This is a genomic window from Streptomyces sp. NPDC047043 (assembly GCF_040644055.1).
Classification (GTDB): Bacteria; Actinomycetota; Actinomycetes; order Streptomycetales; family Streptomycetaceae; genus Streptomyces.
On record NZ_JBEYVO010000046.1, the window covers coordinates 1 to 55,263 of the forward strand.

General features: G+C 70.1%; 59 protein-coding genes and 2 pseudogenes (1 of these 61 only partly in view). 31 read left to right on the top strand and 30 right to left on the bottom strand.

Going from position 1 to position 55,263, the window contains the following annotated elements; genetic code table 11:
- The 17 genes from ABZ880_RS47855 to ABZ880_RS47935 form a co-directional block, all read right to left on the bottom strand.
- Positions 1–677 (bottom strand): biotin carboxylase N-terminal domain-containing protein (locus ABZ880_RS47855; protein WP_361277344.1); only part of this gene is annotated, 677 nt, incomplete at its 3' end.
- Between the two features lie 65 nt (positions 678–742).
- Positions 743–913 carry a hypothetical protein gene (locus tag ABZ880_RS47860; RefSeq protein WP_361277345.1) on the bottom strand — a complete coding sequence of 57 codons (171 nt, stop codon included), beginning with the start codon at positions 911–913 and terminating at the stop codon, positions 743–745.
- Positions 913–1,125: an acyl-CoA carboxylase subunit epsilon gene (locus tag ABZ880_RS47865; RefSeq protein WP_361277346.1), complete on the bottom strand. Its 213-nt coding sequence runs from the start codon at positions 1,123–1,125 to the stop codon at positions 913–915. The genes ABZ880_RS47860 and ABZ880_RS47865 overlap by 1 nt, the downstream gene beginning before the upstream one ends.
- A 5-nt stretch (positions 1,126–1,130) precedes the next feature.
- The gene (locus ABZ880_RS47870; protein WP_361277347.1) at positions 1,131–2,660 is read right to left on the bottom strand and encodes an acyl-CoA carboxylase subunit beta; all 1,530 of its coding nucleotides are present in this window, start codon (positions 2,658–2,660) and stop codon (positions 1,131–1,133) included.
- 38 nt (positions 2,661–2,698) lie between these two features.
- Positions 2,699–3,670 (bottom strand): ACP S-malonyltransferase, encoded by a 972-nt coding sequence (fabD, locus tag ABZ880_RS47875; RefSeq protein WP_361277348.1) that lies wholly within the window; start codon positions 3,668–3,670, stop codon positions 2,699–2,701.
- A 176-nt stretch (positions 3,671–3,846) separates the two neighbouring features.
- Positions 3,847–4,617 (bottom strand): LuxR family transcriptional regulator, encoded by a 771-nt coding sequence (locus ABZ880_RS47880; protein ID WP_361277349.1) that lies wholly within the window; start codon positions 4,615–4,617, stop codon positions 3,847–3,849.
- A 186-nt stretch (positions 4,618–4,803) separates the two neighbouring features.
- Positions 4,804–5,817: a 4'-phosphopantetheinyl transferase superfamily protein gene (locus ABZ880_RS47885; protein ID WP_361277350.1), complete on the bottom strand. Its 1,014-nt coding sequence runs from the start codon at positions 5,815–5,817 to the stop codon at positions 4,804–4,806.
- Positions 5,818–6,208: 391 nt separating this feature from the next.
- Entirely contained in the window at positions 6,209–6,649 is a 441-nt protein-coding gene (locus tag ABZ880_RS47890; protein ID WP_361277351.1) for a DUF3995 domain-containing protein, read from the bottom strand.
- Positions 6,646–7,392 carry a 3-oxoacyl-[acyl-carrier-protein] reductase gene (gene fabG, locus ABZ880_RS47895; protein WP_361277352.1) on the bottom strand — a complete coding sequence of 249 codons (747 nt, stop codon included), beginning with the start codon at positions 7,390–7,392 and terminating at the stop codon, positions 6,646–6,648. The genes ABZ880_RS47890 and fabG overlap by 4 nt, the downstream gene beginning before the upstream one ends.
- Positions 7,385–7,918: a beta-hydroxyacyl-ACP dehydratase gene (locus ABZ880_RS47900; RefSeq protein WP_361277353.1), complete on the bottom strand. Its 534-nt coding sequence runs from the start codon at positions 7,916–7,918 to the stop codon at positions 7,385–7,387. Before ABZ880_RS47900 ends, fabG begins: the two co-directional genes overlap by 8 nt.
- Positions 7,915–8,304 (bottom strand): hypothetical protein, encoded by a 390-nt coding sequence (locus ABZ880_RS47905; protein WP_361277354.1) that lies wholly within the window; start codon positions 8,302–8,304, stop codon positions 7,915–7,917. The genes ABZ880_RS47900 and ABZ880_RS47905 overlap by 4 nt, the downstream gene beginning before the upstream one ends.
- Before the next feature lie 35 nt (positions 8,305–8,339).
- The gene (locus ABZ880_RS47910) at positions 8,340–9,299 is read right to left on the bottom strand and encodes a beta-ketoacyl synthase N-terminal-like domain-containing protein (protein WP_361277355.1); all 960 of its coding nucleotides are present in this window, start codon (positions 9,297–9,299) and stop codon (positions 8,340–8,342) included.
- On the bottom strand, positions 9,296–10,483 hold the full coding sequence (locus ABZ880_RS47915) for a beta-ketoacyl-[acyl-carrier-protein] synthase family protein (RefSeq protein WP_361277356.1): 1,188 nt from the start codon (positions 10,481–10,483) through the stop codon (positions 9,296–9,298). The genes ABZ880_RS47910 and ABZ880_RS47915 overlap by 4 nt, the downstream gene beginning before the upstream one ends.
- Positions 10,484–10,573: 90 nt before the next feature.
- On the bottom strand, positions 10,574–10,954 hold the full coding sequence (locus tag ABZ880_RS47920) for a hypothetical protein (RefSeq protein WP_361277357.1): 381 nt from the start codon (positions 10,952–10,954) through the stop codon (positions 10,574–10,576).
- Complete coding sequence (locus tag ABZ880_RS47925; protein ID WP_361277358.1) at positions 10,954–11,358, bottom strand: hypothetical protein; 405 nt, start codon at positions 11,356–11,358, stop codon at positions 10,954–10,956. The genes ABZ880_RS47920 and ABZ880_RS47925 overlap by 1 nt, the downstream gene beginning before the upstream one ends.
- Positions 11,358–11,711, bottom strand: a complete 354-nt coding sequence (locus ABZ880_RS47930) for a DsrE family protein (RefSeq protein ID WP_361277359.1) — start codon at positions 11,709–11,711, stop codon at positions 11,358–11,360. Before ABZ880_RS47930 ends, ABZ880_RS47925 begins: the two co-directional genes overlap by 1 nt.
- Positions 11,712–11,726: 15 nt before the next feature.
- Complete coding sequence (locus tag ABZ880_RS47935) at positions 11,727–12,722, bottom strand: thioesterase family protein (RefSeq protein ID WP_361277360.1); 996 nt, start codon at positions 12,720–12,722, stop codon at positions 11,727–11,729.
- Positions 12,723–12,956: 234 nt separating this feature from the next.
- Here ABZ880_RS47935 and ABZ880_RS47940 point away from each other — a divergent pair, with 234 nt between their 5' ends.
- From ABZ880_RS47940 to ABZ880_RS48030, 19 genes are all read left to right on the top strand, one after another.
- A complete protein-coding gene (locus ABZ880_RS47940) occupies positions 12,957–14,111 on the top strand; it encodes a beta-ketoacyl synthase N-terminal-like domain-containing protein (RefSeq protein ID WP_361277361.1) in 1,155 nt (384 codons plus the stop codon).
- Positions 14,108–15,157 carry a beta-ketoacyl synthase N-terminal-like domain-containing protein gene (locus tag ABZ880_RS47945; protein ID WP_361277362.1) on the top strand — a complete coding sequence of 350 codons (1,050 nt, stop codon included), beginning with the start codon at positions 14,108–14,110 and terminating at the stop codon, positions 15,155–15,157. Before ABZ880_RS47940 ends, ABZ880_RS47945 begins: the two co-directional genes overlap by 4 nt.
- Positions 15,157–16,788 carry an MFS transporter gene (locus ABZ880_RS47950; protein WP_361277363.1) on the top strand — a complete coding sequence of 544 codons (1,632 nt, stop codon included), beginning with the start codon at positions 15,157–15,159 and terminating at the stop codon, positions 16,786–16,788. The genes ABZ880_RS47945 and ABZ880_RS47950 overlap by 1 nt, the downstream gene beginning before the upstream one ends.
- A 5-nt stretch (positions 16,789–16,793) precedes the next feature.
- A complete protein-coding gene (locus tag ABZ880_RS47955; protein ID WP_361277364.1) occupies positions 16,794–17,261 on the top strand; it encodes an SRPBCC family protein in 468 nt (155 codons plus the stop codon).
- On the top strand, positions 17,258–18,280 hold the full coding sequence (locus ABZ880_RS47960) for an SDR family oxidoreductase (RefSeq protein ID WP_361277365.1): 1,023 nt from the start codon (positions 17,258–17,260) through the stop codon (positions 18,278–18,280). The genes ABZ880_RS47955 and ABZ880_RS47960 overlap by 4 nt, the downstream gene beginning before the upstream one ends.
- A 62-nt stretch (positions 18,281–18,342) precedes the next feature.
- Entirely contained in the window at positions 18,343–18,591 is a 249-nt protein-coding gene (locus tag ABZ880_RS47965; protein ID WP_361277366.1) for an acyl carrier protein, read from the top strand.
- Complete coding sequence (locus tag ABZ880_RS47970) at positions 18,588–19,493, top strand: hypothetical protein (protein WP_361277367.1); 906 nt, start codon at positions 18,588–18,590, stop codon at positions 19,491–19,493. Before ABZ880_RS47965 ends, ABZ880_RS47970 begins: the two co-directional genes overlap by 4 nt.
- Before the next feature lie 110 nt (positions 19,494–19,603).
- Positions 19,604–19,855: an acyl carrier protein gene (locus ABZ880_RS47975; RefSeq protein WP_361277368.1), complete on the top strand. Its 252-nt coding sequence runs from the start codon at positions 19,604–19,606 to the stop codon at positions 19,853–19,855.
- A gap of 59 nt (positions 19,856–19,914) precedes the next feature.
- Positions 19,915–21,210, top strand: a complete 1,296-nt coding sequence (locus tag ABZ880_RS47980; protein ID WP_361277369.1) for a beta-ketoacyl-[acyl-carrier-protein] synthase family protein — start codon at positions 19,915–19,917, stop codon at positions 21,208–21,210.
- Entirely contained in the window at positions 21,204–22,352 is a 1,149-nt protein-coding gene (locus ABZ880_RS47985) for a beta-ketoacyl synthase N-terminal-like domain-containing protein (protein WP_361277370.1), read from the top strand. The genes ABZ880_RS47980 and ABZ880_RS47985 overlap by 7 nt, the downstream gene beginning before the upstream one ends.
- Positions 22,349–23,341 (top strand): beta-ketoacyl synthase N-terminal-like domain-containing protein, encoded by a 993-nt coding sequence (locus tag ABZ880_RS47990; RefSeq protein WP_361277371.1) that lies wholly within the window; start codon positions 22,349–22,351, stop codon positions 23,339–23,341. Before ABZ880_RS47985 ends, ABZ880_RS47990 begins: the two co-directional genes overlap by 4 nt.
- Positions 23,341–24,171, top strand: a complete 831-nt coding sequence (locus ABZ880_RS47995) for an alpha/beta hydrolase (RefSeq protein ID WP_361277372.1) — start codon at positions 23,341–23,343, stop codon at positions 24,169–24,171. The genes ABZ880_RS47990 and ABZ880_RS47995 overlap by 1 nt, the downstream gene beginning before the upstream one ends.
- A 5-nt stretch (positions 24,172–24,176) precedes the next feature.
- A complete protein-coding gene (locus ABZ880_RS48000) occupies positions 24,177–25,271 on the top strand; it encodes a beta-ketoacyl synthase N-terminal-like domain-containing protein (RefSeq protein ID WP_361277373.1) in 1,095 nt (364 codons plus the stop codon).
- 75 nt (positions 25,272–25,346) lie between these two features.
- Complete coding sequence (locus ABZ880_RS48005) at positions 25,347–26,027, top strand: DsbA family protein (RefSeq protein WP_361277374.1); 681 nt, start codon at positions 25,347–25,349, stop codon at positions 26,025–26,027.
- Positions 26,024–26,959 carry an oxidoreductase gene (locus tag ABZ880_RS48010; protein WP_361277375.1) on the top strand — a complete coding sequence of 312 codons (936 nt, stop codon included), beginning with the start codon at positions 26,024–26,026 and terminating at the stop codon, positions 26,957–26,959. The genes ABZ880_RS48005 and ABZ880_RS48010 overlap by 4 nt, the downstream gene beginning before the upstream one ends.
- A gap of 199 nt (positions 26,960–27,158) precedes the next feature.
- On the top strand, positions 27,159–28,103 hold the full coding sequence (locus ABZ880_RS48015; RefSeq protein ID WP_361277376.1) for an ABC transporter ATP-binding protein: 945 nt from the start codon (positions 27,159–27,161) through the stop codon (positions 28,101–28,103).
- Entirely contained in the window at positions 28,103–28,939 is an 837-nt protein-coding gene (locus ABZ880_RS48020) for an ABC transporter permease (RefSeq protein ID WP_361277377.1), read from the top strand. The genes ABZ880_RS48015 and ABZ880_RS48020 overlap by 1 nt, the downstream gene beginning before the upstream one ends.
- A 49-nt stretch (positions 28,940–28,988) precedes the next feature.
- Entirely contained in the window at positions 28,989–30,344 is a 1,356-nt protein-coding gene (locus ABZ880_RS48025) for a histidine kinase (protein ID WP_361277378.1), read from the top strand.
- Positions 30,341–31,006, top strand: coding sequence for a response regulator transcription factor (locus ABZ880_RS48030; protein ID WP_361277379.1), 666 nt, complete (start codon positions 30,341–30,343; stop codon positions 31,004–31,006). The genes ABZ880_RS48025 and ABZ880_RS48030 overlap by 4 nt, the downstream gene beginning before the upstream one ends.
- A gap of 212 nt (positions 31,007–31,218) precedes the next feature.
- Here ABZ880_RS48030 and ABZ880_RS48035 read toward each other — a convergent pair whose 3' ends face one another.
- The 3 genes and pseudogenes from ABZ880_RS48035 to ABZ880_RS48045 form a co-directional block, all read right to left on the bottom strand.
- Positions 31,219–31,674 carry a DUF5959 family protein gene (locus tag ABZ880_RS48035; protein ID WP_361277380.1) on the bottom strand — a complete coding sequence of 152 codons (456 nt, stop codon included), beginning with the start codon at positions 31,672–31,674 and terminating at the stop codon, positions 31,219–31,221.
- A 49-nt stretch (positions 31,675–31,723) separates the two neighbouring features.
- Positions 31,724–31,939 (bottom strand): annotated as a pseudogene (locus ABZ880_RS48040) (IS256 family transposase); the annotation flags it as partial.
- Between the two features lie 599 nt (positions 31,940–32,538).
- A complete protein-coding gene (locus ABZ880_RS48045) occupies positions 32,539–32,967 on the bottom strand; it encodes a helix-turn-helix domain-containing protein (protein WP_361277381.1) in 429 nt (142 codons plus the stop codon).
- Between the two features lie 82 nt (positions 32,968–33,049).
- On the opposite strand from ABZ880_RS48045, the gene ABZ880_RS48050 reads away from it, so the two are divergent.
- The 3 genes from ABZ880_RS48050 to ABZ880_RS48060 all read left to right on the top strand — a co-directional run bounded on the left by ABZ880_RS48050 (position 33,050) and on the right by ABZ880_RS48060 (position 35,400).
- Complete coding sequence (locus ABZ880_RS48050; RefSeq protein ID WP_361277382.1) at positions 33,050–33,934, top strand: NmrA family NAD(P)-binding protein; 885 nt, start codon at positions 33,050–33,052, stop codon at positions 33,932–33,934.
- Positions 33,935–34,064: 130 nt separating this feature from the next.
- Complete coding sequence (locus ABZ880_RS48055) at positions 34,065–34,952, top strand: N-acyl homoserine lactonase family protein (RefSeq protein ID WP_361277383.1); 888 nt, start codon at positions 34,065–34,067, stop codon at positions 34,950–34,952.
- Complete coding sequence (locus ABZ880_RS48060; protein WP_361277384.1) at positions 34,939–35,400, top strand: SRPBCC family protein; 462 nt, start codon at positions 34,939–34,941, stop codon at positions 35,398–35,400. The genes ABZ880_RS48055 and ABZ880_RS48060 overlap by 14 nt, the downstream gene beginning before the upstream one ends.
- On the opposite strand, the gene ABZ880_RS48065 is transcribed toward ABZ880_RS48060, so the two are convergent.
- The 7 genes and pseudogenes from ABZ880_RS48065 to ABZ880_RS48095 all read right to left on the bottom strand — a co-directional run bounded on the left by ABZ880_RS48065 (position 35,346) and on the right by ABZ880_RS48095 (position 39,972).
- On the bottom strand, positions 35,346–35,906 hold the full coding sequence (locus tag ABZ880_RS48065) for a MarR family transcriptional regulator (protein WP_361277385.1): 561 nt from the start codon (positions 35,904–35,906) through the stop codon (positions 35,346–35,348). The genes ABZ880_RS48060 and ABZ880_RS48065 overlap by 55 nt on opposite strands.
- Before the next feature lie 85 nt (positions 35,907–35,991).
- The gene (locus ABZ880_RS48070) at positions 35,992–37,032 is read right to left on the bottom strand and encodes a pentapeptide repeat-containing protein (protein ID WP_361277386.1); all 1,041 of its coding nucleotides are present in this window, start codon (positions 37,030–37,032) and stop codon (positions 35,992–35,994) included.
- A gap of 126 nt (positions 37,033–37,158) precedes the next feature.
- Positions 37,159–37,257, bottom strand: a pseudogene (locus ABZ880_RS48075) (IS5/IS1182 family transposase); the annotation flags it as partial.
- 157 nt (positions 37,258–37,414) lie between these two features.
- Positions 37,415–38,083: a hypothetical protein gene (locus ABZ880_RS48080; protein WP_361277387.1), complete on the bottom strand. Its 669-nt coding sequence runs from the start codon at positions 38,081–38,083 to the stop codon at positions 37,415–37,417.
- Complete coding sequence (locus ABZ880_RS48085; RefSeq protein WP_361277388.1) at positions 38,080–38,574, bottom strand: sigma-70 family RNA polymerase sigma factor; 495 nt, start codon at positions 38,572–38,574, stop codon at positions 38,080–38,082. Before ABZ880_RS48085 ends, ABZ880_RS48080 begins: the two co-directional genes overlap by 4 nt.
- A 5-nt stretch (positions 38,575–38,579) precedes the next feature.
- Positions 38,580–38,954, bottom strand: a complete 375-nt coding sequence (locus ABZ880_RS48090; RefSeq protein WP_361277389.1) for a hypothetical protein — start codon at positions 38,952–38,954, stop codon at positions 38,580–38,582.
- A 181-nt stretch (positions 38,955–39,135) separates the two neighbouring features.
- Positions 39,136–39,972, bottom strand: a complete 837-nt coding sequence (locus tag ABZ880_RS48095) for an oxidoreductase (protein ID WP_361277390.1) — start codon at positions 39,970–39,972, stop codon at positions 39,136–39,138.
- Positions 39,973–40,136: 164 nt separating this feature from the next.
- Here ABZ880_RS48095 and ABZ880_RS48100 point away from each other — a divergent pair, with 164 nt between their 5' ends.
- On the top strand, positions 40,137–40,808 hold the full coding sequence (locus tag ABZ880_RS48100) for a TetR family transcriptional regulator (protein WP_361277391.1): 672 nt from the start codon (positions 40,137–40,139) through the stop codon (positions 40,806–40,808).
- A gap of 675 nt (positions 40,809–41,483) precedes the next feature.
- Here the strand turns inward: ABZ880_RS48100 and ABZ880_RS48105 are convergent.
- A complete protein-coding gene (locus ABZ880_RS48105; protein ID WP_361277392.1) occupies positions 41,484–41,687 on the bottom strand; it encodes an Arc family DNA-binding protein in 204 nt (67 codons plus the stop codon).
- A 28-nt stretch (positions 41,688–41,715) separates the two neighbouring features.
- Here ABZ880_RS48105 and ABZ880_RS48110 point away from each other — a divergent pair, with 28 nt between their 5' ends.
- From ABZ880_RS48110 to ABZ880_RS48120, 3 genes are all read left to right on the top strand, one after another.
- Positions 41,716–43,014 carry a transposase gene (locus ABZ880_RS48110; protein ID WP_361277393.1) on the top strand — a complete coding sequence of 433 codons (1,299 nt, stop codon included), beginning with the start codon at positions 41,716–41,718 and terminating at the stop codon, positions 43,012–43,014.
- A gap of 1,207 nt (positions 43,015–44,221) precedes the next feature.
- Entirely contained in the window at positions 44,222–44,713 is a 492-nt protein-coding gene (locus ABZ880_RS48115; protein ID WP_361277394.1) for a DUF2975 domain-containing protein, read from the top strand.
- Positions 44,713–44,934, top strand: a complete 222-nt coding sequence (locus tag ABZ880_RS48120; protein ID WP_293986477.1) for a helix-turn-helix transcriptional regulator — start codon at positions 44,713–44,715, stop codon at positions 44,932–44,934. The genes ABZ880_RS48115 and ABZ880_RS48120 overlap by 1 nt, the downstream gene beginning before the upstream one ends.
- A 311-nt stretch (positions 44,935–45,245) precedes the next feature.
- Here the strand turns inward: ABZ880_RS48120 and ABZ880_RS48125 are convergent, their stop codons facing one another.
- Complete coding sequence (locus tag ABZ880_RS48125) at positions 45,246–45,707, bottom strand: DUF6193 family natural product biosynthesis protein (RefSeq protein WP_361277395.1); 462 nt, start codon at positions 45,705–45,707, stop codon at positions 45,246–45,248.
- Between the two features lie 571 nt (positions 45,708–46,278).
- On the opposite strand from ABZ880_RS48125, the gene ABZ880_RS48130 reads away from it, so the two are divergent.
- Positions 46,279–46,884: a dihydrofolate reductase family protein gene (locus ABZ880_RS48130; RefSeq protein WP_361277396.1), complete on the top strand. Its 606-nt coding sequence runs from the start codon at positions 46,279–46,281 to the stop codon at positions 46,882–46,884.
- A 257-nt stretch (positions 46,885–47,141) separates the two neighbouring features.
- Here ABZ880_RS48130 and ABZ880_RS48135 read toward each other — a convergent pair whose 3' ends face one another.
- Positions 47,142–48,029, bottom strand: a complete 888-nt coding sequence (locus ABZ880_RS48135) for an arylamine N-acetyltransferase (RefSeq protein WP_361277397.1) — start codon at positions 48,027–48,029, stop codon at positions 47,142–47,144.
- A gap of 333 nt (positions 48,030–48,362) precedes the next feature.
- Between ABZ880_RS48135 and lat the strand changes: the two genes are divergently transcribed.
- The 4 genes from lat to ABZ880_RS48155 all read left to right on the top strand — a co-directional run.
- Positions 48,363–49,703, top strand: coding sequence for an L-lysine 6-transaminase (gene lat, locus ABZ880_RS48140; RefSeq protein WP_361277398.1), 1,341 nt, complete (start codon positions 48,363–48,365; stop codon positions 49,701–49,703).
- Between the two features lie 103 nt (positions 49,704–49,806).
- The gene (locus ABZ880_RS48145) at positions 49,807–51,360 is read left to right on the top strand and encodes an aldehyde dehydrogenase family protein (protein ID WP_361277399.1); all 1,554 of its coding nucleotides are present in this window, start codon (positions 49,807–49,809) and stop codon (positions 51,358–51,360) included.
- Entirely contained in the window at positions 51,357–53,546 is a 2,190-nt protein-coding gene (locus ABZ880_RS48150) for a transketolase C-terminal domain-containing protein (protein ID WP_361277400.1), read from the top strand. Before ABZ880_RS48145 ends, ABZ880_RS48150 begins: the two co-directional genes overlap by 4 nt.
- A gap of 115 nt (positions 53,547–53,661) precedes the next feature.
- A protein-coding gene (locus ABZ880_RS48155) for an NACHT domain-containing protein (RefSeq protein WP_361277401.1) crosses the window boundary here: on the top strand, positions 53,662–55,263 show its 5' portion. The gene runs 489 nt beyond the window's last position; only the first 1,602 of its 2,091 coding nucleotides appear in the window; it begins with the start codon at positions 53,662–53,664; its stop codon lies beyond the right edge, outside the window.

The following is a 55,263-nucleotide window of genomic DNA, read 5'->3' on the forward strand; positions in this document are numbered from 1 at the left end:
CGGGTGGAGACGACGACCACGTTGCCGTGGGTGTCGGCCAGGCACTGGGTCTCCACGTGCCGGGGCTTGTCCAGGTAGCGCTCGACGAAGCACTCCCCGCGGCCGAAGGCGGCCACCGCCTCACGGACCGCCGACTCGTACAGCTCGGGGACCTCTTCCAGCGTCCGGGCGACCTTCAGGCCGCGGCCGCCGCCGCCGAACGCGGCCTTGATCGCGATCGGCAGGCCGTGCTCCTCCGCGAAGGCCACGACCTCCTCCGCGCCGCTCACCGGGTCCGGCGTGCCCGCCACCAGCGGGGCGCCGGCACGCTGCGCGATGTGCCTCGCTGCGACCTTGTCGCCGAGGTCGCGGATCGCCTGCGGCGGCGGGCCGATCCAGATCAGACCGGCGTCCAGGACCGCCTGCGCGAAGTCGGCGTTCTCGGAAAGGAAGCCGTAGCCCGGATGGACGGCGTCCGCCCCGGACTCCCGGGCCGCCCCCAACACCTTGTCCACGTCGAGGTAACTGGTGGCCGGGGTGTCGCCGCCGAGCGCGAACGCCTCGTCGGCGGCACGGACATGGACGGCGTCGCGGTCCGGGTCCGCGTAGACGGCCACGCTCGCGATGCCCGCGTCCCGACAGGCCCGGGCCACGCGGACGGCGATCTCGCCACGGTTGGCGATGAGCACCTTGCGCATAACCGGGCCCTTCCTCTGCATGCCCGCGGGAGCGGGATCAATCGATGCCTTGCTGGATATCCCGTTCATCGCCCCGCTCCGTGCATGCCGTCCCTGCCGGCCCGCTTTTCCGCCGGGGGTCGGAGGGTTGTCCCCCGGAATGGTGCGGTGCCGCCCAGCGCGAACGCCTCGTCGGCGGCGCGGACATGGACGGCGTCGAGGTCGCGACGGTCGGCGACGCGTGCCTTGTGGATCATCAGTGCGCCCTCCAGGATCCTGCCGGGGGACAGGTCACGCGGTGGGCCCGGTCCCAACTCGCCCTCGCGGGGCCGGAGTCCGCCGCTTCCGGCGCGCTGGGGCGGGTGCCGATGAGGGCGCCGATCAGTGCGGCGAGGTCCTCCGGGTCCGGATCTCCTCGTACGACGGTCAGGTGCACGGCAGGCACGACAGGTGCGGCAGATGTCGTCATGGCCATCACACCGGCGGGTTGCCGTGCTTGCGCGACGGCAGGTCGACGTGTTTGGTGCGCAGCATCTCCATGGAGCGGATCAGGATCGAGCGGGTCTCCGCCGGGTCGATCACGTCGTCCACGAGGCCGCGTTCGGCTGCGTAGTACGGGCCCATCAGCTCCGTCCGGTACTCCTTGATCTTCTGTGCGCGCACCGCCTCGGTGTCGTCGGCGGCGGCGATCTCCCTGCGGAAGATGACGTTGGCGGCGCCCTCGGCGCCCATCACCGCGATCTCGTTGGACGGCCAGGCCAGGGACAGGTCGGCGCCGATGGAGCGCGAGTCCATGACGATGTAGGCGCCGCCGTAGGCCTTGCGCAGCACCAGGGAGATACGCGGGACGGTGGCGTTGCAGTAGGCGTAGAGGAGTTTGGCGCCGCGGCGGATGATGCCGTCGTGTTCCTGGCCGACGCCCGGGAGAAAGCCGGGCACGTCGACGAGGGTGACCAGCGGGATGTTGAAGGCGTCGCAGAACTGGACGAAGCGTGCGGCCTTCTCGGAGGCCTCGATGTCGAGGACGCCGGCCATGCTGCCGGGCTGGTTGGCGACGATGCCGGTGACATGGCCGTCGAGGCGGGTCAGGGTGCAGATGACGTTGGCCGCCCAGCGTTCGCTGATCTCGAAGTGCTCGCCGTCGTCGACGATCTCCTCGATGACCTTGCGCATGTCGTAGGAGCGGCCGGGGTCGGCGGGCACCAGGTCGATGAGTGCCTCGGTGCTGCGGGTGGGCGAGTCCTGCACCGGTGCCCTGGGCGCCAGTTCGCGGTTGTTGGCGGGCAGCAGGGACAGCAGGTAGCGGACCTCCTCGAGGCACTGCTCCTCGTCGTCGTAGGCGAAGGCCGCGACGCCCGAGGTGTCCGCGTGGACGTCGGCTCCGCCGAGTTCGTTCTGGCTGACGCGCTCGCCGGTGACCGCGTGGACGACGTCCGGGCCGGTGATGAACATCTGGGAGGTGCCGCGGACCATGAAGACGAAGTCGGTCAGGGCGGGGCTGTAGGCGGCGCCGCCGGCGCAGGGGCCCAGCATCACGCTGATCTGCGGGATCACCCCGGAGCAGCGGGTGTTGCGGCGGAAGATGCCGCCGTAGCCGGCGAGTGCGGTGACGCCTTCCTGGATGCGGGCGCCGGCGCCGTCGTTGAGCGAGACCAGCGGGGCGCCCGCGGCCTCGGCGAGGTCCATCACCTTCTGGATCTTCTGGGCGTGCGCCTCGCCGAGTGCGCCGCCGAAGATGCGGAAGTCGTGGGCGTAGAGGAAGACCGTGCGGCCGTGCACGGTGCCCCAGCCGGTGATCACGCCGTCCGAGTACGGCTTCTTCGCCTCCATGCCGAAGCCGGTGGCCCGGTGCCGGCGCAGTGCCTCGATCTCGGTGAACGAGCCCTTGTCGAGGAGGAGTTCGATCCTCTCGTGGGCGGTCAGCTTGCCCTTGGCGTGCTGGCGTTCGGTGGCCGCCGGGTCGGGTCCCTGCCTGACCAGGGCCTTGAGTTCGGTGAGTGCCATCCTGGTGTTCACCCCCGTGTCCATCCCCCTGTCCCCCTTCATGCCGCGGCGCCGGGCCGTGCGGCCTCGCGGCCGGCCTGAGCGATGGTCCGATCCAGCCTGCGGGCGTCGTTGGTGGTGTGCACGGGTACGTCGGGTGCGATGCGCCGGCACAGGCCGGAGAGCACGTTGCCCGGTCCCACTTCCACGAAGCGGTCGGCGCCGGCGGCGGTCAGTGCGCGCACGGTGCCGGTCCAGCGGACGCGGCCGGCGAGCTGGCGGCGCAGTCGGTCGCGGACGCCTTCGGCGGAGTCGACCAGGTCCGCGGTGACCCCCGAGACCACCGGCACCCGTGGCGCGCGCAGTTCGACCTTGTCGAGTTCTGCGGCGAACTCCTCCTCGATGTCCGCCATCAGGCTGCAGTGGAAGGGTGCTCCCACTTCCAGTACGACGGCCCGGACGGCGCCCGCGTCCTGTGCGTCGCCGCACAGCCGCTGCACCGCGCTCTCCTGGCCGGAGACGACGACCTGTCCCGGCTCGTTGTCGTTGGCCACCTCGACGACCTGGCCGGTCGCGGCGGCGGCCTTGGTGCACAGCTCCTCCACGGTGGCCAGGTCCAGGCCGATGACCGCCGCCATGCGGCCCGGGACCTGGGCGTTGACGGCGGCCATGAGCTCGCCGCGGCGGCGCACCAGGCGCAGTGCGTCCCGCCAGTCGAGTACGGCCGCGGCGACCAGGGCGGTGTACTCGCCGAGGCTGTGTCCGGCGACGAGTGCGGGCTCGATGCCCCGGCGGCGCAGGACGTCGAGGGTGGCGATGCCGGTCAGGAAGACGGCGGGCTGGGTGACGGCGGTGTCCCGCAGCGCCTCCTGCGGTCCTTCCCAGCACAGGCGGGACAACGGCAGGCCGAGGATCTCGTCCGCCGTGCGGTAGTACGTGTCGATCAGGTCCGGCCGCTGCTCCAGCAGATGGAGGCCCATGCCCACCCGCTGTGACCCCTGGCCGGGGAAGACGAATGCGGTCTTTCCCATGACGGCGCACCCCCTTTCAAGGGATTCGGTTCATGCGTCGGACGCTAGGCAGCCGCCCGGAGGCCGGGCGGCTGAATGGCCAGAAACTGACAGGAGGCGCGAATTCCGCCGTACTGTTCCCGACTTGAATGACATCTTCTTGCGTGACGTCTTCTTGCGGTCGGGCCGGTGGAATGTCAGACGGCCTGCTGCTCCTGGCCGCGTTCCCCGCGCAGCAGTCCCGCTTCGGCGGCGAAGACGCCCGCCTGGAAACGGGAGTTCGCGCCGAGGAGGCGCATGATCTCGGCGACGTGCCGGCGGTAGGTGCGCACGGACATGGACAGCTCGCGGGCCGCAACTTCGTCGATGTAGCCCTCGCAGAGGCAGATGAGCACTTCCTGGGGGAACTCGTGGCGAATTCGGTCCAGGGACAACGGAACCGCACGTTTCCAAGCACCGGCGAACAGTGCGTTGAACGCCTGGACCACGGCCGGGGCCCGCACCCGCGCTGCGTGCGAGGAGCCCGACTTCACATGGCGGGTCAGGACGGTGCGGCCGTCGACGATGACGGCGCCGTGCAGCAGCGCGTCGGTGATGCGGATCTCCAGGTTGTGCCGCGGCCGCTTGAGGTCGAGCAGGCCGAACTGCTCGGCCGTGGACTGGGATCCGAGCATGCGGATGTGGACGCCGGGCAGGCTTTTCGGCGCTCGGGAGAGCACGAAGGTCGGCAGCCCGGCCCCGGAGCGGTCGGACGGGAGAACGACGTCCACACGGCGCTCGGCCTGGCCGAGTTGGTCGGCGAGTGCCTGAAGTGCCGTATGGGCGTCTTCGGTTGTGGTGAGAAGAGAGTTGTTTTCTGCGGAGTCGCGTTCGTTCTTCGGGAAGACCGAATCGATGAGCGACCGTATCTCCAGAAGCGCGGTTTCGGCTTCGCCGTTGGATTGTGGCGTGAATTCCGTACTAGACACTTTGCGCCCACCCCCGTGGCACGGAAAGCAATGATCACAACTGCAGTCGCCTCCAACAGTACGTGGCGCAAACTTGACAGTCAACGCGCCTAGTTTTAGTGAGAGTTGAACAAGTCACACAACGGAAACCTGAGTCCTCCTCTTATTCGCCGGAAAGGGCTTTCGGATGCCCGGATCGCCGGGGAACTAATGTGGCATTTCCCATATCCGGACCCGGCCTGCGGCGTGTTCCCTCGGTACGGCGACGGCTCCCACGAGAGGTGCGGGAAGCGCAAGATCGCGTATCAGCCACGGGCGTTCACGGCCCGGCACTCCGGCCGTCACGTGGGCGTGGCCCGGCCGTTCGGGACGGACGTCGAGTTCGTCGAGCGGGCCGACGATCCCCGTCCCGACGGCCTTGAGTACGGCTTCCTTGCGCGTCCAGCAGCGGAAGAAGAGCGGGCTGCGGTCGCCGGGAGGGGCCGCCGTGAACACCGCGCGCTCGCGCGGGGTCAGGGCCTTGCCGCCGACGGTGTCCAGGTCGAGGGCCCGGCGCTCCTCCAGGTCGACACCCACGGGAAAGCCGGCCACGGCGAGAATGCCGTACCCGGCGGTGTGGGACAGGCTGATCCGCGGCGCAGTGCCCGGGGTCAGCAGGGCGGGCGGGCCGTGCTCCAGGTCGCCGCAGTCGGGGCACGGCGCACGGCCGAGCGGCACCGACTGCGGCTCCGTGCCCAGGAGTTCGCCGAGTAGTTCGCGTACGAGCGTGCGGCCCCGCACGAACGCGGCGGCCCGCTCGGGGTCCTTGATCCGGGCGGCTCGCTGCAGCTCGGCGGGGCTGAGGATGGTGGGGTTCCCTGCGGGGCCATTGCTTGTCGGGTCCTTCCCCGTCGGGTTCTCCCTCGCCGGGGCACTCCAAGTCGGGCCGTTCCCCGCCAGGCCCTCCCCTGCCGGGTCCCTCCTCACCGGGTTCGCCCTCGCCGGGTCCCACCCCGTCGGGGCGTTCCACGTCGCGCGCTCCCCTGCCGGGTCCCTTCCCGTCAGACCGGTCCCCGCCAGGTTCTCCCTCGCCGGGGCACTCCCCATCAGGGCGTTCCACGCCGTGCTCTCGCCTGCCGGGTCCCTTCCCGACAGGCCGCTCCCCGCCAGGTTCTCCCTCGCCGGATCCCACCCCATCAGGGCGTTCCACGCCGCGCTCTCCCCTGCCGGGTCCCTCCTCACCGGGTTCTCACTCGCCGGGTCCCACCCCGTCAGGGCGTTCCGCGTCGTGCTCTCCCCTACCGGGTCCCTCCTAGTCGGGCCGTTCCACGTCGCGCTCTCCCCTGCCGGGTCCCTTCCCGTCAAGCCGTTCCCGGCCAGGTCCTCCCTTGCCGGGTCCATCGCCGTCAGGCCGTTCCCCGCCAGGCCCCACCTTGCTGGGGCCCTGCCCGCCGGGCCGTACCCCGCCGGGCTCTCACTCGCCGAGCCCCTCCCCGCCGGGCCCTCACTCCCCGAGTCCCTCCCCGTCGCTCCCTCCCTCGTCGGCCCCTCGGCCCCCGGGCCCCCGCCCGCCGAGCCCGAGGGAGTCGTACGCCACCACCACACCTGCACTCCCCCGTCGGCGACGTGGCGTTCAGCGCTTGCTTGCGGCAACCGCGACCACCCCGCCGAGCAGGCCGAGGGCGATGCACAGCGGCGAGTACAGCGCGGTGTTCCAGCGCTGGAACTCGTCGGTGGCGCCCGAGTTGAGCAGGAAGCCGCCCAGGCCCCGGCCGAGCAGGACCAGGGCCAGGGCGTAACTGCCGAGTGTGCGCAGCCAGTTGGGGCCGAGCTCCGGGATGGTCTCGTTGACCATCAGGGTGAGCACGGCGCCCGCGATCAGGGCGAGGCCGACCAGTGCGGACAGGGCCGGCGGGGGCATCGTGCCGCTGTCGCTGCCGAGGATCGTTTTGGTGAAGGTCACCTTGTCGGCCAGCGGCCAGGGCGAGAAGGCCCAGATCAGGTGGAGGCCGCCGATCGCCACGAGCGCGACGGTCAGGGCCCCCGGGACCACGGTGCGGACCGCCGTCGTCACAGCACGATCCCTCCGTCGATCTGGACGACGGAGCCGGTGATGTACGCGGCCCGGTCGGACGCCAAGTACGAGACCAGGTCGGCGACTTCGTCCGCCGTGCCCATGCGGCCGAGCGGCACCCCGGAGACCATCTGCTTGGAGTACTCCGGGTCCAGGCCCGCCACCATGTCGGTCTCGATGAATCCGGGTGCGACGGCGTTGACCCGGATTCCGTACCGTCCGACCTCCTTGGCCAGCGACTTGGTGAAGCCGATGATCCCGGCCTTGGTGGCGGCGTAGTTGGTCTGGGTGGCGATGCCGTAGACGCCCGCGACCGAGGAGAGCGTGACGATGGAGCCGGAGCGGCGCTTGAGCATGTCGAAGGCGACGGCGCGGCACACGTTGTAGGTGCCGGTGAGGTTGACGTCGACGACCTCGGTCCACTGCTCGTCGGTCATCAGCAGCAGCGGGTTGTCGCGCACGATGCCGGCCGAAGTGACCAGGACGTCAATGGGGTCGAGCTGCTCGCCCACCTGCTTGACCAGCTCACGCACGGAGTCCGCGGAGGCCACGTCGCTCTGCACGGCGAGGATGCGGGTGCCGTACCGGGAGGCCTCCTTGCGCACCTCGTCGGCGGCCGCCGACTGCGAGGTGTAGCAGAAGGCGACGTCGTAGCCGTCCTGGGCGAGGCGCAGCACACAGGCGCGGCCGATGCCCCGGGAGCCTCCGGTGACCAGGGCCACCTTGGCGGTCTGTTCAGGCATGGGAGAGCTCTCCTTCGGTGGTGTTCTCGCCGTCGGCGGACAGTTCGCCGCCGGGGCGCATGGTGATGACGATGGAGCCGACGGTCAGCAGGGGTGCTCCGTCCAGGAGGCTCTCGCCCTCGAAGATCAGCGTGGTGCCGACGCTGCGGACATGGCGCACCCGGTGCTCGACGAGGCTTCCGGGCAGGGCCCGGGCGTGGACCTGGATGCCGCTGATCGAGCCGAACAGCATGACCAGTTCGGCGACTTCCTCGGGCGTGTACCGCTCCCAGAGCGCGAGCACCCCGGCGGCCTGGCACCAGGACTCCACCAGCAGGGCGACCGGGTAGGCGTGGTCGGCCTCGGTGGCGCCGTCGGGGATCTCCGCGTACCAGGGCTCGTTGGCGGTGATCGCCTTGACGGCGGTCAGGCTCACGCCGGCCTCGACGGCGGTGACGCGGTCGACGAGGAGCATCGGGTAGCGGTGCGGCAGCGTCTGCTTGAGCCGGTCGATGCCGATGGCGTACGGCTGGTCGGTGCCGGTCACGATGCCTCCCGCAGGTCGTAGCCGAGGCGGACCTGGGCGGTCTTGCCGCGGGCGGTGGACAGGGCGGCGTGTGCCTTCCAGGCGCCGGCCTTGAGCTTCCACTCCAGTTCGACGGTCACCTCGTCGTCGGGGAAGACGGGGCTGAGGAAGCGCACCGACTCCACGGCGGTCAGCTCCAACTGCCCTGCTTCGGCAGGCGGGTTGGCGACGGCGGCGTGGTGGACGGTCTCGACCAGGCAGACCCCGGGGAAGATCGGGAAGTCGGGGTAGTGGCCGCGGAAGACCTGCTCGTCGGCGCCCACGGTCAGCCGGGTGCTGGCCCCGGCGGGTCGGCGCTCGAGGGTGTCGACGGTGCGGTTGAGGGGGGTGGCGAATGCCACGGACATCCTGGGCTCAACTCCTTTCGTTTGCTGGATGGTTGTCATCGGGAGGCGGGCACCACATGGGCGATGGAGACGTTGCCCTGGGCGGCGACCCCGATCACGAGCTGCTCGACGAAGGCCTCCCGCAGCAGTGCCGCGACCTGCACGGCCGGGCCCAGGCAGCCGGCGCCCGCCGTCGCCCGGATCACGGCTCCGCCGAGCGCGGCCTCGACCGTGCCGGTGACGGCATCGTCGCCGCCGATGAGCCACACCTGGGGGCGCCTGCCGGTCAGGCCGAGGGCTGCGAGGGCGGTGGCGAGCAGCCGTTCGGCCTCCTCGCGGCCCTGCGGCGAGTCGGCCACCGGCGGCGGCAGCAGGAAGCTGCGCACCCGTACCCGGCCGTGGGTCCGGCCGCCGCGTGCCGCGACCGCCGCCGCCGGTTCGACGACCAGGGCCACGGCGCCGTCCTCGCTGCCCGTGGCGCCGGGCTCCGACCAGTCGAGCGGGGACTCGGCGGCGCCGGTGAGCAGCCAGCGGGCGCGGCCGGCGCGCAGCGCCCGTACGCCGTGCTGCACTGCTTCGAGGCCGGCCACCCGGGGGCTGTGCACGCCGAGGCTGAAGCCCTTGAGGGCGTGTTCCATGGCGACCCGGGAGCCGACCAGGTTGACCGAGAAGTACGGGACGGTGGCGGGGCTGAGCAGGGTCGAGTCGCCCTCGATCACCGTGCGGTCGAACTCGCCCTGCAGCTCGGACATCCCGTTGTTGGTGCCCACGGTGATCGCCCGGTGGTGCTCGGGGACGTCGGCGAGTTCGGCCCCCGTGTCGGCGAGCGCCCGCGCGGTGGCGGCCAGCAGATACTGGCTCGCCTTGGGCAGGTACTTGTAGCCGCGGCCGAGTTCGGCGCGGTGGTCGAACCAGCCCTTGGCGCGCTCCCCCTCGGGGCCCAGGGCGGTTTCGGTGACCACGCCGATGCCGGTCACCACCGGATCGGCGGTCATCAGGTCAGCGGCAGCGGTCATCGCGGTTCACCCCGCAGCAGGAGGGACATGTTGTTGCCGCCGAAGGCATAGGAGTTGACCATGGCGGTCCGCCCGGCCGGGGTGCGTTCGGCGACGGGCACGTGCACCGGGCAGTCCGGGTCGGGCGTGCCCACCGGCAGGTTGGGCGCGAGGTGGCCGTGGTGCAGGAAGAGCGCGGCGGCCACCGTGCCGAGGCCTCCGGAGGCGCCGCCGGTGTGGCCGATCAGCGCCTTGAGGCTGTAGAGCGGCAGTTGGCGGGTGCGCTCGCCGAAGATCTCGTACATGGCCTGCGTCTCGACGAGGTCGTTGAGCTTGGTGCCGGTGGCATGCGGGACGACGAAGTCGACGTCGGCGGCGGTGATGTCCGCCTCGGCCAGGGCGTCCGCCATGGCCCGCACGATCTGGGTGCCGTCCGGGTCCAGGCCGGTCGCGTGGTAGGCCTCGCAGCTCCAGCCGGTGCCGGTCAGCGTCGCGTACACCCGCGCTCCGCGGGCCCGTGCGCGCTCGGCGCGTTCGAGTACGACGGCGCCCGCGCCCTCGCCGAGCACGGTGCCGCCGCGGGTCGCGTCGAAGGGCCGGCAGCTCGTCGGATCGAGGGCGCCGACCTGGTTGAAGGCGGCGTGCGCGACCCGGGAGTACGTCTCGAAGCCGCCGACCACGACCGCGTCGGCCTCGTCGGCGCGGATCATGTCGGCGCCGATGGCCATCGAATAGCCGCTGCCGGAGCAGGCGTTGCTCACCGTGCTCGCGGCGCCGGTGGCGCCGAGCTGCCGGGCGACGACGGACGCGGTGGAGAACACCGGCGTCCACGTGTCGTCCGCCGGGAAGCTCTTGTGGGCGCGCCACTGTTCGATGACGTACGCGTCGGCGATGGACGTCCCCATGACGACGGACGTACGGCCGTCGCCGATCCCGTCGAGCCCCGCGTCGGCGACCGCCTCGCGGGCCACGCTCAGGGCCGCCCGGGTGGCGTCGCCGATGGCGAAGCCGTCGACGGTGGCCGGCTCGGGCGGCAGGGCGCCCTCGGGCAGGAAGTAGAAGTCCCGGATGGGGACATGGGCCAGCGGGTCGGGGGCCTGGGCCGCGACCGGCGCGGCGGGGTCGAGCAGCCCCTGCCAGAAGCTGTCCACCCCCGCGCCGAGGTGACACAGGGCGCCCAGGCCGGTGATGACGACTTCGGTCACCGTCTGTTCTCCCTCTCAATAAGGCTTCGTACTCAACAAGGCTTCGTACGAGTCCACTTGGCACTGCTGGGTCGGTCGGCGGGTGTGCGGCTACAGGAAGAAGATCCGGTCGTAGTCGGGCCAGCGGGCCGCCGACTCCCCCGCCGCCACGCACTCGACGCCCTCGATCAGCCGGTCCTCGTCCAGCCCCAGGGCCACGAGGTCCTCGCGCTCCACGCGGATGCCGACGCCCAGGTCGCGCAGCCGCAGCAGGTCGGCGCGCGGTGCGTCGAGGGTGTCGACCAGGCGCTTGCCGACCAGGAGCGGTTCGGGGGCGGCCGGGGCGTCGAGCGCGTAGGTGACGGCCTCGCCGCGCAGCAGTACGTCGAGGCCGAGCTGCCGGTGGATCTCGATGCCGAGGAACAGTGCGTCGAAGTAGGCGAGTTCGACCGCCCCGCGGTAGGCGCGCTCCACGATCGCCAGCGAGGCCATCAGGCCACCCCCATGAACAGCGTTTTGGTGGCGGCGTGGACGTGGCCGCCGAAGGTGTGCGGCGCCCGCATGCGCACCTCGGGGATGTGCCCGGTGGCGCCCCGGTGCTCGCTGCAGGCCCGGCAGCCGAACCAGTGCAGCCGTCCGGGGAAGGCGTCCAGCAGCTCCCGGATCAGTACGACGGTCGTCGGGTACTGGGCGTAACGGTCCAGCAGGTTGGCCGGCTTGGTGTCGCCGAGCGCCTCCTGGCTGAGCATGGTGCTGTAGCCGCAGGCCCACACCTGGACGCTGGCGCCGCGTTCCAGCAGCGCCTGGAGCAGCCGGAACACCGAGGTGGTGAGCTCGCCGGTGTGCGGCGGGCCCATCACGACGAGCAGGACGTCGGTCTGCGGGGTGCGGGCCATCAGTGCCACACCACCTTGGTGCCGGGGGCGAGCAGTTCGCCCGCCACCTCGTCCATGCCGACCAGCCGTGCCCGCGCGGGCAGTTGGTCCGCGTCCAGCCCGCGCTGGGTCAGCGCATAGCGGTCGACCCACAACTCGGCGCCGTACGAAAGGAGTTCGGCCAGTTGCGGCTGCGCGGCGGGCAGTGCGGCGGTGACGCCCTCCTGGACGAGGACCAGGCGGACCGGGTGGCCGGAGCGCGCCAGGGTCGTCGCGTCGCCGAGGAAGCGGGGGACGGACGATCCGGAGGCGGGTCCGGACGACTCGATCAGTACGAAGCCGGGCACGTCGGGCAGGTCAGGCACGTCAGGCACGTCAGGCACGGTCGGTCACTCGCCGCGCAGGGCCGCGAGGACGTGCTCGTCGAAGGGGACGAGGGACCAGTCCTTGCGGTTGGCGAAGACCGCGTAACCGTGCACGATCGTGCCGGTGGCGGTGGGGACGAGCTTGCCGTCGCGGACGACGTAGCAGTCCATCCGCGAGGTGTAGGTGAGGTCCTTGAAGACGTCCTCGACGGTGAAGACGATGTGCAGCTCCTCCTCCATCAGCGCCTCGTCCAGGAAGCGGATCTTGGAGTGCGGGACCACGGGGATCCACTTGCGCTCGTCCAGAAGGGTCTTGATGGAGATGCCGCGGTGGGCGACGAAGCGGTCCTTGGCCTCCTCCATCAGCCGCAGGTAGCCGGACATCTGCAGACGCTCGTTGTTGTGGCAGTAGGGGTAGGAGATCCGCCAGCGCCAGGCGATCGCGTTGGAGCCCTCGACGAGCTCCTTCAGCAGCGGGTCGGTGGCGTGGGTGGCGGTCAGGCCCAGGTCGGCGCTCGGCACCAGCTCGGCGTCCCGCACCGGCTCGGCGGTCGCGATCCGCTCCACGGTGTACGGGGCGAGCTCGGCCGGCACGGCGTTGGCGGGGTCGACATAGCGCTCGCGGCGCAGGGCGACGCGCACCTTGGACGTGACGTCCTTGTTCTTGCCGTCCTTGGAGAGGGTGACCGCGAAGGTGAGCGCGGTGCCCTCGCCGGTGGGGCGGACCGTGGCGGTGGCCGTCTCGTCCAGGTGGAAGGCGTTGAGGATACGGGTGTCCAGCTCGGTCAGCTCGAGACCGAGGCCGTACTCCTCGAACAGTTGGCGCGAGGGCAGCTCGGCGGCGCGGAAGTGCGCGAGGACGGCCTCCTCGACCAGGTAGTTGACGTGCTTGAACCCGATCCAGGTGTTGATGTTGTTGCCCTCGTAGCGCGGGCGCACCTCGGTCTGGCTGGTGCCGGTGGTGAGGGCCGCCAGCTTTTCCGTCAGTGACGTAAGTGACGTAGGCGATGCGAATGACATCGGAATTCCCCGTTCCTTTTCAAGGCTCGTGATTCAGGGCTCGTGCCGCTCGGACGGAAGGAAACGTAGGGGCAACTCCGAGTTGTGCCGGGGGCCTTGACAGCTTCCTGCAGGGCGTGTCCGGGGTTCCGTACCTGCGCGTTTCAGGTTCCTGCCGGTTCTGAGTTCCGGCCCATTTCCCGGCCTAATGTCGCCCCGGAAACACGGGGTTTGCGCTTACGGGGAGTTGTTCAGGTGACAGAGATCGCCATTACCGGCCTGGGCGTGGTCTGCCGGCTCGGCCGGGGCGTCACGACGTTCTGGGCGGGGGTACGGGCCGGCGCCACCGCCGCCGCCGACCAGGTGCCCGACCCGGATCTGAAGGTCGAGCTGCCGCTGTACTACCTGGTGCCCGGCGGCAGCTCGGACGAGGCACCCGCGACCCGCTACACCGTGGACGCCGGCCTGGAGGCCTACGCCGACGCCGGGCTCGACGCCGTGCCCGGCGCGCGGGTCGCCGTGGTGATGGGATCGAGCGTCGGCGACGCCCGCCAGGTGGAGCTGGCCCGGGCGGGGCAGGTGCCGCCGGTGGCGGACGCCTCGCCGCCGTTCACGCTGGCCTCCCGGCTCGCCGCGCGGATCGACGCGGGGGCCGGGGCGGTCAACCTCAGCAACGCCTGCGCGGGCAGCGGTTACGCCATCGCGCTGGGCGCGGAGATGATCCGCACCGGTGAGGCGGACGTGGTGGTCGCGGGCGGGGCCGAGGCCTACTCCCGGGTGACCGTGGCCGCCTTCAACCAGATGGGCGCCCTCGCCCCCGACCGGCCCCGCCCGTTCGCCGAGGACCGCGCCGGGGTCGTGCTCGGCGAGGGCGCGGGCGCCGTCGTACTCGAATCCGTCGCCCATGCCCGGGCACGCGGCGCGCAGGTGTACGCACGTCTCGCCGGCACCGGCTGGAGCTGCGACGCCGCCCACCCGACCGCGCCCGACCCGACCGGCGCCCAGGCGGGGCGGGCGATGCGGGCGGCGCTGGCGGAGGCGGGCGCCGGACCGGACGACGTCACGCTGATCGTGCCGCACGCGACCGGAACCAAGCTGAACGACAGCACCGAGGCGGCGGCGATGGGCGCGGTCTTCGGCACGCGGCTCGCCGCGATCCCGCTGCACAACCTCAAGGCGGTCGTGGGCCATCTGGCGGGCGGCGCGGGGGTGTTGGGTGCGGCGCTGGCGGCCCTGTGCTTCCACCACGGCACGGTCCCCGGCAATCCGGCGACGAGCGCGCCCGACCCCGCCTGCCCGGTCCACCTGCCCACCGGGCCCACCGCGCTCCAGGGCGGGATCGCCCTGGTGAACGCCTACGCCTTCGGCGGCAACAACATCTCCCTGGCCCTGACCGGAGCACCCTCATGACCCAGGACTTCGTCGTGTCGGCCATCGACGCCGTCACCCCGCCGCACCCCGAGGCGACCGGCTGGTTCGACCAGCGGGCCGAACTCGGCCGCGGCTACCGGCACTTGCCGCCCTCCGCCCAGTACCTGCTGGCCGCGGTCAAGCGGGTGCTGGCCCGGGAGGGGGTCGGCGAGGCGCTGCTCGCCGTGCCCGAGGAGCGGCGGGCGGTCGCCGTCGGCACCAACCATGCGGTGGCCGGCGTGCACGCCGAGATCGACCGCGCGACGGTCGCCGGCGAGGCCCGGCTGCTCTCGCCGACCGCGGTGCCGTACTTCTCGCCGAACCTCATCGCCAGCCGCATCGCGATGGAACACGCGCTCAAGGGCTTCAGCCTGGCCGTGCACACCCCGCGAACCGCTGCCCTGGAGGCGCTCCAGGCGGGACTGCGCGCGATCAGGTCGGGCCGCGCGGACTGGCTGCTGGCCGGGGCGACCGAGGTCGTGCCGCCGGAGTCGGACAAGGCGGCGGTGAGCGTGCGCGGGACGGCCGAGGACGGGGCGCTGGCCCTGGTCATCGAGCCCGCGCAGGCGGTAACGGCCAGTGGACGCCGCCCACTTGGGCGCATCGCGGTGCGCTCGGTGTTCGTTCCGCCGCGGCGGGCCGGGGAGCCGGAGGAGGTGCGAGCGGCCATCGGCGTGCTCCTCGAGGGGCTCTCGTACGAGGCCGGGGCCGACGTCCGCCTGATGGGTGACGGCTCCCCGGTCGCCCGGGCGGTCGCTGCCGCGCTGGGCAAGGCGTCGGCCGCGCCCCAAAGGGGCGCGGGCAACTGCGCGAGCAGCCACGACGGCGCCGAGGACGAACGACGGCGCATCGCGGCGCTTCCAGCGGAGCGCTCAGGCATCGAGGCGGAACGCGCCGGTGCCGGATCGCTCGGCCCCCTCCAGGCCGTCGCCGCCGCCCTCACGCGGCCGACGGGGCCGCAGCTCGTCGTCACCGCGACCGGTGCAGGAAACGTCTCCGCAGCCTTCGTCACCCCCGTCAACACCCCAATGAAGGAGAGCAGTTAATGGCAACCGAAGCAGAAGTCCCCGACTCCGGCGTCGAGCCGCCCGCCTCGGGCCGCGGCTGGACCCTGGCCGTGGTCTGCATCGCCACGTTCATGCTCATGCTCGACCTGACGGTCGTGAACGTGGCCCTGCCCGACATGCGGGTCTCGCTGGACGCCGACTTCAGCGAGCTGCAGTGGGTCCTCGACTCCTACGCGCTGACGCTCGCCGCGTTCCTGCTCACCGGCGGCTCGCTCGCCGACCGGCTGGGCCGCAAGCGGGTGTTCAACACCGGGTTCGTCGTGTTCACGCTGGCCTCGCTCGGCTGCGGCGTCTCGCAGAGCATCCTGCAGCTCAACCTCGCCCGCGGCCTGCAGGGCGTGGGCGCGGCCGTGCTGTTCGCGGTCGGCCCCGCGCTGATCGGGCACGAGTACCGCGGCAAGGACCGCGGCCAGGCCTTCGGGATCTTCGGCGGTGTCGTCGGTCTGGCGATCGCCTTCGGCCCGCTGATCGGCGGCGGTCTCACCGACGCGCTGAACTGGCGCTGGATCTTCCTGGTGAACGTGCCGATCGGTGTCCTCGCCCTGGCCATCGGCCAGCTGCGCATCCGCGAGTCCCGCAACCCGGCCGGCCACCCCGTCGACTGGGCGGGCCTGGTGGTCTTCTCCAGTGCGCTCGGCCTGCTGGTGACCGGCTTCCTGCGCGGACACGCGGAGGGCTGGGACAGCACGCCGATCGTGTCGATGTTCACCGGCTCCGGTGTGCTCCTCGTGCTGTTCGTCCTCATCGAGCGGCGCCGCGGTGAGGCGGCCATGCTCGACCTGTCGCTGTTCCGCATCCCCTCGTTCATCGGGATGTCGGCGGCCACGCTGCTGTGGAACTCCACCGTGCTGAGCGCGATCTTCCTGCAGATCTCGTATCTGCAGAACGTGCTGGGCTTCAGCGCGTGGGACACGGGCGTGCGCTTCCTGCCGATGACCCTGACGCTGTTCGTCGTCGCCGGTGTCACCGGTCTGCTGGTCGCCAAGGTGTCGCCGAAGCTGCTCGCGGTGCTCTCGGGTGCGCTGATGGCGACCGGCCTGGGCCTGGTCACCCTGGTGCGGCACGACAGCGAGTGGACCGTGCTGCTGCCCAGCATGATCGTGGCCGGTGTCGGCATGGGCATCTACCAGCCGCTGCGGGCGGCGCTCTCGGTCGGCATGGTGGAGCCCGACAAGGCCGGCATGTCCTCCGGGATCGCCGAGACCTTCCAGCAGGTCGGCGTGGCCCTGGGCATCGCGGTGTTCGGCGCGGTCTTCCAGAGCCGGGTCGCCGACGCGTTCGTCGCGTCCTCCGCGGCGGACCAACTCGGCTCGAAGGCCGGCCAGTTCGGCGACGCGGTGTCCACGGGCGCCGTCGGCGAGATGGCCAAGGCGCTGCCGCCGGAGGTCGCCGGGAAGGTGGTCCGGGCGGCGCAGTCCGCCTTCGTCGACGGCCTGCACGACGTACTGATCGCCTCCTCGACCGTGACCGCGGTCGGCGCCGTCATCGCGCTGCTGCTGATCCGCGCCAAGGACCTGCACGAGAGCGCGCGGGGCGATCATCTGCCCGACCTCGACGCCGAGTTCCGCGGTCTGCCGGAACTGAACCTGCCCCAGAACGCAAAGGACTGACCGACGTGCCCACCATCACCACCCGCCAGACGACCGGGGAGCCCCCCGGCCGCATCTGGGACGCCCTGCTCGACACCGCGTCCATCCCGTCCTACGTCCCCGAGGTCGCCGAGGCCGAGATCCTCACCGTCGACGGCGACCGGCGCACCACCCGCTGGGCCGTGCTGCTCGACGGCCCGCGCCTGGAGTGGGTGCAGGAGGACCTGCTCGACCACGAGCGGCGCCGCATCGACTTCCGGCACACCTGGGGGCCGCTGTCGCGCTGCACGGGCCACTGGCAGATCGGCGCCGACGGCCCGCACACCACCGTCGAACTGCACCTCGACTTCGAGATCGGCATTCCGCTGATGGACGCCCTGCTCGGCCCGATCGCCGAGCGCAGGCTGCGGCGGTTCACCGAGTCCGTGCTGGCGCGGATCGGCGAGAGCGCCGCTCCGGGGGCGGCGGGCATCTCTCCGAGGAGCGCCGGATGAGGATCCTGCTGACCGGGTCCGGTGGCGTGGTGGGCAGCGAAGTCCTCGCGCAGCTGGCCGAGTTCGAAGACCGCGCCGAGGTGACGGCGGTGACCCGGCGCCCGAGCCGTCCGACGGAGACCGGCTGGGTGCTGGGCGCCGAGCCCGCCCCCCAGGAGCTGCGCCGGCGGCACTGGGACGTGATCGTCCACAGTGCCGCCTCCACCCGGTGGACGATGACCAAGGAAGAGGCGATCACCGCCAACGTCCGCACCACCGAGGCGGTCCTCGAACTCGCCGACGCCGACACGCACGTCGTGCACATCTCGACGGCGTACGTCGACGGGCAGGAGGGTGCCGCCCGCGACCCCGAGTACGGCCTGTACCGCAACGGCTACGAGTGGTCCAAGGCCGAGTCCGAGGACGTCGTGCGCACCCGGCATGCGGGGCCGCTGACCATCGTGCGGCCGCCGCTGGTCTTCGGCCGCAGCACCGACGGCGCGATCGCCCGCCTGTCGGGCCCGTACGCGATGGTGCAGTCCCTGATCTCCGGTCTGGCGCCCGCGCTGGTCGGCGATCCGGACGGCTTCATCGAGATCTCGCCGGTGGACCAGGTCGCCCAGGTCATCGTGGCCGCCGCGCTCGGGTCGCCGCCGGCCGTGCAGGTGGTGGAGACGATCGCCGGGGGCGAGAGGTGCCTGCGGGTCTCGGACATGGTCGCGGTCATCACCCGGACCATCAACGAGTGGCGGGCCGAGCGGGGCATCGCGCCGATCCCGCTCGCGCCCGTCATCCCCACCGCCCACTGGCACGGCTTCTACCTGCCGCTGTCCACCCCGCACCTCTCGGACGTGCAGCAGCGCGCGGTCGACCTGCTGAGCATGTTCGAGAGCTACACCAGCATCCCGGCGCCCTTCACCCCGACCAAGCAGGTCCGCGACCCCGCGGACCTGCTGGCCCGCTCGGTCCGCTGGTGGGCCGACGCCAAGCCCCGGCACGCGAAGCGGCTGCCGGAGCCGTGGCAGCTCGTCGCGGCCTGACAACCCGCCTTTCCCACTCACTGAACTCACTCACCTGAGCTCACTCACCTAAGGAAACCGAAATGACCACCGCCACGCTCGAAAAGGAATCCCTGCGCGAACTCGTCGCCGACGCCCTCGACGTCGAGATCGAGGACGTCACCGACGACGCCCTGTATGTCGAGGACCTCGGTGTCGACTCCCTCATGGGCCTGGAAATCCTGGTCCAGCTGGAGAAGAAGTTCGGCGTCAAGATCTCCGAGCAGGAATTCGGCGAGATCACCAACTTCGGCCAGACCTACAACCTGCTCCACTCGAAAATCACGGGATGAGCGGGCATGAACGCTGCCGGTCGGTCCGTACCCCCTTCACGGAGGTCCGGACCGACGGCGTATCGCTGCGACTCGACCCCGCCGAGGCGGTGTTCAATGGCCACTACCGCGGCTTCCCGATCTTCGCCGGGGTCTTCCTCGTCGAGACGGCCCATGTGGCCGCACTGGATCGCCCGCCCGCCGGAGCGCCCCAGCTGCGCCTGGCCCGCCTGGAGTCGGCCCGCTTCCTGCACCCCGCCTACCCGGGCGACACCCTGACCGTCTCGCTGCGCTGGACGCAGGACGAGCCGGGATCGGGCTGGGTGTGCCGGGCGACGGCCGCCACCGAGCGCGCCCCGGTGGCGCGCATCCGCCTGCGCTACGAGGAGGCCGGCGCCGCCCGGTCCCTCGTACCGCCCGAGTTCCCGCCCCAACCGGCCACCGGCCTGGGCCCGTTGAACCTGCCCGAGCTGATGGCCCGCATCCCGCACCGCGACGACATGCTGCTGATCGACCGGGTGCGGTCCTTCACCCCCGGCGGGCAGGTCACCGCCGAGAAGGCGATCACGTACGGCGAAGCCTGGTACCGCCACCTCGACTCCGAGGTGAAGGACCCGCTCGCGTTCGCCTATCCCATCGGCCCGCTGATGGAGTCCTTCAACCAGGCCGCGGCGGTGCTCGCCACGGCCGACAAGGCCAACACGGACGTGCTGGCCGAAGAGGTTTTGATGCTCGGCAGCTACACCCAGGTGGCCTTCGGTGCCCCGGTGTTCCCGGGCGACACCCTCGAGCACTCGGTCCGGCTGGCCCGCACCATCGACGGCATCCAGATCTTCGAGGGCAGCACGCGCGTGGCCGGCGCGGTGGTCCTGACCGTGGAGCAGGCCGTGCTGGCCCGCCGCCCCGCCGACCGCATTCGCTGACAACTTCCTGCCGCGGCCCGGCCGATCGCCTTTGTCGCGGTCAAGAATGAACTCACGGAAATCAATTCCGACTCAAGTACCGCTCACGTCATTTCGCAAGGAGATAACGCATGTCCACCGAGCTCGCCGAGCGCACCGAGACCATCAAGGAAATCGTCTGCGACATCCTCGAGATCGAGGAGGACGAGGTCACCCAGACGAGCCTTTTCAAGGAGGACCACAACGCCGACTCGCTGCGCGCGATCGAGATTCTCGCCGCGCTGGAAAAGGAGTTCAGCGTCGTCATCAACCAGAGCGAACTGCCCCGCATGGTGAACATCGAGGGCGTCTACCAGGTCGTGGCCGAGGCCGCCGGCTGGTAGGGCCGAGTCCGCGCCCGGATCCGGGTGAGGGAGCGACGACTGTGGATCGGAAGGGTGGCATGTCAGCACAGCACGGCGCACCGAGCGCCATCGGGCCGGCCGGGGAAGGGGCACGCCACCGGGTCGTCCTCACCGGGTTCGGCGTGGTCTCCAGCATCGGCCTCGGCGTCGCCGAGTTCCTGCGGGGCCTGAAGGAGGGCCGCAGCGGGGCCAAGCCCATCTCCGTGTTCGCCACGGAGGGGTACTCGCACTCGACGGGATGCGAGGTCACCGGGTTCGACCCCGCGCAGTGGATCTCCGAGCTCGACCTGGACCAGCTGGGGCGGGCCACGCAGTTCTCGGTGGCCGCCGCCCGCATGGCCCTGCAGGACTCGGGCCTGGACCTGGGCCGACTGCGTCAGCAGCGCGGCCTGATCTCGATCGGCACCACCGACGGCGAGTCCTACGACCTCGACCATCTCGTCGAGGCCGAACTCGCCGACGGTGCGGAGAAGTTGGACCCGGTGGCCGTGCGCCGGGTCCCGGCGGGGCGGCTGTCGGTGGCCGTCGCGCAGGAGCTGGGCCTGAGCGACGTGGAGGCGGTGACGGTGCCCACCGCCTGCGCGGCCGGCAACTACGCCATCGGCTACGGCTTCGACGCGGTGGCCTCCGGCGAGGCCGAGTTCGCGTTCTGCGGCGGCGCGGACGCCATGTGCCGCAAGACGTTCACCGGCTTCTACCGGCTGGGCACCATCGCCCCGGACCGCTGCCAGCCCTTCGACGCCGACCGCAAGGGCATCCTGACGGGCGAGGGCGCCGGCGTCCTGGTCCTGGAACGCCTGGACTCGGCCCTGGCCCGCGGCGCACACATCTACGCCGAGGTGCTGGGCTACGGCCTCAACTGCGACGCCTACCACCAGGTGGCGCCCAACCGGGACAGCGTGGCGCGGGTGATGCAGCTCGCCCTGGAGAACTCCGGCGTCAAGCCGGAACAGGTCGACCTGATCTCCGCGCACGGCACCGGCACCAAGGCCAACGACGTCACCGAGGTCGGCGCCATCCGGCAGGTGTTCGGGGACAGCCCGCCGCGCACGGTGTCGGTGAAGTCGATGCTCGGGCACAGCATGGGCGCCGCCAGCGCGCTCGGCGCGATCGGCTGCGCGCTCGCCATCGACAACCGCTTCGTGCCGCCCACCATCAACCACGTCACCACCGACCCGGAGTGCACCGTCGACTGCGTGCCCAACCGGGCGGTCGAGGCCGATCTGAGGGTCGTGCAGAACAACGGGCTGGCCTTCGGCGGCAACAACGCGGTTGTGCTGCTGGGCCGTTACGAGGCCGATCCCACTGACATGAAGGAGGACGCGCTGTGCTGAGCCAGGCCATCACCGGCATCGGCGCCATCGCGAGCACGGGCAGGGGTGTCGACGACCTCTTCGAGAACCTGTGCGCCGGCGTCACCGGCCACGCCCCGCTGCGCGGCTTCGAGCGGGCCAACTTCCGGGCCCAGTACGCCTACGAGGTCGACGACCGCCCGGCCGAGGGCATTGACGTGCCGGCCCGCGCCACCGCCCTGCTGCTGGATGCGGTCGGCCAGGCCGCCAAGGACGCCGGCCTCGGCGACGACCTGACGGGCATCCCGGTGCTCGTCGGCACGGGCCTGCGCGAGCTGCGCTCCCTGGAGCTGTGGTGGCGCGGGGATGCCGAACTCACCGAGCACGCACTGCACTTCGGGCCCGCACTGAAGCAGCGGTTCGGCGCCGAGCAGACGTACACCTTCTCCAACGCCTGCTCCGCCTCGCTGTACGCGCTGGCCCTCGGCTCGGACCTGCTGGCCCGGCCGGACGGCCCCGACACGGTGATCGTGGCCGGTGTCGACGTGCTGACCGAGAGCATGTACGGCCTGCTGGAGCGGGTCCATCCGCAGGCGCCCGAGCGGGTGCGGCCGTTCGACCGCAACCGCACCGGTGTGCTGATGGGCGACGGCGCGGCAGCCGTCGTCCTGCAGAAGGAGGCGACCGGGGCCGAGGGGCAGCAGGTGCACGGGCGGCTGCGCGGGGTGGCGGTCAACTGCGACGCCTACCACGCCACCGCGCCCTCGCCCGAGGGCATCGCGCAGGCGATGCGGCAGGCGTACGCCGTCGCCGCGGTCGAGCCGAAGGATGTCGACCTGGTGATGCTGCACGGCACCGGCACCCTCCTCAACGACGAGGCGGAGGCGGTCGCGCTGGCCGAGGTGCTCGGCTCGGACGCGGACAAGCCGCTGATGACCGCGGTCAAGTCGATGACCGGGCACACCTCGGGCGGCTCCGGCCTGCTCAACCTGGTGGTCGGGCTGCGGGCCATGGACCAGGGGCGGATCCCGCCCACGGTGGGCCTGGACGACCCGGTGGACGAGGCGGCCGGCTTCCGCTTCGTGACCGGTGCCGAGCGTCAAGCACACCTGGAGACCATGCAGTTGAACGCCTTCGGCTTCGGCGGCATCAACGCGGTGGCGATCGTGGAGGCGGCCCGATGAACGGTTCAGTGGTCATTACGGGCGTCAGCGTCCTGGTCCCCGGGGCCGACACCCCGGCGGCCCTCGCGGCCGGGCCCGAGGCGGGCGGGCGACCCGTCGCCCCAGAGGTGCTGGTCGGCAAGAAGGGCCTGCGCTACAAGGACCGGGCGACGCAGCTGGCGTACTGCCTGGCCTCGGGCGCGCTGATGGACACCGGGCTGCTCGACGAGGACGGGCTGACCGTCCCGGGCACGAGCATCGGGGTCGTGGCCAGCTCCAACTTCGGCAACGTGGACACCGTGGTCCGCGCCCTGGACACCATCCGGGCGCAGACGGTCACGGCCACCTCGCCGATGGACCTGCCGAACGCCTCCAGCAATGTCGTCGCCTCCTCGGTGGCGATCCGCTTCGGCCTGCAAGGGCCCAACCTGATGGTCTGCAACGGCGCGACCTCGGGCCTGGACGCCGTGCACTGGGCCGCCACCATGATCGACTCGGGTCGGGTGGAGCGGGTCCTGGTGATCGGCGTGGAGCCGGACAACGACGCGGTACGGCGCCTGCTGGGCGAGGGCCGCACGGGCCTGGACGGCGGTGCCGCCCTCGTGGTCGAGCGCGCCGAGGCCGCCCGCCACCGCTCGGCCACCGTCCGCGCGATCTACGGCGGCTACGCGATGAGTGACGGCATCCGCTCCTGCGTGGAGGACCTCGCCGGCGCGGAGCGCACGGCACCGGCCCGCTGGCAGATCCCGCAGGACGCCACCTCCGCCCTGCCCGACGATCTGCTGCCGGGCGTGCCGCGGGCCGGCCTGGGCGCCGGGCTCGGTCAGGCGTCCGGCGCACTGGGGGTGCTGCAGTGCGCGGCGGCGACCGACTGGTTCGACGAGGGCGGTACGGGCCCGGTGTACGCGGTCTCCGGCGCGGCGCTGGGCGGTGCCACGGCCGGCGTCTGCCTGCTGTCCCCCTCCCAGCCCGCTTCGACTCCACTCCCCCTTGCGGGGAGCCGACGGTGATGCGTCCCCCCGCGCCGTCGGCTCCCGTCGTGCTGCGGCGGCACCCGGGTGCCGCCGCAGCAGGCGCCCCCAGAATCCTGTTCCTGCACGGCCTCGCGGGCAGCGACACGGTGTGGGACGAGACCGGGCGGCAGCTGGGCGCCGAGCACGAGGTCTGGTCGGCCCAACTCCCGTGGCGGGGCCAGGGGGTGGAGGGCTGGGGCCGGACCGCGGACCTCGGCCCCTGGGTCGAGGAGGCGCTGGCTTCCGTGCCCGGCCCGGTGGACGTCGTCGTCGCGCATTCGATGTCGTCCAACGTGCTGCTCGAACTGCTCGACCGCACCGACGGGTTGGCTCGTTTCGGCATCCGCGCGCTCGTCCTCGTCTCGCCCTTCTACCGGGGCACGGCGGAGGAGTTCGACTGGGCGACCATCACCCACTACCTCAACGACTTCCATCTGATCCTGCAGGAGGGCATCCGCGCCCACTCCGGCGGCCGGGTGTCGGCGGAGAGCGAGATCCTCATGGCGCAGCGGGTGCGGGAGTGGATCGGCCCGTACGGCTGGATCCGCTTCTTCGACCTGTTCCTGCGCACGCCCGAACTGCGCACGGCCCGCATCACCGTGCCCTGTCTGGTGGTGGGCGGCGCACACGACATCGCCACCCCCTCCGAGCACGCCATCGCGCTGGCGGGCGCGCTGCCCGACGCCCGCCTGCGCGTCCTCGCCGGCAGCGGCCACTTCCCGATGGTGGACGAGCCGGCCGCCTTCCACGCCGAGCTGGGCGCGTTCCTGGATGCGGTCCTGCCGCCGGCGCCCGTCCTGCAAACCACCCTCACCACAGAAACGTGACGATCATGAGTGCTACGGCAACGGCGGTCCGCCGCCCGGTCATCACCGCCTGGTCCGCCGTCTCGCCCTTCGGCGTCGGCCGGGCCGCGTTCACCGAGGGCGTCCGCCAGCGCCGCGACACCAGGGCGGCGCTGGCACCCTCGTACGAGAAGACTCCGGAGCCAACCGCCTGCCTGGTACCGGGCTTCGACGTCCGCTCGGCGCTCGGCCGCAAGGGCACCCGCTCCATGGACCGGGTCACCGGTCTGACGGTCACCGCGGTCGGCGCGCTGCTCGACGAGAGCGAGCGCAACCGGCGGGTGGGCACCGGGGAGGGCGCGGCCTTCGCGCTGGGCACCACCACCGGCAGCGCGCAGAGCATGATGGACTTCACCCGCGACTCGCTCACCGGCGAGCAGCCGTTCTTCGTCGACCCCGCGCAGTTCCCCAACACGGTGATGAACTGCGCCAGCGGCCAGAGCGCGATCTGGTACCAGCTCAAGGGCCCCAACACGACGATCGCGGGCGGCCGGGCGGCGGGCCTGCACGCCCTCAACTACGCGCGCCGGCTGCTGGCTTCGGGCCATGCGCAAAGTGTGCTGTGCGGGACGGCGGAGGAGTTCTCGCCGGCCCGCGCGTGGCTGGAGCACCACACGGACGCCTCCGGTTCCCTGCCGCTGGGTGAGGGCAGCTCCATGCTGCTGGTCGAACCCGCCGGGGCGGGCGACCAGCCGGTGCTGGCCGAGATCCTCGCCGTCGAACTGGGCGTCGTGCTGGGCGAGGACGTGCGCGCCGCCCTGGCGTCCTGTCTGCGCCGCGCCCTGGACCGGGCCCCGGTGGACCCGAACCAGGTCGTGGCGATCGCCCGCTCCTGCAGCACCGGCCGCGCGGGAGCCGACGAGCTGCTCGCCGTGGCGGACGTCCTCGGCGAGACCGCGGCCGTCGACCTCGCCCCGCACGAGCTGATCGGCGACACGGGAGCGGCGGCCGCCGGCTTCCAGACGGCATCCCTGCTGGCGTACGCCGAGACGCATCCCTCGCAGGCGTCCGGCCGGGTCGGCCTGATCACGTCCGTGGACCGCACCGGCTCGGTCGGCTGCGCGCTGCTCCTCCTGCACTGACCGACTGCGCTGATTGCACTGACGTACTGCACTGATTGCACTGAACTGCCCGACGCACAAAGGAGTTTGACCGCCATGTCCCGACGCCGCGCACCACGCTGGTACTTCTCCTTCCGCAGCCCGTACTCCTGGATGGCCTACCGCGATCTGACGGACCGTTACCCGGACGTCGCCGACGCCATCGACTGGCTGCCCTTCTGGGAGCCCGACGAGCCCACCGCCCAGGACCTCACCGAGCGCGGCATCCGCCTCCCGTATGTGCCGATGTCGCGCGAGAAGCACCTCTACATCCTCCAGGACGTGCGCAGGCTGGCCCGCGAGCGCGATCTCGAGATGGTCTGGCCGCAGGATCCCGAACCGCACTGGGAGGTCTCGCACCTGGCCTACCTGGTCGCCAACCGCCTGGGCCACGGCCGCCGCTTCATCGACGCGGTGTACCGGGCCCGCTGGGAACAGGGCCGGGACATCTCCGATACGGCGGTCATGGCCGCCGTGGCGTCCGAACTCGGCCTGGATCCCGAGCCGTTCGAGAAGGCGGCCACCGACCCGGCCGTACGGGAGGAGGGCCTGGCCTCCATCGAACTCCTGCACCGTGACGGGGTGTTCGGGGTGCCGTACTTCATCGACGGCTTCGACAAGTACTGGGGGGTGGATCGGCTGCCGGCGTTCGTCTCGCGGATTCGGGCGCAGCATCTGCCGCCGGAGCTGCTGGCGGCGGCCGGGGTGGATCAGGGACATGCGGGGGGTTGCGGTTGACCGGCGCACGGCCTGTGTGGACGGCGGCCGACGTGCCCGACCAGCAGGGCCGGACCGTCGTGATCACAGGTGCCAACAGCGGCCTCGGCTTCGAGACGGCGCGGGTCTTCGCTGAACGCGGCGCGACGGTGGTGCTGGCGTGCCGCAGCCTGGAGCGGGCGGCGGACGCCGAGGCGCGCATCAAGGCTGCGGCGCCCGACGCCCGGCTCGCGGTCCAGGAGCTGGATCTCGCGTCCCTCGCGTCGGTCCACCGTGCGGCCGACGACTTGCGCGCCTCGCACCCCCGCATCGATCTGCTGATCAACAACGCGGGAGGTCTACGACTGCGCCACGAGGTCACCGAGGACGGCTTCGAACTCACCCTGGCGACCAACCACTTGGGCCCGTTCGCGCTGACGGGCCTGCTCCTGGACCGCCTCCTGGCCACCCCTGGCTCGCGCATCGTGACGGTGAGCAGCATCGGCCACCGCCACGGCAGGATCAACTTCGCGGATCTGCACGGCCGACGCCGCTACCTCGCCCCGGCGGCCTACTTCCAGGCGAAGCTCGCGAACTTGATGTTCACGTACGAACTGCAACGCCGCCTGCAGACGACCGCAGCGGACACGATCGCCCTGGCCGCCCACCCGGGCAACGCCAGCACCGAGTTCGGCCGCGACCTCCCCTCCCCCGCCCGCTTCCTCATGAGCCAACGCCTGAGCCCACTCAACTCCTGGCTGGTCCAGCCGCCGCAGATGGGCGCCCTCGGCACCCTGCGCGCAGCCACCGACCCCAAGGCGGAGGGCGGCGCCTACTACGGTCCTCCGGGCCTGACCCAGTTCACCGGTCACCCGGAGCGCGTCGAGTCCACCGCCCGCTCCCACGACACCGGGGTCCAGCGACGGCTGTGGCAGGAGTCGCAGCGGCTGACGGGGGTCGTGTACCCGGGGTGATCTTTTAGGGGCGCGGGGAACGGGGTCACCTCACGGGATGAGGCGCCGTTGGTACCGCGGTACCACTGGGCCCCCGAAGACTCCCCCGCGGTCCCAGGAACCCGGCTGGCCCCGCCCCTAGCTTCGAACTCAGAAACGCAGACACCGCGGCGCATCCAGGCATCCGCGGACGGGTTCGAGGCAGGGAAGGCCCACGCCGATGATCGAAGCGAGTGAGCTGACGAAGCGCTACGGGGACAAGACGGTCGTAGACCATCTGAGCTTCACCGTGAAGCCGAGCGAGGTGACCGGCTTCCTGGGCCCCAACGGTGCCGGCAAGTCCACGACGATGCGCATGATCGTCGGCCTGGACTCCCCCACCGCGGGCAAGGTCACCGTCAACGGGCGCTCGTATGCGAGGCACGCCGCGCCGTTGCAGGAGATCGGCACCCTGCTGGAGGCCAAGTCCGTCCACCCCGGGCGCAGCGCGTTCAACCACCTGATGGCGCTCGCACACAGCCACGGCATTCCGCGCGGCCGGGTGGAGGAGGTCATCGAGCTGGCCGGTCTGACCAGCGTGGCCGGCAAGCGCGTCGGCGCCTTCTCCCTGGGCATGGGCCAGCGCCTGGGCATCGCCTCCGCCCTGCTGGGCGACCCGGCGATCGTCATGCTCGACGAACCGGTCAACGGCCTTGATCCGGAAGGCGTGTTGTGGGTACGCAACCTGCTGCGCGGCCTGGCCGACGAGGGCCGCGCGGTGATGCTCTCCTCGCACCTGATGAGCGAGACCGCCCTGATCGCCGACCACCTGGTGATCATCGGCCGCGGCCGGCTGCTCGCGGACACCACGGTCGACGACTTCACCCGGGAGGCGGGCGGCGGAGGCGTGAAGGTCGCCACGACGGAGCCGGCAAGGCTGCGCTCGCTGCTGGCCGCCCCCGACGTCACGATCACCTCCTCCTCCGCAGAGGAACTCCTGGTGGCGGGACGCGACGCCCGCGAGATCGGGGCGATCGCGGCCCAGCACGGGGTGCCGCTGTACGAACTCACCCCGCAGTCGGTGTCGTTGGAGGCGGCCTTCATGGAGCTCACCCGCGATGTCGTCGAGTACCAGAGCGGACCTGCCGACACCGCACACGCCACTGCTGAACGAAAGGCCGCCTGATGACCGTCACCGACCTTGCCCCCGTGCCCGCCCCTGCCCGTACCACCTACAAGGTGACCGGCCCGCGGGTGCTGCGCTCGGAGTGGGCCAAGTTCTGGACGCTGCGCTCCAGTTGGATCACCCTGGCCGTCGCTGTCGTACTGCTGATCGCCTTCGGCGCGATCGCCGCCGCCACCTACAGCCCCGACGCCACCGCGACGGGCGGCCCGCCCGGACCGGGCTCCGGCGACAGCGACGCGGTCAGCCTGGCCCTGACCGGCGTGACCTTCGCGTCGCTGGCGGTGGGTGTGCTGGGGGTGCTGCTGTCGGCGGGCGAGTACACCACCGGCATGATCCGCTCCACGCTCGCGGCGGTGCCGCGCCGGCTGCCGGTGCTGTGGTCGAAGGCGGCCGTGATCGGCCCCATCGTCCTGGTCCTGTCGACGATCGCCGCGCTGGCGGCATTCCAGCTCGGCAAGCTGGGCCTGGACGGCGAGAAGATCGCGCTGTCTTTGGGTGACGACGGCGTGCTGCGCAGCCTGGCGGGCGCCGGGGTCTACCTCGGCCTGGTGGCCGTCTTCGGCGTGGCCCTGGGCGTCCTGCTGCGCTCCTCGGCCGGGGCCATCGCGGTCCTGGTCGGTGTGCTCCTGATCCTCCCGGGTCTGGCCTCGCTGCTGCCGGATTCCTGGTACGACACGATGAACCCGTACTTCCCCAGCAACGCGGGCTCGGCGGTCTACGCCCTGCACCAGTCCTCGGACGCGCTGTCGCCGGGGGCAGGGCTGGCGGTGTTCGGCGGCTGGGTGGCGCTGGCGCTGATCGGAGCGGCGGTCCGGTTGGTCCGCTCGGACGCGTGACCTGCTAGGACGGGGACACGTGACCTCTGGGACGGGGACAATGGAGTCCATGAGTCCGGAACGCGCGGCGGCCGCCGCGGACGCGTCCCGGGGGACGGCGGGAGCACCGTCCCCCGGGCTCGACGCAGCCTGGGCATCGCACCCGGTCCTGGACAGCATGCTGCGCGGCCAGAACCACCGACGCCAGCTGGACCGGAGACATCCGTGGCTCTTCGACACGGCCGTCGTACTGATCGTCGCCCTGATCAGCCTCCCGGACCTGCTCACCCGCCAGACCCACGGCCCCTTCGGGGAGGCCAGCACCCGCGCCGACTACCCGACCGTCGTCCTGATCGCCTTCGCCGCGGCACTCGTCGTGCCGCTGTGGTGGCGCCGAAAGGCCCCCGCGGTCACGTACTTCGTGATCCTCTCCGTGTCCCTCGTCCAGTGGTCGCTGGGCGTGTGGCAGCAGGCCGGCATCGCAGGACTGGTCGCCCTGTACACCCTGGCCTCGCGGGGTTCGCTGCGGCTGCTGGGCTGGGCGGCGGCGCTGACATTCGCCGGCCTGACCCTGGCCATCTGCGTCCTGGTGCCCGTACAAAACCCGCTCCTGGGCCTCTTCTTCCTCTTCGGCACGACGATGGCGGCCATGGCCACAGGCCTGACGCTCCGCATCCGCCGTATGTACCTGGCCGCGCTGGAGGACCGCGCCGCCCGCCTGGAGATCGAACGCGACCAGCGCGTCCAACTCACCGCCGCGGCCGAGCGGGCCCGGGTGGCCCGCGAGATGCACGACATCGTCGGCCACAACCTCTCGGTCATGGTCAGCGTCGCCGACGGCGCCGCAACCCTGGCCACCAACCGGGGCGAACAGTCCGCCGAGGCCCTGCGCATCCTCGCCGACACGGGCCGCCAGGCGATGAGCGAACTGCGCCGAGTCCTGGGCGTCCTACGCGAGAACCAGCCCGCCGAACGCCCCCTGAACCCCCAACCGGGAATCCCCGACCTGGACCCGCTCCTGACAAGGGTCCGCGCGGCGGGCCTACCGGTGGCGTACCGGACGGTGGGCAACCTCGACACCCTGAGCAGCGGCGTCCAGCTCACGATCTACCGCATCGTCCAGGAGTCGCTGACGAACACCCTCAAACACGGAGGCCAGGGCGCGACGGCCGAGGTGTCGGTGACCTCCGAGACCGGCAGGGTCCACATCCGCATCGCAGACACAGGAACACCACCGACGGTACAAACGCCGACGGAAACACAGACTGCCGCCCCCGGGCACGGCTTGGTGGGCGTGCGCCAACGGGCGGCGATGTACGGCGGCGAGGTCACCATCGGCCCGCGCGACACGGGAAACGGCTGGCTGGTGGACGTATCCCTGGACGCCTCAACGGACCCCCCGCCCCCAGGAGACCCCAAGCGATGACCACCGTGCTGATCGCCGACGACCAGCCCCTGCAACGCATGGGCTTCCGCATGCTGCTGGAGGGCACCCCCGGCCTGACCCCGGTCGGCGAGGCGGCACACGGAGCCGAAGCGGTCCGCCTGGCCGCCGAACTCCGCCCCGACGTGGTCCTGATGGACATCCGCATGCCCGGCATGGACGGCCTGGAAGCAACCCGCCGCATCATCGCAACGGGCGGCCGCACGAGAGTCCTGATCGTGACGACGTTCGACCTCGACGAGTACGCCTACGAGGGCCTACGGGCAGGCGCGAGCGGCTTCCTCCTCAAGGACGCCCGCCCGGAGGAACTGGTGGCAGGCATCCACGCGGTGGCAACGGGCGACGCGGTAGTGGCCCCGAGCCTGACCCGCCGCCTCCTGGACGCCTACGCCCACCAGGTCCTGGCCCCGTCCGACACCCCCGCGGAAGAGGACCCCCGCCTCCATTCCCTCAGCGACCGCGAACGAGAGGTCCTGATCGCGATCGGCCAGGGCTGGACGAACACGGAGATCGCGGAGCGGCTGGTCCTGACGGAGTCGACGGTGAAGAAGCACGTGGGCCGCGTCTTGGCGAAGATCGGAGCCCGGGACCGCATCCAGGCTGTGATCATGGCGTATGACGCCGGGCTGGTGAGGGCCAAGTAGAGGCGGGTCATGCGCCGCTCGTCGCTGTTGCGCTGCTGGTAGGTCCCGCGGTCGGGCACGGGTGTGGCTCCCCGAGAGGATCCGGATGGCCGAGGCCGCCTGGAGGGACGGACGATGGCCGATGCGTTTCTCCGTGATCGGCAGGCGGGTGCAGCACCGTCACGAGCCGCTCAACTGCCGGGATCTGAGCGGGTTGGTTCGTCGGCCATGGTTCAGTCTTCGGTCATGGACCAGGCCCCCCAGACCAAGTCCAGGCGTCGGTACGCGTCGTCGAACCAGGCGTCGGCCAGGGGAACGGTGACCGTCACCGTCGTCAGGGACATGGAGTAGTCCTTGATCGTGACCTGGCACCGGTCGTCGTCTTCGTCGAGTTCGATGAACAGCCACGGGGCGCGTTTTCCCTCGCGCCAGGCGATGTCCTGGCCCGCGTCGAGCGAGTCCAGAGCCTGCTGCCACTGCCGCAGGTCCTCAGGGAAGAGCCACGTCTTGAGGGTGCCACGGACGAAGGGCGTATCGACCACGAACTCTCCGACCAGGGCATTGGCCTCGGTGGGAGGCTTGCGCTCCTCCTTCCCCGTGATCCGGAGAATGACGCTATTGCCATTCCCCTCCAGGCGGATCAGGTCGATCGGATCCTCAGCCAAGACTGCCCCTCCCGACTCGCGCATGCTGCCGAAGACTAATCGTCGGCACGGACACAGGGTCGATTGAGGTGTGTCAGGCCGCGTGGGCTTCGGGGCGTTCGGCGAGGTGTCCGCGTTCGAAGCGGGCTCGGGCGCGGACGAGGGCGACGAGGTGGGGCGTATTCACGGCCCGCCACCGCTGCTGGGCCACCTCGACGAGCTTGAAGACCATGGCCAGGGCGGCGGTGCGGGAGCCGGCGCCGCGGGTGACCTTGGTCCGCAGCCGGACGGTGGAGAAGGTCGACTCAACGCCGCAACCATTTCGCGACGAGGGAGACGCCGATCTCCCTCCAGGAAGCCGGCCCTCCGGTCCAACGGAAGCGGCGGTCGGTCGGGGCCGCGTCAGCAACGCGGCAGTTGCCAGGAGCAGTCCCGTCCGCGGACAAGGGCCGGATGTCGGCGCTCGCCCGGTCCGCGCCGTCCTGTGGCGCGAACGCGTAGTTGATGCACCTAGGAGGCAGACGCGGCCACCCCGGCCACCGCCAGGGCTCCCGACGCGCCCATGCGTCTCAGCCGGTGTGCGGCTATGAGCTCGTAACACGATCTTGTTGAAGTGTGCTGGTCGGGCGTGACCAGTACGACGATTCCCCCGTTCGTGAGGTGTGGGATCCCGGCCGTGGATCGTGGACGACAAACGCTGGGTGCTCGTTTTGCACAACAATCGTCTTACCGCTGCTGTCCGGGACGCTGCTCGGGCCGAAGGGGAAAAGCGCCTCGGGTCGCGGTCCGAGATCGTCGACGCCGACGATGCTGCATACCGAGCACTGGAAGACCGGGCTCGTCAGCGTGATCCGCGATCTGTGCCCGGGCGACAAGCGGGTCGAGGCCGAAGCCCGTGTGCCGACGGGGTCACCGGAGGACCGTCCCCTCGTTGGCGTGTTCGGTGTCCCAGGTGCTGCGGGCTGCGGCGATCGCGCTCTTGTGGTCGCGGGACCAGTCGGCCAGGCGGAAGACGGTGTCCGCGAGGCTGCGCCCCATCTCAGTGAGCCGGTAGTCGACCTGCGGCGGGATCGTCGGGTAGGCCCTGCGCTCGACCAGCCCGTCCCGGCACAACCGCTTCGCGGTCAGCGTCAGCATCCGCTGTGAGATGCCCGGAATCGCCCGCTGCAGCTCGCGGAAGCGCCGCACGCCCTTCGACAGCTCCACCACGACCAGCACCGTCCACTTGTCGCCGAGCCGGTCGAGGACATCGCGGATACCGCAGTCGTCGTCGCCACACGGCCCGTCGGGAACGGAGCCGTTGACCTGGGAGGTTACGGCCGTGTTCGCGACTGACATAGAAGTGCCTCCTTACGAACCCGCCCGTACCTGCGGATGCTTCGGATGTGTCTCCGCCGACATCAACACAGGGAGCGTCCCAATGATTCTCGTGACGGGTGTATCCGGAGCCCTGGGCGGCTTGATCTTGGACGGGCTGTCCGCGCTCGACGACCTCGAGGTGGTGGCGGGCACCCGTTCCAGCGACGGCACGACGGCACGACGTGTCGACTTCGACGAACCGGCAACCCTGGCCGAGGGCTTCCAGGGCGTGGACGTGTTGGTGTTCGTGTCGGCGGGATACGCCGAAGACGATGTCGTGCTCGCTCGCCACGGCGCGGTGGCCGACGCGGCCGCCTCCGCAGGCGTACGGCACGTCATCTACACCAGCCTCGCCGGCTCCGGCGATCTGATGACCATCGCCCTCCCGCACCGCTGGACTGAGACCCGCCTGGCCGCCGCGCCCTTCGACGTCACGATCCTGCGCAACGGCCTCTACGCCGAGGGGGTACCGGTGGACCTCGCCGCTCAGTCCGCCGGCCCGGCGGCCGAAACCGGGGTCTTCACAGCCGCCCTGGGCGCCGGCCGGGTATCGGTCGTGGCCCGGCAGGACCTCGCGGACGTCGCCGTACGCGTCGCGGCCGAGACTCAGCGAGACCTGACAGCGGACGGCAGCAGCCGTCACTCGCACAAGACGTACGAACTCGAGGGAGTCACCGCGATCGGCGGCGTCGACATCGCGGAGGCGCTGGCCAATGGGCTCGGCCGCCCGGTCGAGTACCGCACCCTCTCCCTCTCCGAAACCCGCACCGCTCTGGACGGAAGCCCTCTGGAGCCGTACCAGATCACCCACACCCTCTCCCTCTTCGCCAATACGAACGCGGGCCTCCTGGAAGCCCACGCATCAGACTTGCCCACCCTCCTGCCGACGGCCCCCCGCCCCATCCACGACCTGATCGTCAAAGCCGTGGAGGCCGCGTCGCGCTAGCGCGTGTTCCCAGGACGGCACGGACGGAGGCCGAGATCTTGCCGCCTTGATCGACGCCGTGGTTGGCCTCTATGAAGGCCACTATATGTCGTGTAACCTAATGACACGACATCAATTTCAGGAGGTCGACATGCCGTCGGCAGACCCCATCTCGAGAGTCGCCGTGATCAGTACCGGATCAGTGGCGATCCGCCCCGAACACGTGGGCCCCACCCGGAAGAACCTCTACGTGTGGCTGTTCACGTCGCGCCGGTGGACCGCCCCCCGGCCGATCAACGCGTACGTCATCGAGCACCGGGAGGGCGTGGTGCTCTTCGATACCGGCCAGGACCGGGCCTCCGTGACGGATCCGGGCTACTTCCCGGGCGGTCCCAACGGGCTGATCTACTCCAGGCTGGCGAAGTTCGAGATCGGCCCGGCCCAGACGCTCACCGCAGGGCTCACCGGCCTGGGCTATCGCACCGGCGACGTGCGGACGGCGGTGATCTCCCACCTCCACCAGGATCACATCGGCGGGCTTCCGGTGCTGGGCGGCGCGGACGTCGTCGTCAGCCGGGACGAGTGGCAGGCACTGAGCGGGCCGATGCCCGAGGCGCGCGGGTTCCTGCGGTCGCACATCGACCTGCCCGGACTGCGGTGGAATCGGATCACCCACGAACCACTGGCGGACCCGGCGCTGGCGCCCTTCACCGACGGGCACGACCTCTACGGCGACGGCAGCCTCGTCCTGCTACCCACGCCCGGCCACACACCCGGATCCCTGTCACTGCTCGTACGACGCCCCGGCCGGGCACCCCTGCTGCTGGTCGGCGATCTCACGTACGACGCCGAGCTGCTCTCGGCCGGCAAACTCCCCGGCGTAGGGGACAAGAAGCAGATGTCCGAGGCCGTGCACAAGGTGAACGCCCTGCGCGCCAGGCTGCCGGGTCTCGTCGTGCTGGCGGCACACGACCCGGGCGCGGCGCCAAGTCTGGCCGCCACGCTCGCCCAGGAGAGGGACACGCATGACGCCCTCTGATGACCCCCTCACGACTCACACCCGGCATGCCAGCCGCGTCATCGAAGTCCCGGTCCACCGCGTGCTGGACGCCCTGCTCGATCCGCTGGCCCTGCCTGCCTGGAACCCGGCGTTTCGCCGCGTGCACGGCCCGACCACGGCCAGGCCGGGTGACACGTACGCGATCAACGTACGCGGGTTGCCCGGTCGCCTCACCTACGACGAGACGGGCCCCCTGTCCATCGCCATGCGCTGGCAGATCCCCGGCTTCGCGGAGGACGGCAACTGGCAACTCCAGCCCGGCAAGCGAGGGGTGATGGTCAGCCACGGCTTCACCCATCACGGCCCGCTCGCCTCCCTCCTGGAACCCGCCTTCCGGACAGTCGCCGAGTTGCGGCTCGAGCGACTCGCTCGCTATAGCGCGGCGGCCGACTCGACCCGGCGGGCCACGGCACGGCCGGAAGGCTGATCGGCCACGAGGTCGCGCAGGAATGCGTTCACGGCCTCGAGGTCGTGTCCGTGGGCGGCGGCCTCGATCCACCGGTGGACGTCCTTCTCGATATCGGCGATCTCCGTCGCGGCGAGCCGGCCGGCGGAGGTGAGCGTGAGCTCGACATGCCGCCGGTCCTGCGCGTCCTCGACGCGCAGGACCAGCCCGGCACGCACCAAACGGTCGACGAGGCGGCTGGGGTTCGTGCCCGACTCGCACACCAGCAATTCCCCCAGCCCGCTCAAGGTCAACGGCTGCCGGTCGGCCAGCAGGCTGAGCACCTCCGCCTGGGACGGAGTCACCTCCAACGGCCGCAGCGCCCGGGCCAGCCGACGGTTGCCCTCGCGCTGCGCAGCAAGGATGAGGTAGCGGAGCTCCTCGCCGGGCTTCATCGCATCTGCCTGTTCCGCATCGACTGCCCTCTCGTCACATGACACGTAGTTAAATGATACGTCACACATCCCGGACCTGAGCGCGTCGATCACGAGCCGAGGACTTCCCGCCCCATCGGATCCATCTGTCTTGGAACGGCTAACACAATGAGTCGAGCTGGTGGAAGTCCGGCTGTTGTTACGAAGGCAACCCTCGGGTGCCCTTGCGGACCGTACCTTCGAAGTCCGCGGTCGACAGGTTCTTCGCGCCTCTAAAATCGGCGCCACTCAGGTCCGCTCCCTTGAAGTCCGCGTCGCGGAGATCGACCCCCCTCAAGTCCGCTCCGCGCAGGATGGCGTTGGGCAGGCTGGCGCGGACGAGACTGGCCCGCTGCAGACGGGCATCCTCCAATGCGGCTCCTTTTAGGTCCGTTTCGTCGAAGTGCGCCCTCGCCGCCTGGATCCGCCTCAGGGTGGCGCGCGCGAGGTGCGACCGATTCAGGTTGGCATCAGTCAGGTCGGCGTCCGTCAACTCAGCCTGGTTCAGAGTTGCTTCCTGCAGAAGCGTGCCCGCCATGACCGCCCCGGCCAGATGGGCATGTTCCAAGTCCGCGCTGCGCAGGTCTGCGTCGCTGAAGTCGGCGTCATGGAAATTGATACCGATCACGCGTTGGCGGGCCCGGTCCCACATCCCCATGTAGTCCAGGTTGCGCAGGCGAACGTTGCGCAGGTTGAAGTCGCCGCGGCCGTCACGCGTGGGATCCCGGTTGGCCAGTACCGTCATGGCCGCCTGGACGTCCGTGGCAGGGCGGGCATCGGCTGAGCCGCTCACCTGCCCGTGAGTGTGCTCACGGACGTATGCCGTCAGCAGGGTGACGATGGTGGGGTGGTCGTGCGGCGAATCTCGCATGAGGCGCTCCAGGCCGTAGATGCCGCCGAGGCGGACGTCCACGGCCGACGAGGAGAGGTTGCCGATTGCTGCATTGAACCGGCCGGTGACCTGCCCACGCTCGGCGATCCGCAACTGTTCGCCGGACTGCTCGACCGAAACCCAGGTGAACAACAAGGCGGCAAGGGCTGCGATCCCTGGTAGCGATGCCGCAGCCAGCGCCGCCCACTGCAGGCGGTTTCCCTCCGTATGGTCGCCCGTGCGAGGACGTCCTGCCCGCCTTTGGCTTCCGTGACGTGCGCCGCGGTGAGAGATTCGGCGCAGCTGCGCCAGGGTGCTCAGCCTGGTCATACGGGCCATGGAACCCCGAAACCAGGGAGGATCGGCGTTCTGGCAGCGCGGGGGACGACAGCTTCGGGCGAACGGCCGAGTTCTCACCCAGGTCGGCTGACACAGTGAGCGGATCTGGCGCAGGGTGATCAGGCAGCAGGCGAGGTTGAGGAAGGCTAGGTGGATATCAACCTTGCGTTCCCAGCGCACACGCAGGCGCCGGAAGCCATGCAGCCATGCGAACGTGGAGAGTCGGCCCGAGGCGCGGTGACCGGGCCGGGCACGAGACAGGGTCTGCTTGGCCGCTGGATGTTCTCCTGCATTCGGCAGGGCACAGGCGAGGGGCAGCGGCCTCAGCCGACTGCCCCTCGCCTCCTCCCCCTCCGGCCGACGCGATGTTCCGCTACGAGCGCGGGTCGGCCGGCGGCGCCTCTGTGGTGCACGTCAGCGGTACTCCCGTGGGCACCAGGCGCTCGACGGATCCCGGATTCCCGTTCACGGAGGCCAGTTGGGCCTCGTTCAGGAAGCCGATGAACAGCTGAGTCCCGGCCGGCATCGCCGAGGGGGTGAAGACGAAGGTGACCCTCCCGTCGTCTCCCCGCACGCCCTTCATGACGTTCCTGACCCCGGGCCCTACGCCGCTCGGGTCGAGCGTTCCGTTGTCCTGCGGCCCCTTGCAGAACTCGCCCTCTTTGATGAGCACCGGGAAGCCGGCCTTGCGCAGTGCGGCCTGCAGGCCCGCATGGTCCTTGAAGTACCGCTGCTTGTCGAAGGTCGCATGGACCGTGCCGTCGTTCTTGGTGTCCACGGTGTACGCCGCCGTGCGGATGTGCACGGCGCCGGCCCCGGTGCTGTCGCCCGCCGTGGGCGGTGCGGTCGACGGGTTGCCGTGCGTGGGGACGCCGAGCGCAAGCCCCGCGGCTGCCGCGACGCCCGCCGTCATGCCCACGATGCGGCGTCGACGCCGGCGCGCCCGGCCCGCGGCCTCGATCTGCTCCACCGGGGTGTCCATGGTGATGCCGCCCAGCGAATCCTTCAGCGCGTCCAGTACGTCCATGTCGTAGTCACTCATTGCCCAACCTCCGGCTTGTCTACGGTGACGAGGTGGCCGCGCAGTGTCGCAACGGCCCGCGACAGGTGGGCGGTGACGGTTCCCGGGGCGATCCCGAGCACCTTGGCGGCGGCCTCGGTGTCGAGGTCGAGGAAGACCCGGTATGCGATCACTTCCCGCTGCCGCTGCGGCAGTTGACGCAGCACGGCCAGCAGCGCGGGGTCCAGACCGGGGTCACTGACCGTGCCGGCCGCGATGTCGGGAGCGCCGTCCAGCGGGACTTCCCGTCGCCGCCGACGCCACCACGAGACCCGGGTGTTGAGCGCCGTACGCACGATCCATGCACGCGGCGCCGGATGGCGGCTGACCTTCGGCCACGCCATCCAGGCCCGAGTGAACGCCTCGGCGACCAGATCCTCGGCCAGCTGCCGATCACCCACGCTCGCCAGGACCGCCCGCAGGCATACGTTCTGGCTGGCTTGGTAGAACTCCTTGAACTCCAGCTGCTTCACACCCCCTATACGCCGCAGCCTCGCGATCCGCTTACCTGAGAGGCTTTCTGCGAGCGTTTCGCCGGGTTCCAGGTTGAGGCGAGCTGCGGGACGGGTCGAGTAGGCCGTGGCAGGGTGAAGAGGCCGGGCTCGGGTTCGGGTTCGGTGCGGATACCGCGGCTGACCAGGCGTTTCAGCTTGGCCCGCATGCCTTCGGTGTGCCGCGGCTCGGTGCCGGTGCCGAGGGTGCGACAAACGTCCCCGGCGCGCAGCCCGTCCCCGTTCTGCTCGAAGAGGGCCAGGATCTCGCGATAGCCGGGCGGCAGCGGCTGGGGCGGTGGGCCGCCGTCCTCGGCAGCCAGGTCCAGCGCGGTCTCGCGGGTGGTCTCCAGCCGTTCCACGGTGCGCTCGGTGCAGACCGCACCACCGGCCGACCGTGAAGTCCCGGAACCGGACACCCTGCCCTCAAGCGCAACGAGAGCCGCCGACCTCTCGCAGAACACCCACTGACAGCACGAACAGGGCTTGAGGACGAGGCTCGACGGGACTGGACACCAGGGCCCCGCCCTTGCGGGCTGGGAGTCAGGCCGGTACGCCGGAGCCTCGCTTGATGAGGGCGTCGAAGGCGCGGGCGGGCAGGAGCCGGCTGAGCAGGATCAGGGGGCGGGCGCCGAAGCCGACGCGGTAGCGGATGCGCGGGCGGCGGGTCGTGGCGGCCTTGGTCACCGCGTCCGCGATCACGGAAGGAGGAGAGGTCATCCGGGCCCCCTCCTGGGAGCTGCTTTCCAGGGACTTCGCCATGGCCTTGGCCTGCTCGGCGTAGGGACCGTGACCGGAGGTGGAGCGCAGCTTGTCGGCTGCGATTCCGCCCCACTCGGTATGGATCGAGCCGGGCTCGACGAGGACGACGTTGATGTCGAACCGCTTCAGTTCGAGCCGGAGCGCGTCGCTGAGCCCTTCCACGGCGAACTTGCTGGCGTGGTACCAGGCGCCCATCGGGGTGGCGAAGCGCCCGCCCATGGAGCTGATGTTGACGATCGTGCCGCCGCGCTGGGTGCGCATGTGGGGCAGCACGAGTTGGGTGAGGTGGGCCAGGCCGAAGAGGTTGACGTCGATCTGGGCTCGGGCCTCGTCCAGGGGTACGTCCTCCAGAGCGCCGTACGACCCGTAACCGGCGTTGTTGACCAAGACGTCGATACGCCCCTCCTCTTCGATGATCCTGCCGATCGCGTGCTTCGCCGAGGTGCCGTCGGTGACGTCCAGGGCCAGGGTGCGTACGCCCGCGGCGGCGAGCGCGCCCATGCGGTCGACGCGGCGAGCGGCGCCGTAAACGACGAATCCCGCCTTCTGCAACCGGAGTGCGGTGGACTCACCGATACCGGAGGAGGCTCCGGTGACCAGTGCAACCTTGTTCGACATGGAAGTTCCCTTGTTCGTGTCAGGCCAGGTGTGCGGGCCGTCGGCCGGATGGTGGGCGGCTTCTGCCGCCGCTTCGCGCTGCCATCAACATAAGAGACCGCCGGTCTGAACACAAGAGACCGGCAGTCTGTAATCAAGAGACCGCCAGTCTGTAGACTCCGGGCATGACCAGCTTCCAGCGGGCAAGGAGCGAGGAACAACGCTCGGTGCGACGGCAGAGCATCCTGCAGACCGCCGCAGCGATGCTCGCCGAGATGCCGGTCTCCGCACTGAGCCTCAACGAGCTGAGCCGCCGCGTCGGGCTCGCCAAGTCCAACGTGCTGCGCTACTTCGAAACACGTGAAGCCGTGCTGCTCGACCTGCTCGACCAGAGCGCCCGCGACTTCCTGACCGAAGCGGGCGAGGAGCTTGGCTCGCTGGTGGACGCACCCGGCCCCCTGGACGCCAGGATCGAAGCCGCGGCATCCGGGCTGGCCGCGTCGTTCGCTGCCCGACCGATGCTGTGTGAACTGCTCAGTGCGCAGGCCGGCGTACTGGAGCGCAACATCTCCATCGAGGTCGCGACCCGACACAAGGAAGGCGCCCGCGACAGCCTGCTCGGACTGGCCGAGTTGCTGCGGCGCCTGTTCCCCGAGCTCGATCAACCGCGTTCCGAACAGGGCGCCAACCTGATCATCGTCCTGATCTGCGGCCTGTGGACCCACACACACCCCGCCCCCGCGGTGCGCGCCGTCTACGACGCCGACCCGAGCCTCGCATTCATGGACTCGAACTTCCCAGACGCCCTGCACCAGGCGTTGCACGTACTACTCACGGGTCTCCTCGTCCGCAGCTGACACATCAAGCGGGCAGCCGTCCCCTGTGCGGCCGCACGCCGATCCGCGCAGATGCGCGGCGCCGCGAGGCGCAGACACCCCACCGTCGCGATTGCGCCGTCCGGTATCCGCTCGGGCGGGCCTGCCCAAGCCGGTCCGCCGGAGGCCGATGTTCGGGTCGGTGTCAGTGACCGTCTTGCGGTTGCCGACCGATTCTGCGTCACCCTTCGCCATCCTTTGCAAGACTCTCGACCGTTCTCGTTCTCCTTCCTGACACTGGACGTGTCTCGTCCCGGCCCTCTGCGTCTCCCGCCCGCGAGACTTGCTCGATCTCGTCTCGGTCCGGGCCAGGCCACCGTCTCGCTTCTCTCGGTTGGATGACATTGACGAGTTGCTACGGTCCAACGGACGCGGCTGCAGGTCTTGGTCGGCAGAGCCATCACCCAAGCGCCACAGCCAGCCTGCGGCATGAGGCCCCCTTCGCCGTCGGGCCACGCGAACCAGGGCCGACCGACTTACCCGCCCCCATCTATAAAGGCCGTCGACTCCCACCGTTTTGGACACAACGCTGCGCCCCGATTCCCAACGCACGCATCGCTGCTACCACCCAGCGGCTAGATCACAGCTATGCCACTACTACGCCGGAGCTAAAGATCACCAAATCCACCTCTCTTTCCGGGCAGGGTGCCCGGTCCTTTAGGGCCGGGGTGAATGCCCGCTCCCGCGTAGCGGGGCAGGGGCGGCCGGATCGCCGCCAGGGCGATCCGGCGTACCGGAGGCTTCCACGGCACGCCGCACTACGGCGACCAGCCATGAGTTCAGGGAGCGGTCGTCGGCTGCGGCAAGCGCCTTGGCGGCGTCGTACAGGTCGTCAGGAAGTCGAAGGTTCAGCTTGATCACACGGTGAGTGTGGCCCTAAAATGGGGCCGTGTCGAGGTTTCGGATGTACCCCACGAGCGAGCAGGAGCAGCAGATGCTGCTGCACTGCGCGCACGCCCGGTATGTGTGGAACCTCGCCGTCGAACAGCACTCGCACTGGCGCAGATGGCGCAAGTCCGCTCCCGGTTTCGCGGAGCAGTGCCGTCAGCTGACCGAGGCCAGGCGGGAGAACGAGTGGCTGGGCGCCGGGAACGCGGATGTGCAGCAGCAGGCGCTCAAGGATTTCGCCAAGGCCAAGTCCGCGCGTTTCACGTCCGGGTTCGGTGAGCCGACCTGGCGCAAGAGGTTTTGGCATGAGGGCTTCCGCGTCATCGGCACCGACCGCGTACCCGAACACAACGAGGACGGCTCACCGAGGCTGAACGCCAAGGGGAAGCAGGTCATGGGCCGCTCCGTCGTGGTGCGGAAGCTCAACCGCCGGTGGGCGCAGGTCAAGGTGCCCGGCTGTGGCTGGGTGCGGTTCCGCCTCAGCCTCAAGGGCAACGGCGCGAAGCTCCCCGACGCGAAGACGTTCCGGGTTACCTTCCGCAACGACCAGTGGCACATTGCCTTCGCTGTCATCCCGGGGCCGATTCCCGCGCCCGGCACGGGCGAGGTCATCGGCATCGACAGGGGCGTGACGATCACGGCCGCCCTGTCGGACGGCCGCAGGCTGAACTGCCCGCAGTTCACCGTCAGGGAGCGGGCGCAGATCCGAAAGCACCAGCGGCGCGCCGCCCGCGCCCCGAAGGGCAGCGACCGGAAGAGGGCCGAGTACGCGAAGGTCGCCAAGCTCAAGGCCAGGGAGGCGAACCGGCGTAAGGACTGGTGCGAGAAGACCAGCACCACGTTCGCCCGCAGCTTCGACCTGATCCGGTTCGAGAAGCTGAACATCAAGAACATGACCCGCTCCGCGAAGGGGACCGTCGAGCAGCCCGGCAAGAACGTGGCGCAGAAGTCCGGCCTGAACCGGTCGATCCTCGCCCAGGGCTGGGGCCTGCTTCGGCAGCGTACCGAGCATAAAGCCCCCGGCCGGGTCGAAGACGTTCCCGCCCCCTACACCAGTCTGCGGTGCAGCGCCTGCGGATGGATCGACAAGAACTCGCGCAAGAGCCAAGCCGAGTTCGTCTGTTCCTCCTGCGGCTTCACCTGCAACGCGGACACCAACGCAGCAACCAACGTCGCGGCAGGACAGGGCGGGATCCCCCGCCCCCGGCGAACAGCCGGTGCCGGAGGGACGACACCGCCCACCAAGCGGTCGAGCGTTCGTGAACCTCAGCTCGTATGGGTTGGAATCCCCCTCTTTTAAGAGGGGGAGGATGTCAAGCATCACAGGGACCGTTGTTCCGGCGGCGCGCCAAATGGCTCCTTCTTGGTCGTTCCTTGTCGGCGTCCCGGTTTGCCTCACCCCATAACTTCTTCGCCCTCCAAGAAGGCAACCGACACGAGTCAAGGACGGCCCGCCGGTGCAACACGGCGGACTCAATGCCCGGAAGACGCACCGTCGTTGGAGCTCGCCGGGACTGCTTCATGACGTTGACGGGAGGCCGCGATGCCTGGACGGACGGCCCTTCGCCGGACTGGCTACCGGCCGATGACGCTCGATGAGGTGCGGCGGCGACTACTGCAGGCCGCTGCCCGCGCCGCACCCGGGATGCCGTGCGGGCACGCCTTGTGCGCCGTGCGCGCCAGGAGGGATCAGCCCGGACGCCAGCCTGCGTAGACGTGGGCGCCGCGGCCGTGGCGACGTGCAGGGCGAGGTGCTGGCCGACTTCCTCCAAGCGCTGGCCACCATAACCATGGGGCGGCCTGGGTGCCGGTGCGGCTGCGGTGGGACGGCCTACCGCACGGGTACGCCACGCTCAGCGAGGCCTGCAGGCATCGGTACCGATCGCACCCGGGTTCCACTCGACACCGCCGCACTGCCCCTGGGCCCACCCGAACCAGGCCTCGGCACGGGCGGTCCGCGACGAAAGTCCTGAGTCGGACCGAGGCGGACCTGATCGGCGCCACCCGGCTGGACGGTCAGGCCGTGGCGGACTGGGCGGACTGCCACCGGACGACCGCCCAGGCGGCCTACAAGGCCGGCAGCGGGCCGAGGACCGACTCGTCGCCTTCGCCCAAGGCCGGACACGGACTGCCGCCGGAGCGTGGCGAGTGCGGACACTCGCCCGCGCCAACCCCTCCTCCGCCCGGTTTTCTGCGACAAATTTCGCGACCTGGTGTCCAAAAAAGGCGCGTTACGCGGCCTTTTCTTATAGGGGGTCTCCTGACAACCCGCGAAGGCACCGGGACGGTCTCGCCGGGCACGGCGTCGGCGCAGTCGGGTGACGCCTGATGTGTGCTCGAGCGAGGCCGACTTCGACAAGATCAAGACGGTTCGCGCAACCGTGCTGCCGCGGGAGGTGGCGGCGTACCGCCGCGGTGCGAAACCGCCGCCCACCCTCCGCCCCCACCCTTGCTTCACCTATCGATTTTCGATAGATTCCCATCGTAACTCGATGGGAGGATGGGCCGTGGGAAAGCTGGCAGTGCGGGCGCTGTGTGCCGTGCTCGGGGTGGTGTTCGTCGGCACCGTGTTCGTGCAGGCGGGGCTGGTGTGGACGTTGGTCAGCGGGAACGATCCGGAGGACGGGTCCATCCCGCTGACGCCGCTGCGCATCGTCACGATCCTGGGCATGGTGTCGGTCCAGGTCGCCGTGGTCTGCGTATGGCGGCTGGTGACGATGGTGCGCCGCGGAACCGTGTTCTCCCACGCCGCCTTCCGCTACGTGGACGGCGTGATCGGCGCGATCGTGTCGGCCGCCCTCGTGTGGTTCACCGTCACGGCCATCAACGCACCGGGCCAGCGGGACGACCCGGGCGTCACCGGCATCATGGCCGGGATCGGCGTCGCCATCCTGGGCGTCGCGCTCATCGTGCTCGTGCTGCGGATGCTGCTCGCCCAGGCCGTCGCGCGCGACGTCGAAGCGGCGCAGATGCAGGCCGAGTTGGACGAGGTGATCTGATGCCGATCGCCGTCGACATCGACGTCATGCTGGCCCGGCGCAAGATGTCCGTGGGGGAGCTCGCGGACCGCGTCGGGATCACGCCCGCCAACCTGGCCGTACTCAAGAACGGCCGCGCCAAGGCGGTGCGCTTCGCGACGCTCGCCGCGCTCTGCGAGGTGCTCAAGTGCCAGCCGGGCGACCTGCTGCGCTGGGAGGCCGATGACGCCGCGAGCGGATGACGTACCCCAGGGCGGACGTGAAAACGCCTGGCACCACCGGCCATGACACGGCACAAGGACCGCCTGGACGTGGATCGCCGATCATCCGCACCACCGTCCCGACCCCGTTGGGTGGATTCCGGTTGACCTGCACCGCACCGTCCTGGTCGACGATCGCGACCTGCGAACGTGACCCCCACCGCAGACCCTGTCCCTCCGGCACGGAAGGACAGGGTCCGTCGTTGGGGCACCCGGCGAAGCCCTGGCTGACGGACGGCGCCTCCTCCGCGCATGTCTTGGACGCCGGCTCGGTGCGGCGGACATTCGAATTCTCAGCCGATCTGGTCCGATGGGTAAGAACGCCGCTCATCGTCTCCAGGGATCTGGTCCGGCGGAACCGTGTCGAGCCGGTCGAGGTCCTCCCGGCGCCCGACGACCGCTGGGCCGCAGCCTGGCGGCAGACCACCGACGACCAGAGCAACGGCTTCCTCGGCGGTGTCCGCCTCCCCGACGATCTGGGAACGGGACGGCCCGGCGACGAGGTAGCGCCCGCCAGGAAGGTGCATGACGAACGGAATATCCCAGGACCAGTCACCCGTACACCTGCTGAAGTGAAGGTCCTGGTGGCTGCTTGAGGGATGGAGCTGCCGGAGAAGCGGCTCAGCATAGGCGGCTCCCACCAGTTCGACGTCCATGTCCTTCCTGTGGAGCAGTCGTTGCCACGCAGCCTCCACGACATCACCTTGGCCAGGCTCGGCGTCATCGGTAGCACTCGGCGCATCTATCCGTCCCATGGGCCCATTCTGCTGTCCCGTGCGCCGACTGGCCTTTTGCCCGGTCCAGCTCGTCTGAGACGGCTGCAGGTCTGCGGATCGGTCCCGTTCACCTGAGACAGGGAGCGGATCGGCCGAGGCGGGGCGCCTCCCCGCCCGCCGGCATCAGCGGAGAACAGACCTGTCTCAGACAGAAGTTGCAGGACACGCAGGTAGCCCCTGCAGCCCTTCCGACCTGCGCCAAAGGCACGCGAAGGGGCTTCCTCTCTAGCAGGGGGAGGCATGGGAAGCCCCCTTGGAAGGGGCAGAGGTACCCCCCAAATAGCAGCCGTGCAGATCACTTGCCCCAGGCGAAGCGCGCCTGGCCGTCCGGGGTGATGAGGACATGGGCGCCTCAAAGGGGCCGCCTGCTGGAGCCACCACGCACGGATCTGATCCGGCACGTTCCGCAGGCGCTGGCCCTGACTCAACCTCGCAACCCACGCGCTCGCGGCACGAGGGCCCGCCGTTTGGATCATCCCGGCGGCGCGGAAGGTCCGCCGATGAGTTTATGGCGGTTGTGCGGTCTACCCGTCGACGAAGGGAGCGCACCATGCGCCAGATCATCGTTTGCACGTTCCTGACGCTGGACGGCGTCATGCAGGCGCCGGGCGGTCCGGACGAGGACGCTGAGAGCGGCTTCGAGCACGGCGGCTGGCAGAAACCGGTGGCCGACGACGAGGTCGGCGGGGCCATCGCCGGTTGGTACGAGTCCTCCGACGCGATGCTGCTCGGCCGCAAGACGTACGAGATCTTCGCGTCGTACTGGCCGACCGCCGATCCCGACAATCCGTTCACCGATCGGATGAACAGCATGCACAAATATGTGGCGTCTCGGACCCTGACGTCCGTCGAGTGGCAGAACTCCACGCTGCTGGAGGGCGACATCGTCGATGCCGTACGCAAGCTGAAGGCGTCCGACGGCGGCAACATCAACGTCGTCGGCAGCGGCGATCTCGCCCAGACCCTCATGCAGCACGGCCTCGTCGACGAGTACCGGCTGACCATCCATCCGGTGATCATCGGCACCGGCAAGCGGCTGTTCGCCGACGGAGCGATCCCCACTGCGCTGGAGCCGGTCAGCGTCTCGACGACGAAGGGCGGCACCATCGTCGGCGTCTACCGGCCGAACGGTAAGCCCAGCTACGACAGCTACTAGGCGGCTCATCAGGATCACCGAACGGTCCAGAGAATGATGCCCGCGGCGTGGAGTCCGGCCAGGTGGATGGTCGGACTCCACGTAACGGGTGGCGATGCCGTGCCATTGCTTCATGCGTGCGGTTGATGCGCTGCCCGACGGTGTTGCGCTGCTGGGAGGTCTCGCGGTCGAAGGCCGGTGGGAGTTCGGGGTGCCCGTCTGTGAACAGGGGCTCGGCCGGGGGCAGGAGCGGCCCTGCACGCTGGAGTCGCCGAACCTCAGCTCCGGGAGGTCTGCGACTCCTGCCAGCGGCGGTGCGCCGAGAGGACGTTCGTCCAAAGTCGCTCACGCGTCTCAGCGCTCATGGAGTGCAACCGCAGGTCGAACAGGTCGGCGAGGAGGTCGAACCACTCCGCGCGGCGAGTGACGGGCTCATCGGTGCGTGCGCCGTCGCCGATCCGGCTCAGCACCAGGCCGCGGATGACGTCCGCCCCGGTCGCGTCGCGGCGTTCGGCCATGGCCACCTGGACGAACGCCGACTCCGGCGACGTCGACAACCACTGATGCTTCGTCTCGAAGTCGGCCGGGTGTGCGTGGGCCATGGTCCAGGTCATTCCGGTGAATCCGCCGCCCGGGTCATGGGTCAGGTGCCACTCCGACCGCTCAGCGGCCTGCTCCAGATTGAGCACGAACGGCGGTTGATCATGTGTGCCCGCGACCAACGGCAGTGGATCGTGCAGAGCATCGCCCAACCCGTTGTCGACGTACCAGACACCGCCGGGATTCGTGTCGCTCGGCAACTGCTCCACCGTCAGGACCAGGTGGTTTCCCATCACGGCGGCCTGAGGGCCTTCCGGGCCGTGCACTCCCCCGACGTGGCCGCGTACCGCGTAGCCGAGCGACCTGAGCAGCAAGCCCAGCGCCCCGTTCATGTGATAGCAGTAGCCGCCTCGGCCGTGGAGAGCGATACGCGCCGCGGACTCGTAGGGGTCGATGTTCCAGGCTTCGCCAGCCTGAATCCACAGAGTTTCGTACGGCACGCGCTCAGCATGGCGCCGCACCAACAGGTGCATGGCTTCCACCGACGGTGGTGCCGAGTCAATGCCGAGACGCGCAAGGTACGCATGCTGTACATCTAGGTCCAATGGGGCCATCGACTCGAACATGGACCTATTGTTTCTTAGTCACCTAAACATGGGAACCGCTCCTGGTTCGGGAGGGAGCTGCCGAGAAACTGGTCCTCTGCAGGTGGGCCCGCTCGAGCGGGCCCCTGTCCGTCGGAACCATCGGAACCAAGCGAGTCGCGCTCCCTCGCTCGCCGACGTCGTCGCTGCTGCTGCTGCTGGCAGTGTCACCGCGGCCGGATCAGCCCTCGCCCGGAGGATCTACCAGTGAACGAAACCTTGCGGCCCACTCCGCGCCATACCTAAGATATTTTCGCTGATCCTCATGCTCGACGAAGTTTCTTCGGTAAACGGCTCTCGAGGGTAGGTGTCTCCATGACGGTTGCCGCTACATCGACGGTCCATCCGGACGAGGTACACGAGAGACTCGGTCGCCACGTGCTGACCGACGGTTTCAAGCTTGTGCTCGACCCGCTCGCCAGCCAAGGATCATGGATCGTCGACGCGCGCAGCGGTGAGAAGTTCCTCGACCTCTACTCGTTCTTCGCGTCCGCTCCGCTGGGCCTCAACGCGCCGGGCATCGTGAACGACCCGGACTTCATGGCCCTGCTCGCTCAGGTGGCCGCCAACAAACCCGCCAACCCCGACATCTACACCACGCACTACGCCGAGTTCGTCGAGACGTTCGTGCGGGTGCTGGGCGATCCCGACCTGCCGAGGCTCTTCTTCGTCGAGGGCGGGGCACTCGCCGTAGAAAACGCACTCAAGACGGCGTTCGACTGGAAGAGCCGCCGCAACGAGGCCGCAGGCCGCTCACCCGAGCTCGGCACCAAGGTGCTCCACCTTCGAAAGGCGTTCCACGGGCGCAGCGGTTACACCCTCTCGCTGACCAACACCGAGCCCAACAAGACGGCCCGCTTCCCGAAGTTCGACTGGCCGCGCATCGACGTACCCGCGGTGCGGTTCCCCCTCGAGCGCCACCTCGCCGAGGTCGAGGAGGCCGAGCGAGACACCCTTGCGCAGGCGCGGCGAGCGTTCGAGGACAACCCGCACGACATTGCCTGCTTCCTCGCCGAGCCGATCCAGGGCGAGGGGGGCGACAACCACATGCGCCCGGAGTTCCTGCAGGCGATGCAGGCGCTCTGTCACGAGTACGACGCGCTGTTCGTGCTCGACGAGGTGCAGACCGGGGTGGGGATCACCGGCACCACCTGGGCCTACCAGCAACTCGGCCTCGAGCCGGACATCGTCGCCTTCGCCAAGAAGGTCCAGCTCGGCGGCATCATGGCCGGCCGCCGCGTCGACCTGGTGCCCGACAACGTCCTGCGGGTCTCCGGGCGGATCAACTCCACCTGGGGCGGCGGACTGGTCGACATGGTCCGGGCCCGCCGCATCCTGGAGATCATCGAGAAGGACGACCTGGCGGCCAATGCCGCCGCCGTGGGAGCGTGGTTCCTGGCCGAGCTTCGTGATCTGGAGGTCCGACACGCACCGGTGGCCTCGAACTCGCGGGGGCGCGGATTGATGTGCGCCATCGACATGCCCGACAGCGCCGTTCGCGACGAGGTGGTACGGCGGCTGCGAACCGAGGAACAGGTGATCGCCTTGCCGTGCGGCGAGCGTGCAGTGCGCTTCCGACCTGCCCTGTCCATCACCCAGGACGAGCTCGGGGTCGCCACGCGCGCCCTCGACCGGGTCCTCGCCGACCTGCACTGACCCGTACCAGCCGCCGGCGTAGGAGTCCGCTCCCTACACGCGGACCACGTGCCGGCCACCCCCTCCCAGCCGCCCCGTCCCACCCGAAAGGTAGGGCAAAGACATGACCCGTTCCGTCGCCTCGATCGTTGCCGGCCATCCGGTCGCCGGCGCTCCCGGCGGGACTCTTCAGCGCCCCAATCCCGGCCGTACCGCCGAGCTGGTCAGTGAGGTCTCGCTCGGGAACGCCTCGACCTTCGTCGAGGCCGCCAAGGCCGCGAAGGCGGCTCAGCGGTCCTGGGCGGACGTCCCGGCGCCGGTGCGCGGGTCCGCGATCGGAAAGATCGGCCGGCTCGTCGAAGCGAACAAGGACCGGCTCGCCCGTATCGTCACCGAAGAGATCGGCAAGCCGCTCGCCGAGGCTCTCGGCGAGGTCCAGGAGATCATCGACACCTGCGACTTCTTCCTGGGCGAGGGGCGCAGGCTGTACGGGCAGACGGTGCCCTCGGAGATGCCGGACAAGCAGCTGTTCACCTTCCGCAACCCGATGGGCGCGGTCGCGGTGATCACCGCCGGCAACTTCCCGGTGGCCGTGCCGGCCTGGTACCTCGTGCCGGCGCTCGTGACCGGCAACACCGTGGTGTGGAAGCCCGCCGAGTACGCCGCCGCGAGCGCCAAGGCTCTCTACGAGCTGTTCGTGCACGGGGGCGGCCTGCCCGACGGCGTACTCAACCTCGTACTCGCCGACGGGGAGCAGACGTACGCCGGTCTGGAGTCCTCCCTCGACGCCGGCCTGATCGACAAGGTCGGCTTCACGGGCTCCACGACCGTCGGCCAGAAGATCGGCGCCCTGTGCGGACGCCACCTGCAAACCCCCTGCCTGGAGCTGGGCGGCAAGAACCCCCAGGTGGTCACCCCGAGCGCACAGCTCGACCTGGCGGTCGAGGGGGCGTTGTTCTCCGGATTCGGCACCGCGGGGCAGCGCTGCACCTCCCTCGGGACGCTGATCGTGCACGAGTCGGTGCACGAGGACTTCCTCGCCCGCTTCGACGCCGCGAGCCGCGCGGCCCGGGTCGGCGACGCGTTCGAGGACGTCCTGTACGGCCCGATGCTCGACGAGCGCTTCGCGCAGCGCTACGAGACCTTCCTCGGCTGGATCAAGGACCACCACCGCACGTACGGCTCCGACGGCATCGGGCGGATCACGGCCGCCAACCCGCGCAAGGGCTTCGTAGGAGACCCGGAAGCGGGCATGTTCTACCACCCGGTGATCGTCGACGGAGTGCGCCGCGACGACGATATGTTCCTCAACGAGACCTTCGGCCCCATCGTCGGGGTGACGACTTACCGGACCTTCGACGAGGCCCTGGAACTGGCCAACGCCCATGGCTACGGACTGTCGGCCGCGATCTACACCAGCGATCCGCACGAGGTGTGGACGTACCGGCGCGGCATCTCCGCGGGCATGGTCAGCGTCAACAACACCACCTCCGGAGCCGAGGCGCATTTGCCGTTCGGCGGCAACGGCAAGTCGGGCAACGGCAGTCGCCAGTCGGGGCAGTGGGTACTCGACCAGTTCACCCGCTGGCAGTCGATGAACTGGGACCACTCCGGCCGTCTGCAGAAAGCGCAGATGGACGTGGCCACGCTCGAGCCCGACCTGTCGTTCCGCCTGTGAGCGCCGTCGAGGACCTGGACCGGCACTTCCGCGAGGCGGTGACCGGTCTCGGGTCTGCGGACGCGGCGATCGGGCGGCCCGGCGGCGCACTGGACACCCGTACCGCACTGGACCTGTTCGACGCCCAACTGGAAAGCCGGCACACCGACTTCGCCGCCCGCTGGATGCAGCAGCAGGGCCGCGGCTACTACACCATCGGATCGAGCGGGCACGAAGGCAACGCCGCACTCGCCCTCGCATTGCGCCCCACCGACCCGGCGTTGCTGCACTACCGCTCCGGCGCCTTCTACTGCGCCCGCGCCCGGCAGGCCGGCGGCGTCGACGCGGTCAAAGACATGCTGCTGGGGGTGGCCGCCGGGGCCGACGAACCGATCGCCGGTGGACGGCACAAGGTGTACGGGCGCCACGAACTGGCCGTCATCCCGCAGACCTCGACCATCGCCTCCCACCTGCCGCGGGCGGTCGGGGTGGCGTGGAGCATCGCCCGTGCCAAGCGGTTGGGTGTCGAGTGCGCCTGGCCGGGCGATGCCGTCGTCTGCTGCTCTTTCGGCGACGCCTCGGTCAACCACTCCACGGCGGCAGGCGCCATCAACAGCGCCTGCAACGCGGCCTACCAGGGCCTCCCGATGCCGATCCTGTTCGTCTGCGAGGACAACGGCCTGGGCATCAGCGTCCCGACACCGCACGACTGGGTGCGGCAGGCCTACGGCAACCGGCCCGGCCTCGCCTACTTCGCCGCGGACGGCTGCGATCCGCAGGCCGCCTTCGCCGCCGCGGCCGAGGCGGTGGCCCATGTACGGGGGCGCCGCCAACCCGCGTTCCTGCACCTGTCGATGGTGCGCTTCCTCGGCCATGCGGGCTCGGACGCCGAAGCCGCCTACCGGATGCCGTCCGACGTCGCCGCGGATCTGGAACGCGACCCGCTGCTGGCCACCGCCCGGCTGCTCACCGCGACCGGCGCCCTCAGCCCGCAGCAGGTTCTCGACCGGTACGACGAGGTGGGCGGACAGGTGCTCGCCGTGGCCAAGGAGGCTTTGGAGAGCGAGCCGTTGACCGCCGCCACGCAGATCACCGCCCCCATCGCACCCCGCCACCGCGACCTCGTGGCGGCCGAGGCCCGCCGTACAAGCGAAGCATCCGTGGTGCCGGTGGGCGAGCCGGTCACCGTCGCCCAGGCCATCACCCACACACTCGCCGACCTGCTCGGCAGCCACCCGGAGATGGTCGTCTTCGGCGAGGACGTCGGCCGCAAGGGCGGCGTCTACGGACTGACCCGGGGCCTGCAGCGACGCTTCGGTACCGCCCGGGTCTTCGACACCCTCCTCGACGAACAGGCCATCCTCGGCCTCGCGTTGGGCGCGGGCCTGTCCGGGCTGCTGCCGGTGCCGGAGATCCAATACCTCGCCTACCTGCACAACGCCGCGGACCAACTGCGCGGTGAGGCGGCCACGTTGCCGTTCTTCTCCCAGGGCCAGTACCGCAACCCGATGGTGGTCCGCATCGCCGGCTACGGCTACCAGCGCGGCTTCGGCGGCCACTTCCACAACGACAACGCGGTGGGCGCCCTGCGCGACATCCCCGGCCTGGTCATCGCCTCCCCGTCCCGCCCCGACGACGCCGCCGCGATGCTCCGCACCTGTGTGGCGGCCGCGAAGGTGGACGGCACGGTCAGCGCCTTCCTCGAACCGATCGCGCTCTACCACACGCGCGACCTCCACACGGAGGACGACAACGGCTGGCTCGCCGCATATCCGCCACCCGCAGAGCACGTACCGATCGGCCGGGCACGCACGTACGGCACGGGCGATGACCTGACCCTCGTAACCTTCGGCAACGGCCTGCCCATCTCCCTTCGAGCAGCACGCCGGCTGGAGCAACAGGGCATCGCCTGCCGGATCGTGGACCTGCGGTGGCTGGCACCCTTGCCGGTCGAGGACCTGCTGCGGGAAGCGCGCGCAACGGGACGGGTCCTCGTGGTGGACGAGACCCGCCGTACGGGGGGCGTGTCGGAGGGAGTGGTCACCGCGCTCGTGGATGCCGGGTTCAGCGGGGCGGTACGACGGGTTGCGAGCGCGGACAGCTTCGTACCGCTGGGGAAGGCGGCGGAGCTGGTGCTCGTGTCCGAGGGGGATGTGGAGCGGGCGGCCGGGGAGTTGCTCTCAGCGCGGTCGGATGGTCAGGGGTGACGGCTGGTCGAGGCCCGGCGGGTTCGGGTGAGGTGGTTGTGGTGATCACGAAGTCGCCGGTTGCAGCGTTGTCTTGAGCCTGTTGCCGGCATCGGTTTGACGGGACGATATGGCCATGCCTTCCGGCAACTCACGGCTGCGCTGGGCCGTGTTCGGCACCTTGGCCGCGGCGCTTCTGGGGGCCGCCGGATGGTTGTGGTCGGCCTATTCATTGGGAGGACTGAAGTCGGCGCTGGAAGTCGTTACCGGAGTGGTCGGTCTTCTCAGCCCGTTCTTCGTCTGGGCCCTGCGTGGCCGTCAGGAAGACCCTTCGATCGGTGATGCTGCTGATCGGTTACAACGCGCGCTCCGAAGTCTGTCGGAGGATATCGGCGAAATCTGGGAAGAGGGCGAACAGAGCCGTCGTCTCCAGGACCCGTGGCCGCTTCCCGTGCGTTGGGCGGCCACCTCGCGAACCGTCGTTGATCACTGGCGCGTCATCCGGGGCTCGGGTGAAGTCGACATCCCGTTGAACCTGGCCGGTGCCTTGAACGATGTGGGGCGTGTATTTCAGCGCATCCCTTCAAGGCGTCTGGTCGTTCTGGGTGACGCAGGTTCCGGCAAGACGGTCTTTTCCATCTGCCTCGCCCGTGCCCTGCTGGACACACGTCAAAGCGGTGAGCCCCTGCCGGTCCTTCTCCCCGTCTCGTCCTGGAACCCGAAAACCCACGGGCTGCAGAGTTGGATCGAGGAACGGCTGATGCGTGACTACCCCTACCTCAAGGAGCCGGTCGGCGTTCGCTCGACGCTCGCCCACGAACTCGTCAGGGCTCGCCTGGTGATCCCATTGCTTGATGGGCTGGATGAGCTGGCCGAAGCGCTGCGCCCAGTAGCCATCGCCGAGTTGAATCGCTCGCTGGCACACCGGGCACCCCTGCTCCTGACCTGCCGCGGCGACGAGTACGAGGCAGCAGTGCGGGAGGCGGACGTTCTCACCGCAGCTGCGGTGGTGGAGCTGCGACCGCTGCGCCCCGAGGAAGTCCGGTCCTACTTGAGAGACACGACTCCGAGGCAGCGTGTGCCCACCTGGGACCGAGTCTTCGAGGAGATGATGCGGCAGCCGCAGGGGATGATCGCAACGGCGCTGTCCACTCCGCTGATGGTGTCGCTGGCCCGAACCATTTTCGGCGATCATCCGGGGGATCCCGGTGAACTACTTGATACGAGCCGGTTCCCCACCGCTCCGATGATCGAACAGCACCTGGTTGATTCGTTCGTACCCGTGGCGTACGACGGCGGAAGCCTGCGCGAGGAATCGCTGCGTCGAAACCGGAAGACACACCGCTCTCTGTGGTTCCTTGCCCACCACCTGGACCGGCTCGGCACCCAGGAACTCGCGTGGTGGGAACTTCGACAAGCCGTCCCTCGCCCAGTACTCGCAGGTGCAGCGACACTGGCCATCGCTCTCGTGGGCACTCTGGGCGTGGGTTTCTTCTTCGGGCCGGTCATCGGGCCGCTGGTGGGGCTCTTCGGTGCCTTGGTGATGGGGGTGTCTGTCGCCGTCTTCGAGCCGCCTGCTCCGGCCGATGTGCAACTTCGCTCCCGGACCCGCCGTACCCCGCTGTCTCAGCGGTTCACGCTCGGCGTGGTGGCAAGCGGTGTGGGACCAGGCACCGCAGTGGGGCTTGCGATATTCCTCGCCTGTTGGCTCTACGGTTTCGTCGGCCTCGGCGCGTTG

Bases quoted from the DNA above. Each gene is read 5' to 3' on its own strand.
- ABZ880_RS47860 (WP_361277345.1), bottom strand. From the start codon at position 913: ATGATCCACAAGGCACGCGTCGCCGACCGTCGCGACCTCGACGCCGTC.
- ABZ880_RS47865 (WP_361277346.1), bottom strand. From the start codon at position 1,125: ATGACGACATCTGCCGCACCTGTCGTGCCTGCCGTGCACCTGACCGTC.
- ABZ880_RS47870 (WP_361277347.1), bottom strand. From the start codon at position 2,660: ATGGCACTCACCGAACTCAAGGCCCTGGTCAGGCAGGGACCCGACCCG.
- fabD (WP_361277348.1), bottom strand. From the start codon at position 3,670: ATGGGAAAGACCGCATTCGTCTTCCCCGGCCAGGGGTCACAGCGGGTG.
- fabG (WP_361277352.1), bottom strand. From the start codon at position 7,392: ATGCCTGAACAGACCGCCAAGGTGGCCCTGGTCACCGGAGGCTCCCGG.
- ABZ880_RS47905 (WP_361277354.1), bottom strand. From the start codon at position 8,304: ATGTCCGTGGCATTCGCCACCCCCCTCAACCGCACCGTCGACACCCTC.
- ABZ880_RS47910 (WP_361277355.1), bottom strand. From the start codon at position 9,299: ATGACCGCTGCCGCTGACCTGATGACCGCCGATCCGGTGGTGACCGGC.
- ABZ880_RS47920 (WP_361277357.1), bottom strand. From the start codon at position 10,954: ATGGCCTCGCTGGCGATCGTGGAGCGCGCCTACCGCGGGGCGGTCGAA.
- ABZ880_RS47925 (WP_361277358.1), bottom strand. From the start codon at position 11,358: ATGGCCCGCACCCCGCAGACCGACGTCCTGCTCGTCGTGATGGGCCCG.
- ABZ880_RS47935 (WP_361277360.1), bottom strand. From the start codon at position 12,722: ATGTCATTCGCATCGCCTACGTCACTTACGTCACTGACGGAAAAGCTG.
- ABZ880_RS47945 (WP_361277362.1), top strand. From the start codon at position 14,108: ATGACCCAGGACTTCGTCGTGTCGGCCATCGACGCCGTCACCCCGCCG.
- ABZ880_RS47950 (WP_361277363.1), top strand. From the start codon at position 15,157: ATGGCAACCGAAGCAGAAGTCCCCGACTCCGGCGTCGAGCCGCCCGCC.
- ABZ880_RS47960 (WP_361277365.1), top strand. From the start codon at position 17,258: ATGAGGATCCTGCTGACCGGGTCCGGTGGCGTGGTGGGCAGCGAAGTC.
- ABZ880_RS47965 (WP_361277366.1), top strand. From the start codon at position 18,343: ATGACCACCGCCACGCTCGAAAAGGAATCCCTGCGCGAACTCGTCGCC.
- ABZ880_RS47970 (WP_361277367.1), top strand. From the start codon at position 18,588: ATGAGCGGGCATGAACGCTGCCGGTCGGTCCGTACCCCCTTCACGGAG.
- ABZ880_RS47975 (WP_361277368.1), top strand. From the start codon at position 19,604: ATGTCCACCGAGCTCGCCGAGCGCACCGAGACCATCAAGGAAATCGTC.
- ABZ880_RS47980 (WP_361277369.1), top strand. From the start codon at position 19,915: ATGTCAGCACAGCACGGCGCACCGAGCGCCATCGGGCCGGCCGGGGAA.
- ABZ880_RS47990 (WP_361277371.1), top strand. From the start codon at position 22,349: ATGAACGGTTCAGTGGTCATTACGGGCGTCAGCGTCCTGGTCCCCGGG.
- ABZ880_RS47995 (WP_361277372.1), top strand. From the start codon at position 23,341: ATGCGTCCCCCCGCGCCGTCGGCTCCCGTCGTGCTGCGGCGGCACCCG.
- ABZ880_RS48000 (WP_361277373.1), top strand. From the start codon at position 24,177: ATGAGTGCTACGGCAACGGCGGTCCGCCGCCCGGTCATCACCGCCTGG.
- ABZ880_RS48005 (WP_361277374.1), top strand. From the start codon at position 25,347: ATGTCCCGACGCCGCGCACCACGCTGGTACTTCTCCTTCCGCAGCCCG.
- ABZ880_RS48015 (WP_361277376.1), top strand. From the start codon at position 27,159: ATGATCGAAGCGAGTGAGCTGACGAAGCGCTACGGGGACAAGACGGTC.
- ABZ880_RS48020 (WP_361277377.1), top strand. From the start codon at position 28,103: ATGACCGTCACCGACCTTGCCCCCGTGCCCGCCCCTGCCCGTACCACC.
- ABZ880_RS48025 (WP_361277378.1), top strand. From the start codon at position 28,989: ATGAGTCCGGAACGCGCGGCGGCCGCCGCGGACGCGTCCCGGGGGACG.
- ABZ880_RS48030 (WP_361277379.1), top strand. From the start codon at position 30,341: ATGACCACCGTGCTGATCGCCGACGACCAGCCCCTGCAACGCATGGGC.
- ABZ880_RS48035 (WP_361277380.1), bottom strand. From the start codon at position 31,674: ATGCGCGAGTCGGGAGGGGCAGTCTTGGCTGAGGATCCGATCGACCTG.
- ABZ880_RS48045 (WP_361277381.1), bottom strand. From the start codon at position 32,967: ATGTCAGTCGCGAACACGGCCGTAACCTCCCAGGTCAACGGCTCCGTT.
- ABZ880_RS48050 (WP_361277382.1), top strand. From the start codon at position 33,050: ATGATTCTCGTGACGGGTGTATCCGGAGCCCTGGGCGGCTTGATCTTG.
- ABZ880_RS48055 (WP_361277383.1), top strand. From the start codon at position 34,065: ATGCCGTCGGCAGACCCCATCTCGAGAGTCGCCGTGATCAGTACCGGA.
- ABZ880_RS48060 (WP_361277384.1), top strand. From the start codon at position 34,939: ATGACGCCCTCTGATGACCCCCTCACGACTCACACCCGGCATGCCAGC.
- ABZ880_RS48070 (WP_361277386.1), bottom strand. From the start codon at position 37,032: ATGACCAGGCTGAGCACCCTGGCGCAGCTGCGCCGAATCTCTCACCGC.
- ABZ880_RS48080 (WP_361277387.1), bottom strand. From the start codon at position 38,083: ATGAGTGACTACGACATGGACGTACTGGACGCGCTGAAGGATTCGCTG.
- ABZ880_RS48095 (WP_361277390.1), bottom strand. From the start codon at position 39,972: ATGTCGAACAAGGTTGCACTGGTCACCGGAGCCTCCTCCGGTATCGGT.
- ABZ880_RS48100 (WP_361277391.1), top strand. From the start codon at position 40,137: ATGACCAGCTTCCAGCGGGCAAGGAGCGAGGAACAACGCTCGGTGCGA.
- ABZ880_RS48120 (WP_293986477.1), top strand. From the start codon at position 44,713: ATGCCGATCGCCGTCGACATCGACGTCATGCTGGCCCGGCGCAAGATG.
- ABZ880_RS48125 (WP_361277395.1), bottom strand. From the start codon at position 45,707: ATGGGACGGATAGATGCGCCGAGTGCTACCGATGACGCCGAGCCTGGC.
- ABZ880_RS48130 (WP_361277396.1), top strand. From the start codon at position 46,279: ATGCGCCAGATCATCGTTTGCACGTTCCTGACGCTGGACGGCGTCATG.
- ABZ880_RS48135 (WP_361277397.1), bottom strand. From the start codon at position 48,029: ATGTTCGAGTCGATGGCCCCATTGGACCTAGATGTACAGCATGCGTAC.
- lat (WP_361277398.1), top strand. From the start codon at position 48,363: ATGACGGTTGCCGCTACATCGACGGTCCATCCGGACGAGGTACACGAG.
- ABZ880_RS48145 (WP_361277399.1), top strand. From the start codon at position 49,807: ATGACCCGTTCCGTCGCCTCGATCGTTGCCGGCCATCCGGTCGCCGGC.